This window comes from Mycobacterium syngnathidarum (assembly GCF_001942625.1).
In the GTDB taxonomy this organism is placed as follows: Bacteria; Actinomycetota; Actinomycetes; order Mycobacteriales; family Mycobacteriaceae; genus Mycobacterium; species Mycobacterium syngnathidarum.
The window spans coordinates 111,566-169,236 of the sequence record NZ_MLCL01000062.1; the positions used below are offsets into that span (position 1 = coordinate 111,566).

Annotated in this window: 51 protein-coding genes and 1 tRNA gene (2 of these 52 running past the window's edge); 31 read left to right on the forward strand and 21 right to left on the reverse strand. The window is 66.8% G+C overall.

All coding sequences use genetic code 11. The features are described from left to right. The 6 genes from kdpA to BKG60_RS16170 all read left to right on the forward strand — a co-directional run. Positions 1-1,446: the 3' portion of a potassium-transporting ATPase subunit KdpA gene (kdpA, locus tag BKG60_RS16145; RefSeq protein ID WP_070187660.1), read on the forward strand. The gene continues 225 nt to the left of window position 1, outside the view; the window shows 1,446 of its 1,671 coding nt (coding positions 226-1,671); its start codon lies beyond the left edge, outside the window; its stop codon occupies positions 1,444-1,446. Positions 1,447-1,567: 121 nt separating this feature from the next. Next, the gene (kdpB, locus tag BKG60_RS16150; RefSeq protein WP_239252648.1) at positions 1,568-3,610 is read left to right on the forward strand and encodes a potassium-transporting ATPase subunit KdpB; all 2,043 of its coding nucleotides are present in this window, start codon (positions 1,568-1,570) and stop codon (positions 3,608-3,610) included. A gap of 1 nt (position 3,611) precedes the next feature. Next, positions 3,612-4,484, forward strand: coding sequence for a potassium-transporting ATPase subunit C (locus tag BKG60_RS16155; RefSeq protein WP_070944592.1), 873 nt, complete (start codon positions 3,612-3,614; stop codon positions 4,482-4,484). 7 nt (positions 4,485-4,491) lie between these two features. Beyond that, positions 4,492-7,029: a sensor histidine kinase gene (locus BKG60_RS16160; RefSeq protein WP_070944591.1), complete on the forward strand. Its 2,538-nt coding sequence runs from the start codon at positions 4,492-4,494 to the stop codon at positions 7,027-7,029. Further along, positions 7,026-7,727 carry a response regulator gene (locus BKG60_RS16165; RefSeq protein ID WP_070187656.1) on the forward strand — a complete coding sequence of 234 codons (702 nt, stop codon included), beginning with the start codon at positions 7,026-7,028 and terminating at the stop codon, positions 7,725-7,727. Before BKG60_RS16160 ends, BKG60_RS16165 begins: the two co-directional genes overlap by 4 nt. 101 nt (positions 7,728-7,828) lie before the next feature. Next, positions 7,829-9,709 (forward strand): propionyl-CoA synthetase, encoded by a 1,881-nt coding sequence (locus BKG60_RS16170; protein ID WP_075909779.1) that lies wholly within the window; start codon positions 7,829-7,831, stop codon positions 9,707-9,709. A gap of 16 nt (positions 9,710-9,725) precedes the next feature. Here the strand turns inward: BKG60_RS16170 and BKG60_RS16175 are convergent, their stop codons facing one another. Beyond that, positions 9,726-11,681, reverse strand: coding sequence for a heavy metal translocating P-type ATPase (locus BKG60_RS16175; RefSeq protein WP_070944706.1), 1,956 nt, complete (start codon positions 11,679-11,681; stop codon positions 9,726-9,728). A 106-nt stretch (positions 11,682-11,787) separates the two neighbouring features. Here BKG60_RS16175 and BKG60_RS16180 point away from each other — a divergent pair, with 106 nt between their 5' ends. The 6 genes from BKG60_RS16180 to BKG60_RS16205 all read left to right on the forward strand — a co-directional run bounded on the left by BKG60_RS16180 (position 11,788) and on the right by BKG60_RS16205 (position 17,515). After that, the gene (locus tag BKG60_RS16180; RefSeq protein WP_070187665.1) at positions 11,788-12,141 is read left to right on the forward strand and encodes an ArsR/SmtB family transcription factor; all 354 of its coding nucleotides are present in this window, start codon (positions 11,788-11,790) and stop codon (positions 12,139-12,141) included. Positions 12,142-12,645: 504 nt separating this feature from the next. Next, entirely contained in the window at positions 12,646-13,350 is a 705-nt protein-coding gene (locus BKG60_RS16185) for a ZIP family metal transporter (protein ID WP_070944590.1), read from the forward strand. A 25-nt stretch (positions 13,351-13,375) separates the two neighbouring features. Next, a complete protein-coding gene (locus BKG60_RS16190) occupies positions 13,376-14,161 on the forward strand; it encodes a prolipoprotein diacylglyceryl transferase (protein ID WP_070944589.1) in 786 nt (261 codons plus the stop codon). After that, positions 14,158-14,670, forward strand: a complete 513-nt coding sequence (locus tag BKG60_RS32505) for a hypothetical protein (RefSeq protein WP_239252641.1) — start codon at positions 14,158-14,160, stop codon at positions 14,668-14,670. The genes BKG60_RS16190 and BKG60_RS32505 overlap by 4 nt, the downstream gene beginning before the upstream one ends. Beyond that, complete coding sequence (locus BKG60_RS16200) at positions 14,667-16,238, forward strand: radical SAM protein (protein WP_070944588.1); 1,572 nt, start codon at positions 14,667-14,669, stop codon at positions 16,236-16,238. Before BKG60_RS32505 ends, BKG60_RS16200 begins: the two co-directional genes overlap by 4 nt. Before the next feature lie 212 nt (positions 16,239-16,450). Beyond that, the gene (locus BKG60_RS16205; protein ID WP_242663577.1) at positions 16,451-17,515 is read left to right on the forward strand and encodes an MPT63 family protein; all 1,065 of its coding nucleotides are present in this window, start codon (positions 16,451-16,453) and stop codon (positions 17,513-17,515) included. A 258-nt stretch (positions 17,516-17,773) separates the two neighbouring features. Here the strand turns inward: BKG60_RS16205 and BKG60_RS16210 are convergent, their stop codons facing one another. From BKG60_RS16210 to BKG60_RS16230, 5 genes are all read right to left on the reverse strand, one after another. Then, positions 17,774-18,739, reverse strand: a complete 966-nt coding sequence (locus tag BKG60_RS16210) for a Ppx/GppA phosphatase family protein (RefSeq protein WP_070944705.1) — start codon at positions 18,737-18,739, stop codon at positions 17,774-17,776. Then, positions 18,736-19,227 carry a DUF501 domain-containing protein gene (locus BKG60_RS16215; protein ID WP_070944704.1) on the reverse strand — a complete coding sequence of 164 codons (492 nt, stop codon included), beginning with the start codon at positions 19,225-19,227 and terminating at the stop codon, positions 18,736-18,738. Before BKG60_RS16215 ends, BKG60_RS16210 begins: the two co-directional genes overlap by 4 nt. After that, positions 19,220-19,927 (reverse strand): FtsB family cell division protein, encoded by a 708-nt coding sequence (locus tag BKG60_RS16220; RefSeq protein ID WP_070944586.1) that lies wholly within the window; start codon positions 19,925-19,927, stop codon positions 19,220-19,222. Before BKG60_RS16220 ends, BKG60_RS16215 begins: the two co-directional genes overlap by 8 nt. A gap of 28 nt (positions 19,928-19,955) precedes the next feature. Further along, positions 19,956-21,239 (reverse strand): phosphopyruvate hydratase, encoded by a 1,284-nt coding sequence (gene eno, locus BKG60_RS16225; protein ID WP_070944585.1) that lies wholly within the window; start codon positions 21,237-21,239, stop codon positions 19,956-19,958. A 96-nt stretch (positions 21,240-21,335) separates the two neighbouring features. Beyond that, the gene (locus tag BKG60_RS16230; RefSeq protein WP_070944584.1) at positions 21,336-22,067 is read right to left on the reverse strand and encodes a lytic transglycosylase domain-containing protein; all 732 of its coding nucleotides are present in this window, start codon (positions 22,065-22,067) and stop codon (positions 21,336-21,338) included. Positions 22,068-22,272: 205 nt separating this feature from the next. On the opposite strand from BKG60_RS16230, the gene efeU reads away from it, so the two are divergent. From efeU to efeB, 3 genes are read left to right on the forward strand one after another with little or no spacing between them, the layout of a single operon-like run. Next, the gene (efeU, locus tag BKG60_RS16235; protein ID WP_239253202.1) at positions 22,273-23,229 is read left to right on the forward strand and encodes an iron uptake transporter permease EfeU; all 957 of its coding nucleotides are present in this window, start codon (positions 22,273-22,275) and stop codon (positions 23,227-23,229) included. Further along, complete coding sequence (gene efeO / locus BKG60_RS16240; protein ID WP_070944582.1) at positions 23,226-24,401, forward strand: iron uptake system protein EfeO; 1,176 nt, start codon at positions 23,226-23,228, stop codon at positions 24,399-24,401. Before efeU ends, efeO begins: the two co-directional genes overlap by 4 nt. Further along, positions 24,382-25,701, forward strand: coding sequence for an iron uptake transporter deferrochelatase/peroxidase subunit (gene efeB, locus BKG60_RS16245; protein ID WP_070184814.1), 1,320 nt, complete (start codon positions 24,382-24,384; stop codon positions 25,699-25,701). The genes efeO and efeB overlap by 20 nt, the downstream gene beginning before the upstream one ends. 193 nt (positions 25,702-25,894) lie before the next feature. Here efeB and BKG60_RS16250 read toward each other — a convergent pair whose 3' ends face one another. The 3 genes from BKG60_RS16250 to mfd form a co-directional block, all read right to left on the reverse strand. Next, positions 25,895-26,974: a nucleoside triphosphate pyrophosphohydrolase gene (locus BKG60_RS16250; RefSeq protein ID WP_070944581.1), complete on the reverse strand. Its 1,080-nt coding sequence runs from the start codon at positions 26,972-26,974 to the stop codon at positions 25,895-25,897. 182 nt (positions 26,975-27,156) lie between these two features. Next, entirely contained in the window at positions 27,157-27,675 is a 519-nt protein-coding gene (locus tag BKG60_RS16255; protein ID WP_070944703.1) for a hypothetical protein, read from the reverse strand. A gap of 248 nt (positions 27,676-27,923) precedes the next feature. Beyond that, positions 27,924-31,556 (reverse strand): transcription-repair coupling factor, encoded by a 3,633-nt coding sequence (gene mfd, locus BKG60_RS16260; RefSeq protein ID WP_070944702.1) that lies wholly within the window; start codon positions 31,554-31,556, stop codon positions 27,924-27,926. Between the two features lie 68 nt (positions 31,557-31,624). On the opposite strand from mfd, the gene BKG60_RS16265 reads away from it, so the two are divergent. After that, positions 31,625-32,194, forward strand: a complete 570-nt coding sequence (locus BKG60_RS16265; RefSeq protein WP_070944580.1) for a hypothetical protein — start codon at positions 31,625-31,627, stop codon at positions 32,192-32,194. 5 nt (positions 32,195-32,199) lie between these two features. Here the strand turns inward: BKG60_RS16265 and BKG60_RS16270 are convergent, their stop codons facing one another. From BKG60_RS16270 to BKG60_RS16280, 3 genes are all read right to left on the reverse strand, one after another. Continuing rightward, positions 32,200-32,523 (reverse strand): ArsR/SmtB family transcription factor, encoded by a 324-nt coding sequence (locus BKG60_RS16270; protein WP_070184817.1) that lies wholly within the window; start codon positions 32,521-32,523, stop codon positions 32,200-32,202. After that, complete coding sequence (locus tag BKG60_RS16275) at positions 32,516-32,965, reverse strand: SRPBCC domain-containing protein (RefSeq protein ID WP_070944579.1); 450 nt, start codon at positions 32,963-32,965, stop codon at positions 32,516-32,518. Before BKG60_RS16275 ends, BKG60_RS16270 begins: the two co-directional genes overlap by 8 nt. Positions 32,966-33,053: 88 nt before the next feature. Then, positions 33,054-33,647 carry a TetR/AcrR family transcriptional regulator gene (locus tag BKG60_RS16280; protein WP_070944701.1) on the reverse strand — a complete coding sequence of 198 codons (594 nt, stop codon included), beginning with the start codon at positions 33,645-33,647 and terminating at the stop codon, positions 33,054-33,056. 85 nt (positions 33,648-33,732) lie between these two features. On the opposite strand from BKG60_RS16280, the gene BKG60_RS16285 reads away from it, so the two are divergent. Together BKG60_RS16285 and glmU are read left to right on the forward strand one after the other, a co-directional pair. Beyond that, a tRNA-Gln gene (locus BKG60_RS16285) sits at positions 33,733-33,804 on the forward strand. A gap of 48 nt (positions 33,805-33,852) precedes the next feature. After that, positions 33,853-35,310: a bifunctional UDP-N-acetylglucosamine diphosphorylase/glucosamine-1-phosphate N-acetyltransferase GlmU gene (glmU, locus tag BKG60_RS16290; protein WP_075909780.1), complete on the forward strand. Its 1,458-nt coding sequence runs from the start codon at positions 33,853-33,855 to the stop codon at positions 35,308-35,310. Positions 35,311-35,387: 77 nt separating this feature from the next. Here glmU and BKG60_RS16295 read toward each other — a convergent pair whose 3' ends face one another. After that, positions 35,388-36,323: a type IV toxin-antitoxin system AbiEi family antitoxin domain-containing protein gene (locus BKG60_RS16295; protein ID WP_070944578.1), complete on the reverse strand. Its 936-nt coding sequence runs from the start codon at positions 36,321-36,323 to the stop codon at positions 35,388-35,390. A gap of 224 nt (positions 36,324-36,547) precedes the next feature. On the opposite strand from BKG60_RS16295, the gene BKG60_RS16300 reads away from it, so the two are divergent. The 8 genes from BKG60_RS16300 to BKG60_RS16335 all read left to right on the forward strand — a co-directional run bounded on the left by BKG60_RS16300 (position 36,548) and on the right by BKG60_RS16335 (position 44,154). Beyond that, positions 36,548-37,528, forward strand: a complete 981-nt coding sequence (locus BKG60_RS16300) for a ribose-phosphate diphosphokinase (protein ID WP_070184820.1) — start codon at positions 36,548-36,550, stop codon at positions 37,526-37,528. Beyond that, positions 37,528-37,866, forward strand: a complete 339-nt coding sequence (arsC, locus tag BKG60_RS16305; RefSeq protein WP_070184821.1) for an arsenate reductase (glutaredoxin) — start codon at positions 37,528-37,530, stop codon at positions 37,864-37,866. The genes BKG60_RS16300 and arsC overlap by 1 nt, the downstream gene beginning before the upstream one ends. Next, a complete protein-coding gene (locus BKG60_RS16310; protein ID WP_070944577.1) occupies positions 37,863-38,507 on the forward strand; it encodes an LpqN/LpqT family lipoprotein in 645 nt (214 codons plus the stop codon). Before arsC ends, BKG60_RS16310 begins: the two co-directional genes overlap by 4 nt. 23 nt (positions 38,508-38,530) lie before the next feature. Continuing rightward, positions 38,531-39,403, forward strand: coding sequence for an oxidoreductase (locus BKG60_RS16315; protein ID WP_070184879.1), 873 nt, complete (start codon positions 38,531-38,533; stop codon positions 39,401-39,403). Positions 39,404-39,573: 170 nt separating this feature from the next. Continuing rightward, positions 39,574-40,227, forward strand: coding sequence for a 50S ribosomal protein L25/general stress protein Ctc (locus BKG60_RS16320; protein WP_070944576.1), 654 nt, complete (start codon positions 39,574-39,576; stop codon positions 40,225-40,227). 36 nt (positions 40,228-40,263) lie between these two features. Further along, positions 40,264-40,839 carry an aminoacyl-tRNA hydrolase gene (gene pth, locus BKG60_RS16325; protein WP_070944575.1) on the forward strand — a complete coding sequence of 192 codons (576 nt, stop codon included), beginning with the start codon at positions 40,264-40,266 and terminating at the stop codon, positions 40,837-40,839. A gap of 79 nt (positions 40,840-40,918) precedes the next feature. Continuing rightward, positions 40,919-41,455, forward strand: coding sequence for a DUF4333 domain-containing protein (locus BKG60_RS16330; RefSeq protein ID WP_171055146.1), 537 nt, complete (start codon positions 40,919-40,921; stop codon positions 41,453-41,455). A gap of 41 nt (positions 41,456-41,496) precedes the next feature. Further along, positions 41,497-44,154: a helix-turn-helix transcriptional regulator gene (locus BKG60_RS16335; RefSeq protein WP_070944574.1), complete on the forward strand. Its 2,658-nt coding sequence runs from the start codon at positions 41,497-41,499 to the stop codon at positions 44,152-44,154. Positions 44,155-44,206: 52 nt separating this feature from the next. Here the strand turns inward: BKG60_RS16335 and BKG60_RS16340 are convergent, their stop codons facing one another. From BKG60_RS16340 to BKG60_RS16360, 5 genes are all read right to left on the reverse strand, one after another. Beyond that, the gene (locus tag BKG60_RS16340) at positions 44,207-45,241 is read right to left on the reverse strand and encodes a 4Fe-4S binding protein (protein ID WP_070184826.1); all 1,035 of its coding nucleotides are present in this window, start codon (positions 45,239-45,241) and stop codon (positions 44,207-44,209) included. Positions 45,242-45,423: 182 nt separating this feature from the next. Beyond that, positions 45,424-45,651 (reverse strand): hypothetical protein, encoded by a 228-nt coding sequence (locus BKG60_RS16345; RefSeq protein WP_234998152.1) that lies wholly within the window; start codon positions 45,649-45,651, stop codon positions 45,424-45,426. Between the two features lie 74 nt (positions 45,652-45,725). Beyond that, positions 45,726-46,157, reverse strand: coding sequence for a DUF4189 domain-containing protein (locus BKG60_RS16350; RefSeq protein WP_070944573.1), 432 nt, complete (start codon positions 46,155-46,157; stop codon positions 45,726-45,728). A 203-nt stretch (positions 46,158-46,360) separates the two neighbouring features. Next, complete coding sequence (locus tag BKG60_RS16355; RefSeq protein ID WP_070944572.1) at positions 46,361-47,995, reverse strand: fatty acyl-AMP ligase; 1,635 nt, start codon at positions 47,993-47,995, stop codon at positions 46,361-46,363. Between the two features lie 368 nt (positions 47,996-48,363). Continuing rightward, the gene (locus BKG60_RS16360) at positions 48,364-49,332 is read right to left on the reverse strand and encodes a 4-(cytidine 5'-diphospho)-2-C-methyl-D-erythritol kinase (RefSeq protein ID WP_200806072.1); all 969 of its coding nucleotides are present in this window, start codon (positions 49,330-49,332) and stop codon (positions 48,364-48,366) included. Between the two features lie 55 nt (positions 49,333-49,387). Here BKG60_RS16360 and BKG60_RS16365 point away from each other — a divergent pair, with 55 nt between their 5' ends. Beyond that, positions 49,388-50,251 (forward strand): serine/threonine-protein kinase, encoded by an 864-nt coding sequence (locus tag BKG60_RS16365; RefSeq protein WP_070184830.1) that lies wholly within the window; start codon positions 49,388-49,390, stop codon positions 50,249-50,251. Positions 50,252-50,317: 66 nt separating this feature from the next. On the opposite strand, the gene rsmA is transcribed toward BKG60_RS16365, so the two are convergent. From rsmA to BKG60_RS16380, 3 genes are all read right to left on the reverse strand, one after another. Further along, positions 50,318-51,217, reverse strand: coding sequence for a 16S rRNA (adenine(1518)-N(6)/adenine(1519)-N(6))-dimethyltransferase RsmA (gene rsmA, locus BKG60_RS16370; protein WP_070184831.1), 900 nt, complete (start codon positions 51,215-51,217; stop codon positions 50,318-50,320). After that, complete coding sequence (locus BKG60_RS16375) at positions 51,214-52,341, reverse strand: resuscitation-promoting factor (protein ID WP_070944571.1); 1,128 nt, start codon at positions 52,339-52,341, stop codon at positions 51,214-51,216. The genes rsmA and BKG60_RS16375 overlap by 4 nt, the downstream gene beginning before the upstream one ends. A 90-nt stretch (positions 52,342-52,431) precedes the next feature. Then, positions 52,432-53,286, reverse strand: coding sequence for a TatD family hydrolase (locus BKG60_RS16380; RefSeq protein WP_070944570.1), 855 nt, complete (start codon positions 53,284-53,286; stop codon positions 52,432-52,434). Between the two features lie 24 nt (positions 53,287-53,310). Here BKG60_RS16380 and metG point away from each other — a divergent pair, with 24 nt between their 5' ends. From metG to BKG60_RS16400, 4 genes are all read left to right on the forward strand, one after another. Next, positions 53,311-54,858, forward strand: coding sequence for a methionine--tRNA ligase (gene metG, locus BKG60_RS16385; protein WP_070944569.1), 1,548 nt, complete (start codon positions 53,311-53,313; stop codon positions 54,856-54,858). Position 54,859: 1 nt separating this feature from the next. Beyond that, positions 54,860-56,209 carry an NADP-specific glutamate dehydrogenase gene (gene gdhA, locus BKG60_RS16390; RefSeq protein WP_070944568.1) on the forward strand — a complete coding sequence of 450 codons (1,350 nt, stop codon included), beginning with the start codon at positions 54,860-54,862 and terminating at the stop codon, positions 56,207-56,209. 103 nt (positions 56,210-56,312) lie between these two features. Continuing rightward, the gene (locus BKG60_RS16395) at positions 56,313-57,533 is read left to right on the forward strand and encodes an NAD(P)/FAD-dependent oxidoreductase (protein ID WP_070944567.1); all 1,221 of its coding nucleotides are present in this window, start codon (positions 56,313-56,315) and stop codon (positions 57,531-57,533) included. Further along, positions 57,530-57,671: the beginning of an RNA polymerase sigma-70 factor gene (locus tag BKG60_RS16400; RefSeq protein WP_070944566.1), read on the forward strand. 794 nt of this gene lie beyond the right edge of the window; only the first 142 of its 936 coding nucleotides appear in the window; it begins with the start codon at positions 57,530-57,532; its stop codon lies beyond the right edge, outside the window. The genes BKG60_RS16395 and BKG60_RS16400 overlap by 4 nt, the downstream gene beginning before the upstream one ends.

Genomic DNA, 57,671 nt, shown 5'->3' on the forward strand with positions numbered 1-57,671 from the left:
TTCCTGTTCACCCTGCAATTGGTGCAGGGCAAGTTGCCGCTGCATCTCAACGATCCAGACACCCCGATGACACCGGCGCTGGCCTGGAACACCGCCGTCAGCTTCGTCACCAACACCAACTGGCAGGCCTATTCGGGTGAATCCACCCATAGCCACCTGGTCCAGATGGCCGGCCTCGCCGTGCAGAACTTCGTGTCCGCTGCGGTCGGTATGGCCGTGGCCATTGCGCTGGTGCGCGGGTTCGCCCGTCGGCACACCGGCGACCTCGGCAACTTCTGGGTCGACCTGGTGCGCGGCTCCCTGCGCATCCTCCTGCCGGTGTGTGTCGTCGCTGCCATCGCCCTGATCGTCGGCGGCGCAGTCCAGAACTTCCACAACTACGACCAGGTGGTGGACACGCTCGCTGGCGCCAAGCAGACCATCCCCGGCGGACCTGTTGCCAGCCAAGAGGCGATCAAGGACCTCGGCACGAACGGTGGCGGCTTCTACAACGTCAACTCCGCGCACCCGTTCGAGAATCCGGCAACCTGGACCAACTGGATCGAGATTTTCCTGCTGCTGGTGATCGCCTTCTCCCTTCCTCGCACCTTCGGCCGCATGGTCGGCAGCGCCAAGCAGGGTTACGCGATCGTCGCTGTGCAGGCAACCATCGCGCTCATCAGCTGGAGCGCAACGATGTGGTTCCAGCTACAGGCTCACGGCACGGTGCCCACCGCGGTCGGCGCCGCGATGGAAGGCGTGGAACAACGCTTCGGCGTGGCCAATTCAGCGGTTTTCGCGGCGTCGACGACACTGACCTCGACCGGATCGGTGGATTCGTTCCACGATTCCTACACCAGTCTCGGCGGCCTGGTCCTGTTGCTGAACATGCAGTTGGGCGAGGTGGCACCGGGTGGTGTCGGCGCGGGTTTGTACGGCATCCTGATCCTGGCAATCATCACGGTATTCGTCGCCGGGCTGATGGTCGGCCGCACGCCGGAATACCTGGGTAAGAAGATCACTCCGCGCGAAATCAAGCTGGCTGCAAGCTACTTCCTGGTGACGCCACTACTGGTGTTGACCGGCACCGCGGCGGCAATGGCAATGCCCGGTCAACGCGCCGGAATGCTCAACACCGGCCCGCACGGGCTTTCGGAGGTGCTGTATGCGTTCACATCGGCCAGCAACAACAACGGCTCGGCGTTCGCCGGCTTGAGCGTCAACACCACGTGGTACGACACAGCCCTAGGGCTGGCAATGGTGTTCGGCCGGTTCCTGCCGATCATCTTCGTGCTGGCGCTGGCCGGATCGCTGGCCCGCCAAGGCAAAGCACCCGATTCCGTCGGGACCCTGCCCACTCATCGGCCCCAGTTCGTCGGGATGGTCGCCGGTGTCACGCTGATCCTGGTCGCCCTCACCTTCTTGCCCATGCTCGCGCTCGGGCCCCTTGCCGAAGGAATTCACTGAAATGCCAACTGCTCAGTCCTCCCCTGTCGCCGAGCGTCACTCCAGAGTGGCTGCCGAGGCCGGGCGCCACTCCAGCGTGACAAAAGGCTCGCGGATCAACGGCGGCCTGCTCGACCCCAAGATGCTGTGGCGCTCGCTGCCCGACGCACTGCGCAAGCTCGATCCGCGCACGCTGTGGCGCAACCCCGTGATGTTCATCGTCGAGATCGGCGCGGTGTGGGCAACGCTGTGCGCCATCGGAGAGCCGTCCTGGTTCTCCGGGCTCATCGTCATCTGGCTGTGGCTGACGGTGATCTTCGCCAACCTGGCCGAAGCCGTCGCCGAGGGCCGCGGCAAGGCTCAAGCCGAGTCACTCCGGAAAACCAAGAGTTCCACCATGGCCCGGCGGCTGACCGATACCGGTTCCGAGGAAGAGGTGGCCGCTCCACTGCTGCGGCAGGGCGACGTCGTCGTGGTCGAGGCCGGCCAGGTCATCCCCGGCGACGGCGATGTGGTGGAAGGCATTGCCTCGGTGGATGAATCAGCGATCACCGGCGAATCGGCACCCGTCATCCGCGAGTCCGGCGGCGACCGCAGCGCCGTCACCGGTGGCACCACGGTGCTGTCTGACCGCATCGTCGTAAAGATCACCCAGAAACCGGGTGAAAGCTTCATCGACCGGATGATCAATCTCGTCGAGGGCGCCAACCGGCAGAAGACCCCGAATGAGATCGCGCTCAACATCCTGCTGGCGTCGTTGACGATCATCTTCGTCTTCGCCGTCGCCACCCTGCAGCCGCTGGCCATCTTCTCCAAGGCCAACAATCCAGGCGTGGCAGACACCCTGGCGCTCAACGGAAACGGCATCGCGGGCATCGTCATGGTGTCGTTGCTGGTGTGCCTGATCCCTACCACCATCGGCGCCCTGCTCTCCGCAATCGGCATCGCCGGCATGGACCGGCTGGTGCAGCGCAACGTGCTGGCGATGTCCGGCCGCGCCGTCGAGGCTGCCGGCGACGTCAACACCCTGCTGCTCGACAAGACCGGCACCATCACGCTCGGCAACCGCCAGGCGGCTGCGTTTGTGCCGTTGACGGGTGTGACGCCGCCGCAGCTCGCCGACGCCGCGCAAATGTCCAGCCTGGCCGATGAGACCCCAGAGGGCCGCTCCATCGTGGTGTTCGCCAAGCAGGAGTATGGATTGCGTGGTCGCACAGCCGGTGAACTCGACCACGCGCACTGGGTGGAGTTCAGTGCGAACACCCGAATGTCGGGCGTCGACCTGTCCGGTGACCACCGCCTGCGCAAGGGCGCCAGTGGTGCGGTCGCCGAATGGATCCGCTCCGAAGGCGGCCGGGTGCCCACCGAACTCGGCGACATCGTCGACGGCGTCTCCGCCGCCGGTGGCACTCCCCTGGCGGTCGGCCAGGTGGTCGACGGCGAAGCCGAAGTACTGGGCGTCATCCACCTCAAGGACGTCGTGAAACAGGGCATGCGGGAACGCTTCGACGAGATGCGCCGGATGGGTATCCGCACCGTGATGATCACCGGGGACAATCCGTTGACCGCCAAGGCCATCGCCGACGAGGCCGGTGTGGACGACTTCCTCGCAGAGGCCACACCCGAGGACAAGATGGCGCTGATCAAGAAGGAGCAGGCCGCCGGCTTGCTCGTCGCGATGACCGGCGACGGCACCAACGACGCGCCCGCCCTGGCCCAGGCCGATGTCGGCGTCGCGATGAACAGCGGCACCTCGGCGGCCAAAGAGGCCGGGAACATGGTCGATCTCGACTCCGACCCGACCAAGCTCATCGAGATCGTCGAGATCGGCAAGCAGTTGCTGATCACCCGCGGTGCACTCACCACGTTCTCGATCGCCAACGACATCGCCAAATACTTCGCGATCATCCCGGCGTTGTTCGTGGCTTTGTTCCCCGGCCTGGACCTGCTCAACATCATGCGGCTGCACAGCCCGCAATCGGCCATCCTGTCTGCGGTGATCTTCAACGCGATCATCATCGTGGCCTTGATCCCGTTGGCACTCAAGGGCGTCCGATACACCCCGAGCAGCGCGTCCAAACTGTTGAGCCGCAACCTGTACGTCTACGGCCTCGGCGGGATCATCGCGCCCTTCATCGGCATCAAACTGATCGACCTCGTCGTCCAACTCGTTCCGGGAATATGACATGAAATTCTCCAATCTGCTCCGCCAACATGCCGCCGCCCTGAGGGCCCTGCTGGTGCTCACCGTCATCCTGGGCATCGGTTATCCCGTGTTCATCTGGCTGGTGGCCCAGATCCCCGGGCTGCGCGACAACGCCGACGGATCACTGATCCAGGTGAACGGAAAACCGTTGGGTAGCAGCCTGATCGGTCAGTCCTTCACCGACGCTGACGGCAATCCGCTGCCCCGCTACTTCCAGAGCCGGCCGTCGATGGCCGGCGACGGGTACGACCCGATGTCCACCGGCGCGAGCAACCTCGGCCCCGAAAGCATTGTCGACCAGCCGGACAAGCCCAGCTTGCTCACCCTGGTGTGCTCGCGCAGCGCCGCCGTCGGCAAGCTCGACGGTGTCGACGGTGCCCGCCCGTTCTGCACCGGAAGTGGGGTCGGCGCAGTGTTGTCGGTGATCGGGCCGCGCGACGCAGGTGGGAACGTGGTGCACCCGACACAGGTGGTCAGCGTCAACGAACCGTGCGACACCACGAAGACGCCGTTCCTCAACACCTATGAGGACGTGCGGGTGGAATGCGCGAAGCCGGGCGAGAATTACAGCGCCGGCCTGATCGTGCCGATCCGCGGCAGTGCACCCGCCGATCCCGCGGTGCCGGCCGACGCGGTCACGGCCAGCGGCAGCGGACTCGATCCGAACATCTCGCCGGCCTACGCCGATCTGCAGGTCAACCGGGTGGCCAAGGCCCGAGGCCTCAACCCCGACCTGGTACGCACAGTGGTCGCCGAGCACACCGACGGACGCACCCTAGGTTTCCTCGGCGAACCGCGGGTCAACGTGCTCCAACTCAACATCGCGCTCGACTCGCTGCAGGCGCGAGGATGATGGACTTGTGAACCCGCCGCCGGTCAGCCCCGCCAAGCGCGGTGAGCTGCGCATATATCTGGGTGCGGCGCCCGGCGTGGGTAAGACCTTCGCGATGCTCGGTGAGGCGCACCGCAGGCTCGAACGCGGCACCGACGTGGTGGCCGCAGTGGTGGAAACGCACGGACGGAAGAAGACCGCGGGCCTGCTCGACGGCATCGAAGTCATTGCGCCGCGCTACGTCGAGTACCGGGGTGGTCGCTTCCCCGAACTCGACGTGGCCGCGGTACTGGCCCGCAACCCGCAGGTGGTGTTGGTCGACGAACTCGCCCACACCAACACCCCGGGCAGCAAGAACCCGAAGCGTTGGCAGGATGTCGAAGAACTGCTGGACGCCGGGATCACCGTGATCTCGACGGTCAATGTCCAGCACCTGGAAAGCCTCAACGATGTGGTCACCCAGATCACCGGCATCGAACAGCAGGAGAAGGTTCCCGACGAGGTGGTCCGCGCGGCCGATCAGATCGAGTTGGTCGACATCACCCCGGAGGCGCTGCGCCGCAGGCTCTCCCACGGCAATGTGTATGCGCCCGAACGTGTCGATGCCGCGCTGTCGAACTACTTCCGGCGCGGAAACCTCACCGCGCTGCGCGAATTGGCCCTGCTGTGGTTGGCCGACCAGGTCGACGCGGCCCTGGCGAAGTACCGTGCCGACAACAAGATCACCGACACCTGGGAGGCCCGCGAGCGCGTGGTGGTCGCGGTCACCGGCGGCCCCGAGTCGGAAACTTTGGTGCGCCGGGCATCACGGATCGCCTCGAAATCCAGTGCCGAGCTGATGGTGGTGCACGTGGTGCGCGGCGACGGCCTCTCGGGTGTCTCGGCGCCGCAGATGGGCAAGGTGCGGGAGCTGGCCGCCAGCCTCGGTGCCACCGTGCACACCGTGGTCGGCGACGACGTACCCACTGCGCTATTGGATTTCGCACGGGAACGCAACGCCACCCAGCTGGTGCTCGGCACGTCGAGGCGGTCCCGGTGGGCCCGGATGCTCGACGAGGGTATCGGCGCCGTGGTCGTACAGCAGTCCGGCAAGATCGACGTGCACATGGTGACCCACGAGCAGGCCCGCCGCGGCTTGGGCTGGTCGGCGGCCAGCCCTCGGCAGCGTCATGTCGTGTCCTGGCTGGCCGCCCTTGTGGTTCCCTCCGTGATCTGCCTGGTGATCGCGACCATGCTCGACCCGTATCTCGGGGTCAGCGGTGAGAGCGCCCTGTTCTTCATCGGCGTGCTGATCGTCGCGTTGCTCGGCGGCGTTGCACCCGCGGGGTTGTCGGCCCTGCTGTCCGGGCTGTTGTTGAACTACTTCCTGGTGGACCCGCGCTACACGTTCACGATCGCCGAACCCGACAGTGCGGTCACCATCGTGGTGCTCCTGTTGGTGGCGGTGGCGGTCGCGGCGCTGGTCGACGGGGCCGCGAGCCTGGCCCGCGAAGCCAGGAAAGCCTCGCAGGAGGCCGAACTGCTGACCTTGTTCGCCGGGTCGGTGCTGCGCGGGGCCGATTTGACCACCCTGCTGGAACGGCTGCGCGAGACCTATTCCCAGCGGGCGGTGAGCCTGCTGCGCGAACGCAGTGGACGCGCGGACATCGTGGCGTGCGTCGGCACCAAGCCGTGCGCCGACGTCGACACCGCCGACACTGCGATCGAAGTCGGGGACGACGAATTCTGGCTGCTGATGTCCGGGCGCAAGCTGGCGGCGCGAGACCGCCGTGTGCTCAGCGCCGTCGCCAAACAGGCTGCCGGACTGGTCAAGCAGCGCGAGCTCACCGAGGAGGCGGGCAAGGCCGAGGCGATCGCGCAGGCCGACGAACTGCGCCGCTCGCTGCTGTCCGCGGTGAGTCATGACCTGCGTACCCCGCTGGCCGCGGCCAAGGCGGCGGCGTCGAGCCTGCGCAGTGAGGACATCGACTTCTCCGCCGAGGACACCGCTGAGCTGCTCGCCACCATCGAGGAATCCGTCGACGCGCTCACCGCGCTCGTCGGCAACCTGCTGGACTCGTCTCGATTGTCGGCCGGGGTGGTCCGCCCCGAGCTGCGCCGGGTGTATCTCGAGGAGACGACGCAGCGTGCACTTCTGGGAATCAGCAGGGGCGCCACCGGATTCACCCGCGAGGGCCTGGACCGGGTGAAGGTCGAGGTCGGTGACGCCGTCGCGATGGCCGACGCCGGGTTACTCGAGCGGGTGCTGGCCAATCTGATCGACAACGCCCTGCGGTACGCCCCCGACGGTCCCATCCGGGTCAGCGCCGGGCAGGTGGCCGATCGGATACTGATCGCGGTGATCGACGAAGGACCCGGCATGCCGCGCGGGGCCGAGGAAAAACTGTTCGCGCCGTTCCAACGGCTCGGCGATCACGACACCAGCATCGGCGTCGGGCTGGGCCTGTCCGTTGCCCGCGGCTTCGTGGAAGCCATGGGTGGCATCATCTCCGCGACCGATACTCCCGGCGGGGGCCTTACCGTCGAAATCGACCTTGCTGCACCGCAAAAGGACCAACCGGCATGACACCAACCAGCGCCGCCAAGACCCGCGTCCTGGTGATCGACGACGAACCACAGATCCTGCGTGCACTGCGGATCAACCTGTCGGTACGCGGCTATGAGGTCGTCACTGCCACCGACGGCGGTCAGGGCCTGCGCGCCGCCGCCGACCATCGGCCCGACGTCATCGTCCTCGACCTCGGGCTGCCCGACATGTCGGGCATCGAGGTGCTGGCCGGCCTGCGCGGCTGGCTGTCGGCACCGGTGATCGTGCTCTCGGCCCGTACCGACTCGGCCGACAAAGTCGAGGCCCTCGACGCCGGCGCCGACGACTACGTCACCAAACCCTTCGGTATGGACGAGTTCCTGGCCCGGCTACGCGCCGCGGTACGCCGCGGGGCGGCGGCGTCGGAAACCGATGAGCCCGTCATCGAAACCTCCTCGTTCACAGTCGATCTTGCGTCCAAGAAGGTGACCAAGAACAATCACGAGGTGCATCTGACCCCCACCGAGTGGGGCATGCTGGAGATGCTCGTCCGCAACCGCGGAAAGCTGGTCGGCCGCGAAGAGCTGCTGCGCGAGGTGTGGGGCCCGGCCTATGCGAAGGAAACCCACTACCTGCGGGTCTATCTGGCACAGCTGCGCCGCAAGCTCGAGGACGATCCGTCCCACCCGGTGCATCTGCTGACCGAGGCGGGTATGGGCTACCGCTTCCAGGAGTAGCTCCTTCCGCCGAGCAGACACAGAATCGCACTTTGCAGCGTGGAATGGTGCGACTCTGTGTCTGCTCGCGGGAGGGGTCGCACACACGCTACGGTGCCGGTATGTCAGGTGATGGTGCCCTTTACCGCGCTCTTTTCGACGCCAGCCTCAACGACCCGGCCTCGTTCTGGGCCGGCGCCGCCGAGGCGGTGACCTGGACTTCCGAGCCGCAGCGCATACTCGACGACACCAACCCGCCGTTCTACCGGTGGTTCCCCGACGGCGAGCTCAACACCTGTGCCAACGCCCTGGACCGCCACGTCGACGAGCGCGGCGATCAAACCGCGCTGATCTACGACTCCCCCGTCACCGGCACCAAAGCCGGCTACACCTACCGAGAGTTGCGCGACGCCACAGCCCGGTTCGCCGGGGCCCTGCGGGGACTCGGCGTCAACAAGGGCGATCTCGTCGTGATCTACATGCCGATGGTCCCCGAGGCCGTCATCGCGATGCTTGCCTGCGCGCGGCTCGGCGCCGTGCATTCGGTGGTGTTCGGTGGGTTCGCGGCGCATGAGTTGGCCACCCGGATCGACGACGCCCGCCCCGTGGTCGTGGTGAGCGCATCCTGCGGCATCGAGCCGACCCGCACCGTCGAATACAAGCCCATGCTCGACGCGGCACTGGAGATCGCCGAGCACAAACCGAGGGCCTGCGTCGTCCTGCAACGAGAGCAGTGCCCCTGCCAGCTGGTCGACGGACGCGATCACGACTGGAAGCAGCTACTGGTGGACGCTGCACCGGTCGATCCGGTGCCGGTGGCCGCCACCGATCCGCTGTACGTGCTCTACACGTCGGGCACCACCGGTAAACCCAAGGGCATCGTCCGCGACAACGGCGGGCATGCGGTCGCCCTGCTGTGGAGCATGCGTCACATCTACGACATCGCACCCGGCGATGTGTTCTGGGCGGCCTCCGACGTCGGCTGGGTGGTCGGCCACTCCTACATCGTGTACGCGCCCCTGCTCCTGGGCGCGACAACCGTTCTCTACGAAGGCAAACCGATCGGCACCCCCGACGCCGGCGCGTTCTGGCGCGTGGCGGCCGAGTATGGCGTCAAGGCGCTGTTCACCGCCCCGACCGCGATCCGCGCGATCAAGAAGGAAGATCCCGACGCTACCCGCCTGGCCGACTACGACCTGTCCGGCCTGAAGTACCTGTTCCAGGCCGGCGAGCGCCTGGACCCCGACACCTACCATTGGGCCGCCGACAAGCTCGGAATCCCCGTGGTCGATCACTGGTGGCAGACCGAGACCGGTTGGGCGATCGCCGCCGATCCGATGGGCGTCGAGCCGCTGCCGATCAAGCCGGGTTCGGCGACGGTCCCGATGCCGGGTTACGACGTGCAGATCCTGCGTTCGGACGGCTCTCCGTGCGATGCGGATGAGGAAGGCGCGATCTGCATCAAGCTGCCGCTGCCTCCGGGCACGCTGCCCACGCTGTGGGGCGATGACCACCGCTATGTCGCGTCGTACCTGTCGGCCTTCAACGGGTACTACCTCACCGGCGACGGCGGCTATGTGGACCCCGACGGCTATCTGTTCGTGATGGGCCGCACCGACGACGTGATCAACGTTGCCGGACACCGGCTCTCGACCGGGTCGATCGAAGCCGTGCTGGCCGATCACCCGGCGGTGGCCGAATGCGCGGTGATCGGTGTCGCCGACGAGCTCAAGGGACAGGTGCCGCGCGGCTTCGTCGTACTCAAGACCGGCGCTTCGACCGAGGGGATCACCCAGGAGCTCGTGGACCGGGTGCGGGAAAGCATCGGTGCGGTTGCGGTTTTCAAGAAGGTCGACGTGGTCGCGGCATTGCCCAAGACCCGGTCCGGCAAGATCCTGCGCAAGACCATGCGCGGTATCGCCGACGGTTTGGACGAGCCGGCGCCCTCCACCATCGAGGATCCCGCGGTGCTCGACGCCCTCAAGAACGTCCTGCGGGGCTGACTTCTTCCGCCGAGCGCTAGGAAGGGCGGGGCCACGCGCGGTTGCTCAAGAGCCGCAGGCCGTTGAGCGCCACCAGGATCGTCGAGCCCTCGTGACCGGCTACTCCCAACGGTAACGGCAAGTGCCCCACCAAATCCCAGGCCACCAGTACGGTGATGACGGTGGCTGCGATCACCAGGTTGGCGATGACCAGGCGCCGGGCCCGCTTCGACAACGCGACCACCGATGCGATGGCCGACAGGTCGTCACCGACGGTGACGACATCGGCGGTGTCGACGGTGAGATCGGCGCCGGTGCGGCCCATCGCCATGGACGAATGCGCCGACGCCATGGCCGGTGCGTCGTTGACACCATCACCCACCATGAGCACGCGTCGGCCGGTGGCTTCGAACTCCCGGATCACGGCCGCCTTGTCCTCGGGCAGCAGTCCGGCCCGCACATCCTCGATACCCAACTGGGCAGCCAATTGCGTTGCCGCGGCGCGGTTGTCACCGGTGAGCAGCACCGGTGAGCACCCGGTCAGGGCATGCAGTGCCCGCACCGCCGCGACCGCGCCCGGGCGAGCCTGGTCGTGTAGTCCCAGCACCCCGATCGCTTGTCCGTCGACCGTCACGACGACGGCGGTAGCCCCGGTGGCCTCGATGTCGGCCACGGCCTGGATCGGTGGCCCCGCATATGCCGCGGGGCTGAGCACCTCGACCTTGCACCCGTCGACGATCGCCTGCGCCCCGCGCCCTGAGCGGGCAGTGAAGCCGGTGGCCTCGGGCACCGCGATGAGTCGCGATGCCGCCTCGGCGACGATGGCTCGGCCGATCGGGTGTTCGCTGAATTGTTCTGCGGCAGCCGCAGTGGCGAGTACCTGGTCAGGGGGCGCACCGGCAACCGCCGACACCTGCGATACCCGGGGCGCGCCCGTCGTGAGGGTTCCGGTCTTGTCCAGCACGACGACATCGGTGTCGGCCAGCCGCTCCATGGCCACCGCCGATTTCACCAGTACCCCACGACGGCTGGCGTTCGCGATCGCGCACAGCAAAGGCGGCATCGTGGCGAGCACGACCGCGCACGGCGAGGCCACGATCATGAACGTCATGGCGCGCAGCAGGGTTGAGCGTAGATCACCGCCCAGCGCCAGCGGGACCGCGAACAACGCCAGGGTCGCCGCCACCACCAGCACCGAATAGCGCTGCTCGATCTTCTCGATGAACAGCTGGGTGGTGGCCTTGGTCGCCGAGGCCGCGGCAACCGCCGCCACGATACGGGCCATCACCGTGCTCGAAGGGTCCTGGGTGACCGTGACCTGCAGCGCCCCAGAGGTGTTCAGCGTGCCGGCGAACACGTCGTCGCCCCGTTGTTTGGCAACCGGCAGGGGTTCGCCCGTGATCGAGGATTGGTCGACGTCCGAGGACCCGCCGGTCACGGTGCCGTCGGCCGAGATCCGTTCCCCGGGCCGGATGAGGATCTGGTCGCCGGGCCGCAGCGTGTCAGCGGCGACGACGCGCTGCGCGCCGTCGCCGTCGACCAGTGTCGCATCGGGCGGCGCCAGCTCGAGCAGTCCGCGCACCGATCTTTCGGTGCGCGCGGTGGCCACGTCCTCCAACGCGCCCGACGTCGCGAAGATGACAATCAGCAGTGCGCCGTCGAACACCTGCCCGATGGCGGCCGCCCCGATCGCCGCCAGAATCATCAACAGGTCGACATCGAGCGAGCGGTCGCGCAACGCCTGCACACCAGACACTGCCGATTGCCAACCGCCGGCGAGATAGCACGCGAGGTACAGCGCCCACCACACCGGCGATGGGGCATCGGCCACCTGCGCGACGACACCGCCCAGCATCAATCCCAGGGCCACAACGGCCCAGCGCACCGAACTCAGCGTCCAGATCCACGTGCCGATCCCGCGCGCACCGGCCGGCCGGGCAGCGCCGTCGCGGCCGTCGCGCACCGACAACCGGTCGCTCGACACAGCGGTCATGGACCGCACCCCCTGGTTTCACTCTCTCGCAGCTTGTGAACATTTAAACATGTAGAGATTGAAATGTATCACTAGTATTTTTGACGCGCGTGCTTGAATGAATGCCATGGGCCACGGAGTTGAGGGGCGCGCGACACCGGCAGCGTCCCTCGACGCCGCCTCCGCAGCCAAAGTCGCCGAGACCCTGCAGGCCCTGGCCTCCCCCAACCGGTTGCTCATCCTGACCCGGTTGCGGGAATCACCGTGCTCGGTCACCGAACTGTCGGCTGCGGTGGGCATGGAACAACCCGCCGTCTCCAACCAACTCCGACTATTGCGGGCGCTGGGCCTGGTGACCGGCGACAGGTCCGGCCGCAACATCGTCTACCGGCTTTACGACAGCCATGTGGCGCAACTGCTCGATGAAGCCATCTACCACATCGAGCACCTCCGGCTCGGCGCCCGTGAAAGCTCCGCCTGACTCTAAATCAGCTGCAGGCAAAGAGTTTCACGCAGTGTTCACCTGAGCGAGCCGCATCGACGCGGACCATGTGGCAAAAACCCGCACCATTGCCGGAATGCTTTATTTTCAGGGTGGGCCGAACTATTGTGAAGTCGTTATATGTTGATATCCGCCCATACTCGGGAGTTTGCTGTCGGCCACGCCCGCAGCACCCGCACAATGAGGAGTTGAACAACGATGCGCATCGCAACCAAGGGATCGTGCACCTGCCGCTGCAATGCCTGCGACGGTGGCCACCACTGCGGTAACCCGCCGAACTGCAACGCGCGGCGCTGACGCCGCCGGTGGCCTGTCGTCCGGGCACCCGGCGACAGGCCACCACCCGCGACCCCTAACGCCCCCTGATGCTCTGCCCAAAACCTCATCGATCACACCGATCGGTCGTGCGATCTCGCGCTTCGTCACTTTCTCCACTGCCCCCGCTTCCCCGGTTCTGAGCCCGCGCTGGCTTATGCTGCGGCTGTGCTCTCCGCACTGACCTGGGGACTGGTCGCCGCATCCTCACTGCTCATCGGCGCGGTCGCCGGTGTGGTCCGGGACTGGAATCAACGCCTCGTCGGCCTCGTCCTCGGCTTCGGTGCGGGCGCGCTCATCTCCAGCATCTCCTTCGAACTCGCCGAAGACGGCTTCCGCGCCAGCGGCGCCTGGGCCGTTGCACTCGGCCTGGCCGCCGGAGCCGTGGTGTTCTACCTCGCGGACAAGGCCGTAGATCGATTGAGCCGCAAGGGAACCCAAACAGCCGGGCTACCCCTGCTGCTGGGTGCGCTACTCGACGGCATTCCCGAGCAGGCCGCACTCGGCATCGGCATCGCGGCCGGAGCCGGCGTCAGCCTGGCACTGGTGGTTTCCATCTTCGTGTCGAACCTTCCCGAGTCCATCGGGTCGGCCAGCGACATGCGAGCCGCGGGAGATCCGGCACGCCGGATCGTGGGCGGGTGGACCGCGATCGCCGCACTGTGCGCGCTGGCCACCGTCGGCGGTTACCAGTTACAGAACCTCGCCGGAGCCCAATTACAGGGCGGAATCAACGGTTTCGCCGCCGGTGCCCTACTGGTCATGCTGGTGGGCTCGATGATCCCCGAGGCCACCGAGAAAGCCGGAGAGAACGCCGGACTGGCCGCCGTGCTGGGATTTGCGGTTGCCGCCGGGCTGTCACTAGCCGGGTGAACCTCTCCCGGGTTAGGTTCGGCGGGTGACTGCCCAGTGGCACCTGGGGCCGCTCAGCGTCGGGGTGCACAACCTGTTCGTCGCCCTCGGGGTGTCCGCGGCATTGCTGGTCTTCGTCTCCGAGGCCCGCAGACGCGGCGCGGTCAACGAGCAGTCGGTCGTCGCCGCGGCCGGCGCGCTGATCGGTGGCGCGATCGGGATGAGAATGACCGGGTGGCTACGGCACCTGGACTTCAGCGCCAATCCGAGCCTGGCGCAGGCCTGGCAGTTCGGCTCGCGCAGCATCCTCGGCGGGCTGCTCGGCGCCTACCTCGGTGTGCTCATCGCCAAACGAGTCGGTGGTTTCCGCGGAAAAACCGGTGATCTGTTCGCCCCCGCAGTAGCACTCGGCATGGCCATCGGCCGCATCGGCTGCCACCTCACCGAAGCCCCCGGCCGGCCCACCACACTGCCCTGGGGCATCCATGCCCCGGCCGACACCCCCGAATGTCCGGGGTGCCTCACCGGCGCCGCCATGCACCCGTCGTTCCTCTACGAGATCGCCTTCCAGCTCACCGCATTCGCTGTGTTGCTGTGGTTGCGGCCGCGCATCGGCAAGCCCGGGGAGTTGTTTGTTCTCTACGTCGCCGGCTACGCGGTATTCCGATTCCTCGTCGAGTTCGTCCGGGCCAACGAGACCGTATGGCTGGATCTGACCCGCCCGCAATGGTTCCTGCTGCCGTCGTTGCTGATCCTCGGATTTCGGCTGTGGTACGGCCATCGCCGCGGGTACTATCGCAAACCAGCCCACCCTCAGGAGGTGCCCGTATGACGACACCGCCCGGCCCACCTGACGACACACCTCCGCACGGCGGCGGCCCACCGGAGGATTTCGGGCCGCAAAGCTTTGAACCACAGGGCATTCCACCCGCCTATCACGGCGGTCCACCCGCCCCGCCACCGCCGGCCCCTGGCTACCCGGCCTATCCGTACCCACCGGGCCATCCCTACGGCCCACCGCCACAGCCTCAGCGGCGCATCTCCGTCGCCATGGTGATCCTCGGGCCGTTTCTCTATGCCGCACTCAACCTGGTGATCGGTTTCATCGCCTTCATGGGCGCCGGAGCCACCGACAGCGCCGGCGGCAGCGCCAATGCGGTGCTGGGCGGGGCGGCAGTGCTGTTGGCGTTCATCGCCTTCGGCGGCGGAACCCTGATGCTGCTGTCGAAGAACCCGACGGCCAAGGGCCTCGGTATCGGGCTGATGGTCGGCTGGGCCCTGGTTTCACTGTTCACCGCCGGGTTCTGCACCGGCGTCAACCCCGACCTGTACGGCATATGAGCGCCGGAATGGCGTTGCGCGGTGACCGGCTGCACCGGTACGTCACCGCCTTCTGCCCGCACTGTCACGACGAGGCCCCCGAGCGTCCACTGCCCGACGTCGAACGTCTGGCCGGCATGCTCATCGAACGCGACGGCCGCGTCTGGCTCGAACGCGGCTGCCGCACACACGGATTGGTTCGCACCCTCTACGACGAGGATCCCGAGATCCTGTCCTACCTGGAGGAGTGGACCGCCCCGACAAAAGCTCACACGCCCGATGTGGCCGGGAACTTCGACCCGATCCCGTCGGCCTATCTTCGCGGCCTGCCCGAAATGCAGACGCAGCACACCTGCATCCTGCTGGCCGACATCGCCGAGACCTGCAACCTGCGCTGCCCCACCTGCTTCACCGACAGCTCGCCCGATCTGCGCCACGTGGTGCCGACCGCCGATGTGTTGGCCAACGTCGACCAGCGGTTGGCGCGCGAGAACGGCCGCCTCGACGTCCTGATGCTCAGCGGCGGCGAACCAACGCTGCACCCAGACCTGACCGAGCTGCTCGACGAGCTGGCGGCCCGGCCGATCACCCGAATCCTGGTGAACAGCAACGGAGTCCGCATCGCCAATGACGACGCACTGCTCGACCTGCTCACCAGGCACCGCGAACGCGTCGAGGTATACCTGCAATACGACGGAGTGTCCGAGCAAGCGCACCGCCACCACCGCGGCGGCGACTTGCGGCGGACCAAGAGCCAAGCCCTACAGCGGCTCTCCGAGCGGGAGATCTTCACCACCCTAGTGATGACCTGCGCACTGGGAGTCAATGACGGCGAGATCGGCGACATGGTCCGACTTGCCCTGGACACCCCGTATGTCGGCGGGCTCACCATCCAGCCGCAGTTCGGCTCGGGCCGCTCCGGTGCGATCGACCCGATGGACCGGCTCACCCACACCGGGGTGCTCAAACGGCTGGGTCCGCAGACCGACGGTGCCGTCACCTGGCGCGACCTGACCGCGCTGCCCTGCTCACACCCGCACTGCTGCTCGGTCGGCTACCTGGTCCGCGACGACGGCGACCAATGGCGCTCGCTGGTGTCGGTGATCGGTGCCGAGAGCCTGAAGGACAAGCTGGGCCTGGTGTCCAATCGCATCGCCGACACCGAGATCCCCCGCCAACTGCGCATGGCGGTGCAGGAGTCCCTGCTCGGCCTGCTCTCGGAGCAGTCCTCGCTGTCACATCCACAGATCGGCGACGTGTGGCGGGCGATCTGTGAGAGCTGCGACCTGGGGATGGGGACCCTGCTGACGCTGGCATCCTCAGCCCTGCCGGGACGCCGCCGCAAGATCCGTGCGTTGCTGGGCGAGCGCGTGGTGCGGCTGACCGTGAAACCGTTCATGGACATGTCCACGATGATCGAAGAGCGCCTCATTCAATGCTGTGTGCACGTGGGCACCCGTTCGCCGCAGCCGGACTCGGCCCAGCACCAGTGCGCGCCGTTTTGTGCCGTACAGGCCTGGCCTGCGCTCGGACGTCAACGGTTGTCCCTTTCGGCGGGGCGGGCATTACCGCTCACCGAGATTCGATGAGGCGCCGAACAGGCTGGTCACCTCCGTATCAACCTGACCGCAGTGCTCAGATCCCAGGTCAACGCGGCTTTCTGCCAAGCGCCAATGGCAGAAACTGTGAACTAGTGTTCCTAACCGTCCTCTTAAGCTGCTAACTTGCCATGAAGTGGGTGTCCCACTGCCGGGGGGCCTGCCACCTCTTTTTGGATCAGTCAGGAGTGAATGCCTTGAAGATGACAAATATCAGTACGGCCTTCGCCGCAGCGGCCGTCGCCGCAGCGGCGATCGTCGGTGGCGCCCCGATGGCGCTCGCCGACGACGTTGCCGTCACCACCGCTGCGCTCGGCGGCCAGGGCAAGCTGGACGGCGGCACCCAGGTCTGGACAGTGACCGATCTCAAGCCCAGCACCGACACCATCAACTACACGCCCCGCGGCACCCTGTGGGAGGTCACTGCGACCAACGAGGCCCTGCAGGGCTCCGTGACGCCGATCGTCTCCAACTTCAACGTCCGCGCCGCCGACGGCCAGAACTACCGCGCGCTGTTCCAGGTGCCCAGCCAGCAGGGTGTCAACCCGGCCACCCTGGCCCAGGGCCAGAAGACCAGCGGCAAGATCTACTTCGACGTGACCGGTGACCAGCCGACCTCGGTCGTCTACAACGCCGGCGGTAACGACGTCCTGGTGTGGGACAAGGCTGCGGCGCCCGCCGCGGCCCCCGCTGCCAACGCGCCGAAGCGTCAGGCACCCGCCGCCCCGGCTGCCACCCCTGCCGCTCCGGCCGCAGCCCCGTCGGGTGCAACTCCGGCCGCTCCGGCCGCTGCCACCCCGGCCCCCGCGCCCGCCGCCTCGCCGGGTGCTGCTCCGGCCGCCGCAGGTGCCGGTAGCCGCGCGACGGACCTGCCCGCCGCCACCCCGGCTCCGGGTGCTCCGGCCGCTACCCCGGCCGGCACCGAAGCCGTTCCGGCCGCTCCGGCTCCGGGCGCTCCGGCCCCTGAGTCGACCCCGGTCGCTCATGGCATGCCGGTCGCCGAGGGTGCCCCGGCACCGGCCGCCGCGGGTGCGGGCAACGCCGCCACCGCGGTGACCCCGGCCGAGGGCGTGCCCGCCGAGGGTGCTCCCGCCGCCGTGCCGGGCGCTCCGGCTGCCCCGGCCGCTCCGGCTCCGGACGCTCCCGCCGCTCCGGCTGCTCCGGCTTCCGAGCCGGCGCTGGTTCCCGCCGGCACCCAGCCGGTCGTCACCACGCCCGCCCCGGCCCCCGCGGTCGCCCCGGCGAGCAACCACGGGCCTGCGTCCTGATCTAGGCAAACACGGCAACGGCCGGACGCGGGCAACCGCGTTCGGCCGTTGTTTTATGTGTGGAGCCCGGTCCGACCCGGCCGGGTCCCGCCTGCCCGGTCCCGCCTGCCCGGTCCCGCCTGCCCGGTCCCGCCTGCCCGCCGCTTTCTACACCCGGGCTGCGCCGCCGCGCGAGGTACAGCCCCACGGTAGAAAACGGCGACGGATGGCGCCCGAGGCAGAGAAATCGGCGCGCCCAGAAGCGCATTCAGGAACAGGTCAGGCGATCGACAGCGCGATGCCGTCGAGAATGTCGTGCTCGCTGACCACCAGTTCCCCGATGCCGGCCTCGCGGCCGAGAACCGCCGCCAACTCCTCGACGATGATCGCGCCGCCGCCGATCACATCGGCACGGCCGGCGTGCATCGGCCCGAGCGTCAGGCGCTGCGCCTTGGTCATCCCGATCAGCCGCTCGCACACCCCGAGCAGATCATCGAATCCGATGCGAGACAGGTGAATTGCCTCAGGATCGTACTCAGTCATCCCCTGCGCCAGCGCTGAGAGGGTGGTCATCGTCCCGGCCACACCGACCCAGGTGTGCGCCCCTTCGACCGGCACCACGCGCAGCGCATCGGCCAGGCCGTCACGGGCCACCGCTCGCGCCTGCTCCACCTCGGCCGCGGTCGGCGGGTCGGAGTGCAGGCACCGTTCGGTCAGGCGGACACATCCGATGTCGGCCGAGTAGGCGGCCTCTACCGCCGTGCTGCCGCGCACCAGTTCGGTCGAGCCCCCGCCCAGGTCGACCACCACGAAAGGCCCAGCGGTAGGGTCGAGTTCACCGACCGCACCGCGGAACGACAGCTCGGCCTCTTCCGTGCCGGTGATCACCTCGGCCACCGCCCCGGGCACCACCTTGCCCAGCAGTCGCGCAGTCATCGCGAAGAAGTCGTCACGGTTGCCGGCGTCGCGCGCCGCCGAGGTCGCCACCATCCGCACCGCGGTGACCGAATGCTCGCTCATCAGCGCCACGTAGTCCGCCAGCGCGGATTCGGTGCGCGCCAACGCTTCTGGAGCGAACTGCCCCGTGGCGTCGACGCCCTGGCCCAGCCGGACCACCCGCATCTCGCGGTGCACATCGCGCAGCTTCCCGTCCGCGACGTCGGCGATCAGCAGACGAATCGAGTTGGTACCACAGTCGATTGCGCCGACCCGGCGCGAGCCGTCGATTGCGCCGACCCGACTCAAACCCACACCTCCGGATCCAGGATTCCGGCCATCGCCGGCTCAACCGCCAGCAGTGCCAGCGCCTCATCGCCAAAAGGATTGACCCCGCGACCCTTTGCCAACGAGTGGGCCATCACCACGTGCAGACACTTGACCCGATCGGGCATGCCACCACCGGTGAACGTGGTCCCCAGCGGTTCGATCGCGTCCCGCTCGGCCAAATACGACTCGTGCGCCCGCAGGTATGCCGCAGCCAGATCCTCGTCGCGCTGCAGCCGTTCGGACATCTCCCGCATCAGCCCGGAGGATTCCAGCCGGCTGGCGGCCGCGGTGAGCGCCGGATGCGTCAGGTAATACAGCGTCGGAAACGGCGTACCGTCGGGAAGCTTCGGCGCGGTCTTGACCACCCCCGGCTCCCCGTTGGGACACCGATAGGCGACCTCCAGCACTCCGCGCGGTTCACGGCCCAACTGCCGTGTCACGGCCTCGATGTCGGCGGGATCAACCATTGGGACCTCGGGGTTCAGCAGGCGGAGGCGGGGCCGGCGGCCCACCCGAAGGAGGCCCACCCGGGGCCGGAGGTCCGCCGATCGTCGGGGAAACCCCGTGCGGCTCATCGGCAATCGTGTGCCACAGCGAGGTATACCAGGGCTGGCCGGCCGGCACTGTCGAGCCGGGAAGCACAGGAGCTCCCGAATCGTCCGACACCAGAGCCCCAGGCGGCAACTGCACTTGGTACGGAGTGTCGCCGGGCATGACGAAACCCAGCCGCTCTCTGGCCTGTGCCGCGATGTACACCGGATCGGCCAGCTTGACCTTCTGCTGCTCCAGGTCGGCGATCTGGGCCCGCAACTGCTGCTCGCTGGCCTTGAGCTGTTTCATCTCGGTGCGCTGGGCGAAGTAGGTGCGGACCGGCCCGGCGATGGTCAGAGTCAACACGCATACCACCGCGGCCAGGATCGCCGCCCGGCGAGCCGTCGACCCGAACCGCTGTTCAGACTGCAGCTCGGCTTGCTGCTGAGCTTGCACCGCAATGGCTTTGGTGACCTTTTCCTCGGCCACCGGATCAGCCTGCGCCGGACGAGATTCAGCTGCCCGGCGGCGGGCCTGTGAAGCGCGCGGCCGCTTCGACTCCCCGGCCTTGCCCGGCTTGCCGGGCCGGGAGGCCGGAGACCTTCGTTTCGGATCGGGCCGCTTCGCTTCGGGCATCGACGTATTGGGTGCGCAGACGCCTGCGTTACTTGGCCTCGAACCGCGGGAACGCGAGATCGCCCGCGTAGCGCGCGGCGTCGCCGAGCGCCTCCTCGATGCGCAGCAACTGGTTGTACTTCGCCACGCGCTCACTGCGGGCCGGGGCGCCGGTCTTGATCTGACCGCTGCCCACCGCGACCGCGAGGTCGGCGATGGTGGTGTCCTCGGTCTCGCCGGAACGGTGGCTCATCATGGTGCGGTACCCGCTGTTGTGCGCCAGCGCAACGGCATCCAGTGTCTCGGTGAGTGTGCCGATCTGGTTGACCTTCACCAGCAGCGCATTGGCGGCGCCACGCTCGATACCGTCCTCCAGACGCTCCGGGTTGGTGACGAACAGGTCGTCGCCGACCAGCTGGATCCGGTCACCGATGGCCGAGGTCAGCGCGACCCAGCCGTCCCAGTCGTCCTCGGACAGCGGATCTTCGATCGACACCAACGGGTAGGAGTCGATCAGGCCGGCGTAGAACTCGGCCATCTGCTCGGCGGTGCGGGTCTCCTTCTCGAAGGCGTAACCCGTACCGTCCGTGTAGAACTCGGTGGCGGCGACGTCCAGCGCCAGGGCCACGTCGCTGCCGAGCTTGAATCCGGTGGCCTCGACGGCCGTCGCGATCAGGTCCAGTGCGGCCTTGGTGCCGGCGACGTCGGGGGCGAAGCCGCCCTCATCGCCGAGACCCGTCGACAACCCCTGCTTCTTGAGCACAGACTTGAGCGAGTGGTACACCTCGGCACCCCAGCGCAGCGACTCCTTGAACGACGGCGCGCCGATCGGGGCAACCATGAATTCCTGGACATCCACCCCCGTGTCGGCGTGGGCACCGCCGTTGAGGATGTTCATCATCGGCACCGGAAGAATGTGTGCGTTCGGCCCACCGAGGTAGCGGAACAACGGCAGCGCGGCGCTGTCTGCCGCGGCCTTGGCCACCGCCAGCGAGACACCGAGGATGGCGTTGGCGCCCAGACGAGACTTATCCGGTGTGCCGTCGAGGTCCAGCAGGGCCTGGTCGACGAGGCGCTGATCGTCAGCGGCCAGGCCGATGATCGCCGGCGCGATTTCGTCGAGCACGGCCTCCACAGCCTTTTCGACGCCCTTGCCGCCGTAGCGGGAACCGCCGTCGCGCAGCTCCACCGCTTCGTGCTCGCCGGTCGACGCACCCGACGGCACCGCAGCCCGGGCGAACGTGCCGTCGGTCAGGGCCACCTCGACCTCGACCGTCGGGTTGCCACGGGAGTCGAGGATCTCGCGGGCTCCAACCTGCTCGATGATGGGCACTGGCTTCTCCTTATTGAGTCCTGCGTGTATGGATGAGACTAGAGCGTGGCCCGCGCGACGGCGTGTTTGGGCGTGTCAGTGGCCTCACTCGTGGTGTCACAGGCCGTGACCGGCCGCGTATGCCGTCGCCCAGTCCCGGACCATCCGGGCGTACTGCTCGGAGTTGTTGTAGGCCTTGAGCGCCTTCATCCAGCCCCGGGGTGTGGACAGGTCTTTGCCGTACCAGCACAGCAGCCCGGCGGCCGAGAGCGCCGCATCGTCGAAATTGTCCGGGCTGACCACACCGTCGTTGTTGGCGTCCACCCCGAAATGCCCCCAGGTCTCCGGGATGAACTGCATCGGCCCCATGGCGCGGTCCATCAGCGGATCCCCGTCCAGCTTTCCGTGGTCGGTGTCGGGAATGCGCAGGTTGCCCGCGGTCCCGTCGAGTTGCACACCGCGGATCGGCGGGGTGACGTCGCCGTTGCGGGCGATCATCGCGCCGCGGTAGGTGCCGTGGTGGCTCTCAACCATGCCGATGCCGGCCAACGTGGTCCAGGCCAGCCGGCAATTGGGGTTCTCCACCTGGGCCACGCGTGCCGCGTAGGCGTATGCCTCGAGGGCGTTGACGGGCATTCCCAGCGCGGGAGCCCGCTGCGCGGCCCACTCATGCAGCTGATCGGTGGGCCTGCCCTTGGCGTAGGTGTCGATCGCGGGCACCGGGTCCCCGGCCGGCGGCGGCACACCCTCGGGAATTGGGGTCCCCAGATGCCACGAACAGCTGGATGCCAACAGCAGCGCTGTCGCAGCAATTACGGCGACAGCCCGCAGCCAACGCACTGGCGACACCGGACTCCCTCAACCCCGCTCTATCTGATGGGCCATCGTCGCATGCGCGCCCATGAACGCGGCGAGCGACGGGTCCGTGCCAGAAGAACGGCAGGTGAAGTCGGCAGGACCCACAGGCCCCCCTGCTAAGGTGAGCCACGCCTTGCTATGGCAAGCCAAGGCTACGTCTTTTATGGTGATTTCACCCCGGACGAACGAGGACGCATTGACGACTGCCATCTCGGACGTTCCGACCAGCACACTGGCCGCGTCCAACGTCACATCGCAGGTGTTCGGCAGTGGCCTGATCGGTTTGCGGGAAGGCCTCGAAGCCGCCATCGTGGTGTCGATCCTGGTCGCATTTCTGGTCAAATCCGAACGCCGCGACGCGCTCAAATGGGTGTGGCTGGGAGTGGGCGCCGCCATCGCCATGACCGTCACCGTCTTCCTGGTGATCCAGTTCGGTGAGAACACCATCAGCGGACTCGGCGCGGAGGCCATCGCCGGTATCGCCTCACTGATCGCCGTCGTCATCGTCACCACCATGGTGCTGTGGATGAAAAAGGCGTCCGCGTCGATGTCCGGCCAATTGCGCGGCGACATGTCGCAGGCGCTGCAGACCGGCGGCCTTGCGGTGGCGCTGTTGGCGTTCCTGGCAGTGGGCCGTGAAGGTGTCGAGACCGCGCTGTTCATGGTCGGCTACGCCGAGGCCGAGACCCTCTGGCCGCTGACCGGCCTGATCATCGGGGTGCTGATCGCCGCGGCCATCGCCTATGGCATGTACGCAGGTGCGGTCCGGATCAACCTGGGCAAGTTCTTCATGTACACCGGCATCTTCCTGATCGTGGTGGCTGCCGGCATCCTCGCCTACGGCATCAAGGCGCTGCAGACGGTGGGCTGGATCCCGGGGTTGAGTGCCAAAGCCTTCGACATGAGCGGCGCGTTCGACTGGTCGGCCTGGTACGGCGAGATCATCCAGGGCGTCTTCAACATCGACCCGACGCCGACCGTGCTGCAGTTCAGTGCGTGGCTGGCCTACATCGTCGTGGTGTTGGCGCTGTTCCTGAAGCCGTTGCGGGCCGCGGACGGCGCGGCGGCCAGTGCTGCGACTTCCTCCGAGACTTCCTCCGAGCCGACCGTCGAGTCGGAGAACTCCACCACATCCGAAAGGTCGACCAAGTGAAGCTGACTCCTGCCGTCAAGACCGGATTCGCCGCCACCGCCGCGGTACTGGCCGGCATCTCGATGACTGCCTGCCAGGCCAAAGAGAGCAACGGCGGCAACGCGAGCGGCGACGGCAGCAGCAAGGCCCCCGCGATCACCGTCGACGCCTCCGACACCGAGTGCAAGCTGTCCGGCACCACCGCGACGACCGGGCCCAGCACCTTCGAGGTCACCAACAACGGCAACAAGGTCACCGAGTTCTACGTCTACGGCGAGGGTGAGCGGGTCATGGGCGAGGTGGAGAACATCTCCCCCGGGCTCAAACGCCAGTTGATCGTCCAGCTCACCCAACCGGGCACCTACCGGACCTCGTGCCGCCCAGGCATGGTCGGTGAAGGCATCCGCGGCGATTTCGTGGTGACCGGCGAGGCCGTGCAGGTCGACACCGAGGGCAAGTTCAAAGAAGCTGCCGACAGCTACAAACGGTACGTGCTCAGCCAGGTCGACGCGCTGGCCCCGTCCACCGAGGCGTTCGTCGCGGCCGTCAAAGCGAAGGACGTCGCGAAGGCCAAGTCGCTGTATCCGACCACGCGCACCTACTACGAGCGCATCGAGCCGGTGGCGGAGGCTTTCCCCAACGATCTCGATCCGCGGATCGACCTTCGCGAGGCGGACCTGGAGGAAGGCCAGAAGTGGACAGGGTTCCACGCCCTGGAAAAGCAGCTGTGGGTGACCGGTCTGCAGCCCGACGCCAACGCACTGGCCGATCAGTTGCTGGCCGACGTCAAAGAACTCGAGTCCGGGGTGAAGGCTCCGGACTGGACGATCGACTCCACCCAGATCGCCGGTGGCGCCCAGGGTCTGCTCGACGAGGTCGCAATGAGCAAGATCAGCGGTGAAGAGGACATCTTCAGCCACACCGACCTGTGGGACTTCAAGGCCAATGTCGAAGGTTCGCAGACCGCCGTCGCCTCGGTGCGGCCTATTCTCGACGAGCGCGACGCCGAGCTGGGCAAGCGCGTGGACACCCGCTTCGCCGATGTCGAGAAGTTGCTGGAAAAGTATCGTGACGGTGACGGCTTCATCTCCTACGACAAGGTGACCGAGCCGCAACGCCAGGAACTGTCACGCGCCATCGACGCGCTGAGCAAAGAAGTGAGCCAGGTGCAAGGTGTCATCGCCCAGCAGTGAGCAGCCGCTCGCTGCATCAGATCCCTCGTCGACGTCGGGTTTTTCGCGGCGCAAGCTGTTCGGTGCCGCCGGGGTCACCGCCGCGGTAGTCGGTGCGGCCGGCGCAGGTGCGCTGGCCGGCCGGGCTTCTGCGGCCAGCACCCCGCACGGTGCCCTGCAGGGGCCGGTTCCGTTTCGCGGTGACCGGCAAGCCGGCATCATCACCGAAGCGCAGGACCGCATGCATTTCTGCGCCTTCGACGTCACCACCGACAGCCGCGAGGACATCGTCGCCCTGCTCAAGCAGTGGACCGAGATGGCCGAGCGGATGACGCGTGGCGAGGAGACCGAGGACGGCGGCGCGGTGGACGGCAATCCGTATGCGCCCCCGTCGGATACCGGGGAGGCCCTGGGCCTGCCTGCCTCACAGCTCACCCTGACCATCGGGTTCGGGCCATCGTTCTTCGTCAAGGACGGCAAGGACCGCTTCGGCATCGCCGACAAGCAACCCGCCGAACTCAAGGATCTGCCGAAGTTCCCCAACGAGACCATGGATCCGGCTCGTTGCGGGGGCGACATCTGCGTGCAAGCGTGCGCCAACGACCCGCAAGTCGCGGTGCATGCCATCCGCAACCTGGCCCGCGTCGGGTTCGGCACCGTCGCGGTGCGCTACTCACAGCTGGGGTTCGGCCGCACCTCCTCGACCACGCGGGATCAGGCCACGCCGCGAAACCTGTTCGGGTTCAAGGACGGAACGAACAACCTCAAGGCGGACCAGACCGACCTGCTCGACAAGAACGTCTGGGTGGCCGAGGGTGATGGGCCGGCCTGGCTCACCGGTGGCAGCTACCTGATCACCCGGCGGATCCGGATGCGCATCGAAAACTGGGACCGCACCACACTTCTGGAGCAGGAGCGGGTGATCGGTCGACAGAAGGGCAGCGGCGCCCCCAACGGACTGCAGCAGGAGTTCGACGAGCTCAATTTCGAGATCACCGATGGCAAGGGCAATCCCAAGATCGATGTCGATGCGCATGTGCGGCTGGCCTCGGCAGAGCACCTGGGCGGCATCGAGATCCTGCGCCGCGGTTACAACTTCACCGACGGGACGGACGGGTTCGGGCACTTGGACGCGGGCCTGTTCTTCATCGCATTCGTGCGCAGCCCCGACAAGCAGTTCATCCCCATGCAACGGGAACTCGCCCGCAACGACGCCCTCAACGAGTACATCACCCACACCGGGACGGCCATTTTCGCGTGCCCGCCCGGGCTGCGTGACGGTGACGCCTCGGGGTACTGGGGTTCGACGCTGTTCGAGTGAGCTCTTGCTCAGCCGTTGGGGCCGAGCAGGATCGCCAGCGTGTAGCGCCGGCCGATGCCTCCGCCGTGGCCGCCGAAATCAAATACCTTGACGCTCTAGCAGATGTGACCCCCACGTGGAGAGGCACATTTGTTAGGCGCCAACCACGTTCGTAGCGCTGTGGCGGAAAACTGCGGGCAGAATCGCCACTGCGTTACGCGCGTGAGTCCTCGTCGCGTGAGTCCTCGTCGCGTGAGTCATCGTCGTCTGAGTCAACGTCTGAGTCGTCTTCGCCGCGGTCCGCGTCCTCAGGCCCAGGCCCAGGCCCAGGCCCAGGCCCGACAACCGCACCCGGCCAGTACGCGCGCCACTCGTCTTCGGTGATCGAGCCCAGCGGGGTCGAATCGAGTTCCTCGGGCACGTCCTCGCCGCGGCGACCGGCGGCCACGTCGGACTCCACGACCCGCACGGTGTCCATGAACTCCAAAACCGCGCTGCGTAAGTCATTCTCGGCATCTACATCCGCCGAGATCGCCACCGCCGTCAGCGTCGCAGGCACCAAATCGGCAGGCAACCCGGCTTGCGCCACTCGGGCCAGCACCTTCTGTGCGAGCGACAAAGCCGGCTGCCCGGTGGGAACATCGTCCATCGACGACCCGCGGGCCTTCACCTTCTGCTCCTGAGCCTTGCGTTGCTCCCATTGGGCCAGCTGCTCATCGAGTGAAATCGACTCGCCGGCAAGGACTGCAGGCACACGGTTACCGAGCTTGCGGACCAGCGAATCGGCAACGTCATCGATGTTGAACGGATGAACGGGCGCATCTTCGGCGATGCGCGCATGGAACAGCACCTGCAGCAGCACGTCGCCGAGTTCTTCGCGCAATTCGTCAGCGTTACCGCCACGCACCGCGTCGAACAGTTCGTAGGTTTCCTCTAGGAGATAGCGACGCAACGAGTCATGGGTCTGCTCACTCTCCCAAGGACCGTCGCTCCGCAGCTTGTCCATCATCGCCACGGCATCCACCAGCCGCTCCCCCGCTTGCGCCTGAGGAGCCGCGATCAAGCGGTCCCCGGCTGCCAGCCGGGCCTTGACCGCCGGATGCTCCGGATCGGAAGAAAGGAGCACCGGCGCCGGGTTGTCTTCGTCATCGCCGTAGATGGGCCGCGCCGCCGGCAAAGTCCACGGCACCTTGATCGGCATTTCCTCGGTGTACTGCACATCACCGGTCAGGAATTCGATCGCTTCCACCGGAACGAGAGAGGGTCGGCGCGGATCGACCAATACCACGGTCATCGGGCTCCACCCCCTCACCACTTCGACGAGATTTGCTGATCTCGGTTATACCAACACTGTGCCGGACTGCGACGCTCCTGGTGAAAGCGGCCAACGCCGTGTTTCGCCGACGTCGGGCGGGCCCCGCACGGGATGGCCGCCCTGCCCGAAGGCAAGGCGGCCATCATGTCACAGACCGTGGTTTATGACTCCGGCGGGAACTCGCCCTCCGGGACCACCCAGTGGCCGGGAGTTTCGTTGTAGAACGGGTTTACCAGCCCGTTCACCGTCGGCTGGGTCTTCAGCTGACCAGGCGGAATTCCGTAGAACGGATTCGCAACGCCGTTGATGGTCGGTGAATTCATCAACTGTCCGGGCGCGATATTTCCGTTCGGCTGCTGGAAGAAATTGTCCACCTCAGGGAACCGCACGGTGGGCACGTTCACATCAGGAACGTTGACACTCGGCACATTCACGTCCGGCACGTTCACGCTCGGCACGTTCACATCAGGAACATTCACGCTCGGAACATTCACATCAGGAACATTCACACTGGGCACATTCACATCAGGAACGTTCACACCCGGCACCACCGGGCCGGGGACCGGCGGCGGTTGGGGCACGCCCGGATCACCGTGCGCCAGGCCCGTACCCAGGCCAAATGCACCCAGACCCAGTGCGCCGGCCATTGAGGTGGTTACTGCGAACTTCTTGAAGTCCATGATCACTCCTTCGCCTTGCGTCATCGCGACCGATCCACCAACCGTGGCGATCGCGTGATGTTCGGTTTGGGAAATTGCGTGACCGCCGTATGCCCGACGACCCGTCGCCGCTCCTTCGGACGACAGTGCAATACCTTGACCCCCGACATGTATGTCGGGTCCCCACGCCACCGCGTTAACGGCGCTTTCTAGATTCGACCGGCACATGCCGGCAAAAGGCGCACCTACCAGGAAATAGGCTGCAGAATTTATTCTGCGGAATCCAGTCCAGCGGTGATATCGACAGCGCTTTGCGTTTGCCCGTTGAGCACCAGGACCAATCCGGCCACCCACTGCACCAATTCAAGATCGCGAATACGTGGTGCCCCGACACCGTCACCGGCGCGCGGCAGCGGCACCTGCACGGTTGACGTCGTCGCTCGATAGTGCCCGCCCGGGTACATCCGCTTGAGCCTGAGCTGGGCGGAGTCCGGCAGAACCATGGGCGACAGCTTCACCGTGGATGCCGACACCGCACCGATCTCGGTGATGCCGTACTCGCGGCACAACAGCCGCAGCCTGGCCACCGCGACAAGGCGCTGCGCTTCGACGGGCAACGGACCGTAACGGTCGACGAGCTCGTCCACGACGGCCCGCACCGCGTCCTCGTCCGTGGCCGCCGCCAGCCGCCGGTACCCCTCCAGCCGCAACCGATCACTTCCGATGTACTCCGGCGGCAGATGTGCGTCGACCGGGAGATCGACGCGCACTTCCTTCGTTTCCTCCGGCGTGGCAACGGTTTTCCCGTCGGCCGCGGCCCGGTAGGCCTCCACGGCCTCACCGACCAGCCGCACGTAGAGGTCGAAACCCACACCGGCGACATGCCCGGACTGCTCGACACCCAGCACGTTGCCCGCGCCACGGATCTCCAGGTCTTTCATGGCCACGGCCATACCCGCACCCAGCTCGTTGTTCTGCGCGATCGTGGCCAACCGGTCGTATGCGGTCTCGGTCAGCGGCGAATTGGGCGGGTACAGGAAGTAGGCGTAACCACGCTCACGGCTACGGCCGACGCGGCCACGCAGCTGATGCAACTGGGACAGGCCGAAGGTGTCGGCCCGCTCGACGATCAGCGTGTTCGCGTTGGAGATGTCCAGCCCGGTCTCGACGATCGTGGTGCAGACCAGGATGTCGTATTCGCGGTTCCAGAAGCCCTCGACCGTCTTCTCCAGCGTCTCCTCGTTCATTTGCCCGTGGGCGACGACGACCCGGGCCTCGGGCACCAGCTGGCGGATCCGTGCCGCGGCCTGATCGATCGTGCGCACCCGGTTGTGGATGTAGAACGCCTGCCCGTCGCGCAGCAGTTCACGGCGCAGGGCCGCGGCCACCTGCTTGTCGTCCTGCGGGCCGACGTAGGTCAGCACCGGGTAGCGCTCCTCGGGTGGGGTGAGAATCGTCGACATCTCCCGGATGCCGGCCAGGCTCATCTCCAAGGTGCGCGGGATCGGGGTGGCGCTCATGGTGAGGACGTCGACGTGGGTGCGCATCGACTTGATGTGTTCCTTGTGCTCGACGCCGAACCGCTGTTCCTCGTCAACGATGATGAGGCCCAGGTCTTTCCACGTCACACCGGTCTGCAACAAGCGGTGGGTTCCGATCACGACGTCGACCGATCCGTCGGCCATCCCTTCCATCGTGGCCCGCGACTCGGCGGGATCGGTGAACCGCGACAACCCCTTGACGGTCACCGGAAAACCCGCCATCCGGTTGGTGAAGGTCTGCAAATGCTGATCGGCCAGCAGCGTCGTCGGCACCAACACCGCGACCTGCTTGCCGTCCTGCACGGCCTTGAACGCCGCCCGCACCGCAATCTCGGTCTTGCCATAGCCCACATCGCCGCAGATCACCCGATCCATCGGAACCGGCTTCTCCATATCCGATTTGACCTCGGTGATCGCGGTCATCTGGTCCATGGTCTCGGTGAAGCCGAACGCGTCCTCCATCTCGTTCTGCCATGGAGTATCGGGACCGAATGCGTGCCCTGGCGCCGATTGCCGCTTGGCGTACAGCGCCACCAGTTCACTGGCGATCTCACGAACAGCCTTGCGAGCCTTTGTTTTCGTGTTGGCCCAGTCGCTTCCGCCGAGCTTCGACAACGACGGCGCCTCGCCGCCGACGTACCGCGACAGCTGATCCAGCGAATCCATCGGTACATACAGCCGGTCTGATCCGCCACCACGCTTGGACGACGCGTATTCCAGCACCAGGTACTCGCGGCGAGCTCCGCCGACGACACGCTCGGTCATCTCGACGAACTTGCCGATGCCGTGTTGGTCGTGCACGACCAGGTCACCGGCGGTCAACGCCAGCGGGTCGACGACGTTACGGCGTTTGGCCGCAAGCTTTTTCCCCTCCGACGCCGTCACCCGGTTACCGGTCAGGTCGGTCTCGGTGATGATGACGAGGTTGGCCCCGGGCAGGATCACACCGTCGTGTAGCGGCCCCCTGAGCACCCCGACCACCCCGGCCTTGGGCGCCGCGCCGGGCTCCAACATCCCTGCGGGAGTATCGGATTCGCCGAGCTGTTCCACGACCCGGTGCGCGGTGCCGGTGCCCGGGGTGACCACCGCGGCGTACCCGCCGGTGGCCACGTGGGCGCGAAGCATCGCGAAGATCTCTTCAAGGCTCTGCTGACTGCGCGCGGACGGCGACGGCCGCAGGTCGAGTTCGGTGGCCTTGCCGTCGGGCAATTGGCTCAGCGTCCACCACGGGTGCCCCCCGGCGACGGCGTCCTCACGCGCCTGGTCGAAGGGCACAAAGCCCGACGCGCCGAGCGCCTCGATGTCGATAGGTGCGTCGCCGCCGACCGCAGCCGTCGACCACGAGGCCTCCAGGAACTCCTGACCGGTCTTGATCAGGTCCGCTGCCCGGGTCCGCACCTTCTCCGGGTCACACAGCAGCACCGGCGCACCCTCGGGCAGGTGGTGGGTCAGCGTCGTCGGCTGCACCGGGTGCAGTAGCGGCAGCAGCGCCTCCATGCCGTCGACGGGGATACCCTCGGCGAGCTTGGCCAGCATGTCGGGCACGCTGCCCGGGACGCTGTTCTCGTGGGTGGGGTGTTCTTGAGAAAGCACCGCGGCCCGCTCACGCACATCCGGCGTCATCAGCAGTTCGCGGCAGGGCATGGCGACCACGTGCTGCACCGGGATCTCGGGAATCGAGCGCTGATCGGCGATCGAGAACATCCGTATCTCGGAGATCTCGTCGCCCCAGAACTCGACGCGCACCGGGTGCTCGGCGGTCGGCGGGAACACGTCGAGGATGCCGCCGCGCACGGCGAACTCGCCGCGTTTGCCGACCATGTCGACGCGGGTGTAGGCCAGGTCGACCAGCCGGGCAATGACGGCCTCGAACTCTGCCTCGGCACCGACGGCGAGGGTGACCGGCTCGGTACTCACGACATCGGGGGCCATCGGCTGCAACAGGGACCGCGTGGTGGTGACCACCACCCGCAGCGGCGCGCCCAACGTCTCATCGCCAGGGTGAGCCAGCCTGCGCAGCAGCAACAATCGGGCGCCGACGGTCTCCACACCCGGGGACAGCCGCTCGTGCGGCAGTGTCTCCCAGGATGGGAACAGGGCGACGGCATCGCCGATCACACCGCGCAGTTCGGCGGTCAGATCGTCGGCCTCGCGACCCGTGGCGGCAACCACCAGCAGCGGGCCCTGCTGGGCCAGGCCGGCAGCCACCAGCACGCGGGCGCTGGCCGGCCCGACGAGTGCCAGATCGGCGGGCCGGTCGGCGGCACGGCGAAGGACGTCCTGCAGGGACGGATCGGTCAATGCCAGCTCAACGAGACCCGCAATCGGGGTCTGGACATGGTTGTGCCCCGGTGCGGTCATGATGCGCGCCATTCTACGGGGCCTTGGATTTGGCTCCACCGCGATCTGCCCGGGGCGATCATGGAGCGATGAAGCGGTGGGCGGCAGCGCTCGTTGTGGTGCTGACGGTGGCGCTCGCCATCATCTGGCTGACCAAGCGGGACACGTCGAACTCCGCCGACGAACCCGTCCCGACCCACCTGCGACCGGATGGCGTCCCCGACTTCGCCGCCTACCCCACGGTGGATCCGGCGCAGTACGTCCTTCGCGAGGGCGAGGGGTTTCCGGTGCAGGGCTTCCGCACGCCCGACGGCTTCGTCTGCATGGCCACCCAGCACCGAGCGATGTACGCACTGGACTGCCGCGGGCCGTTCGTCGGCGCCCCCGACGGCGCGAACCTCGCGCACCTGTTCAGCTACGGCACCACCAACGGCGCCATTCCGATGAGCTTCTCCCGTACCGAAGAGCCGCTCAGCCCGGTTGACGGTCTCACCGAGGACGAGGCGCCGATGCTGCCCGCCGGGCAACGCTTCGACATCGGCAACGCCACCTGTATCCACACCGACGACGTCCTGTTGGCTTGCCGGATGGCCGATCCGCAGAAGGGCAACGGCTTCATCGCCACCCGGACGGAGACGAGGTCGTTCGGCAGGAACTGAGCCCGTCAGCCGTCCTGCTCGACAGCGTCCTTGATCCGCGCGAGCCGGCGTTCCCAGCCTGCGGCGATCCCGTCGAGCCGACGCGCCACCTCGCTGAGCCGAGCCCCCACCGCCTCGTACTTGACCTCACGCCCCACGCGGGTGGCCGCCACCAAGCCGACATCGGTGAGCACTTTCAGGTGTTTGGCGATGGCCTGGCGGGTGATCGGGAGTTCGTCGGCCAGCGCCGACGCCGAGGCGGGATGACGCCCGAGCGCGACGAGCACCTGCCACCGGCTGTCGTCGGCAAGCGCCGCGAAAACCTGTACCGGTGACGCACTTTCAGGCACCGGCCGCGGCTCCCACCAGATACTTCTGGGCGAGGCCGAGCTCGAGCGGCCAGCCGCCGCTGTGATCGTCGAACCGGGAGCGGCGGTCGGCTTCAGGCTCGTCGAGCGAGGCAAATCCGCTCTCGACGACGCGCAGCACTACGCCGGACGGTGCTGGGGTGATCCAGAATTCGACGAGGGTGGATGAGCTGTCGAGATCGTCGGCGTCGATGTGCCACCGGAAGGCCACATAGCGCGGCTCGTCGACCGCGACGGTCCGCAGCGCGAACCGCCCGTGCGTGGGGTCGGTGACGATCGCGACGTCGCCGTCACGCTCGATGTGGTGTTCGGTGATCTGCTCATCGTTGATGTACCAGCCGGGTTCGCTCACCAGGTCCCAGACGCGTTGCGCCGGTGCGTCGATGGTGATCTCGCGCTCGATGCGGTCGAAGTCGGTGGTCATATCGGATTCCTTTCTGGCCGGATTACTGCAACCCAAGAGTTGCACATGAGGCCCTGTTGCTGCAACCCTAAGGTTGCAGTTTGCTGACCTACTCCTCGTGCAGGACTGGGTCCGACTCCAGATGGGTCAGCCCGTTCCAGGCCAGGTTGACCACGTGCGCCGCCACCACCTCTTTCTTGGGTTCACGCACGTCGAGCCACCACTGCGCGGTCATCGACACCGACCCGACCAGGGCCTGGGCGTAGAGCGGCGCGAGATCCGGATCGAGCCCGCGGCGGGAGAAATCCCCGGCCAGGATCGAGGACACCTGGTTGACGGCGTCATTGAGCAACGTCGCGTAGGTGCCCGAGGTGATGGCCGCCGGTGAGTCGCGGATCAGGATGCGGAAGCCGTCGGTGTGCTCTTCGACGTAGGTCAGCAGCGCCAGTGCCACCCGCTCGACCCGTACCCGGGACCGGTTGTTGGTCAGCGAGGATGTGATCCCGTCCAGCAGGGCCGACATCTCCCGGTCGACGACGACGGCGTACAGGCCTTCCTTGCCGCCGAAGTGCTCGTAGACCACGGGTTTCGAGACATTGGCACGCTGGGCGATCTCCTCGATCGAGGTGCCCTCGTAGCCCCGCTCGGCGAACAGCGACTTGGCGATCTCGATGAGCTGTTGTCGCCGTTCGTTGCCGGTCATCCGGGCCCGAGGGGCCCGCACTTCCTTCTCGGGTGCTGCCACGCATATCAGGCTAGACCGTTCGACTAGAGTCTCTCCCGGACATTCCGTCGTGGTGTAATCGGCAGCACCTCTGATTTTGGTTCAGATAGTTCAGGTTCGAGTCCTGGCGACGGAGCTCAGGCGTGCCAATCGGCCCAGGCAGCACGCAGCAGAGAGGGGAACAGTGTCTTCCACCGAGGCCGCAGTCGTCGTACTGGCAGCAGGTGCCGGCACCCGAATGCGCTCGGACACCCCCAAGGTGCTGCACACCCTGGCCGGCCGCAGCATGCTCAGCCACGCGGTGCACACCGTCGCCAACGCGGCCGCCCAGCATCTGGTGGTGGTTCTCGGACATGACCGCGAGCGCATCGCCCCCGCGGTCGGCGAGTTGGCCGACAAGCTGGGCCGCGCCATCGACGTCGCGATCCAGGACCAGCAACTGGGCACCGGCCACGCCGTGGCCTGCGGCCTGAGCGCGCTGCCCGACGAATTCGCCGGAACCGTCGTGGTGACCTCGGGTGATGTCCCGCTGCTCGACGCCGACACCCTGGCCGGCCTCATCGAAACCCACAGCGCCGCGACCGCCGCCGCCACGATCGTGACCACCACCGTGCCCGACCCCACGGGTTACGGACGCATCCTGCGCACCCAGGACAACGAGGTCATCGGCATCGTCGAGCAGGCCGACGCCACCGACTCGCAGCGGGCCATCCGCGAAGTCAACGCCGGGGTGTACGCCTTCGACATCGCCGACCTGCGCTCCGCGCTGAGCCGGTTGAGCTCGAACAACGCCCAGCAGGAGCTGTACCTCACCGACGTCATCGCGATCGTGCGGCAGGACGGCCGGACCGTGCGGGCCATGCACGTCGACGACAGTGCGCTGGTGGCCGGCGTCAACGACCGGGTGCAACTGGCCGACCTCGGCGCCGAGCTCAACCGCCGCATCGTGGCCCGCCATCAACGCGCCGGCGTCACGATCGTCGACCCGGCCACCACCTGGATCGACGTCGACGTCACCATCGGCCGCGACACCGTCGTGCGTCCCGGCACCCAGCTGCTCGGCACCACCGAGATCGGCGCCGGCTGCGAGATCGGCCCGGACTCCACGCTCACCGACGTCGAGGTGGGTGACGGCGCATCGGTGGTGCGCACGCACGGCCAGCTCGCCGTGATCGGCGCGGGCGCCACCGTCGGTCCGTTCACCTACCTGCGGCCGGGCACGATCCTCGGGTCCGACGCCAAACTCGGCGCCTTCGTCGAGACGAAGAACTCCACCATCGGCACCGGCACCAAGGTGCCGCACCTGACCTATGTCGGCGACGCCGACATCGGCGACCACAGCAACATCGGAGCGTCCAGCGTCTTCGTCAACTACGACGGCGAGAACAAGCACCGCACCACCATCGGCTCCCACGTGCGCACCGGCTCCGACACCATGTTCATCGCCCCGGTCGCCGTCGGCGACGGCGCGTACACCGGGGCGGGCACCGTGCTGCGCGACGACGTCCCACCCGGCGCCCTGGCGGTCTCGGACAACGCCCAACGCACCATCGAAGGCTGGGTGCAGCGCAAGCGTCCCGGTTCGGCCGCGGCCGAGGCCGCGCGCAACGCCCGCGAGGGCCGGGCCGACGAGACCGACTGACCCCTTGTGCCGCGATTTGCGGTCAGCATGTGGCTGTAGATCGCGGCACTGACAACATTTCAAGATTTCAAGCCAGGTCAGGCCGCGAGGTCGAGCAGATCGAAGTCGCACCCCGGCCCACAGACCCGCCCGCCCACCTCGATCCCGTGCCGCCGCATGACTTGGGCAACCTTCGCGGCAGTCCGACACGGTCGGTCGAATACCTGCCGGTATGACAGCCGGACAGTCGACAATCCCTCCACCGCAGCATCGAGATCGCGTTCGAAATCCTTGTTCCGCGCCGACCACGAGTCGTGGAACGTGCGACCGTCGAGTTCGACCACAAGCCGTTGCCCATACTCGTTATCGCGGTAACGAACACCTATCGACGAGGCAGAACGCTTCTGTCTATCGGCCCGGGGTAACCCGTGTGCCCGCTCCACGCGACTGAGATACCCGTGTTCGAGGACCGAGCACGTGCCTTCGGCAATATCCAGCAGTATTGCCCGCATCCAGCGGCGACGGCGCACTCGTCGACGAGCATCGAGGGTGCGGAGCAAACGCCGAGCGGTGGTGCGCCGCGACTGACAGGCGTTGGCCAGGACCGCAATGGCGTCAAATTCGGACGTCGCACGGCAGGCAACCTCGAGCGCAGCTTCCTCGTAGCGCATACGTGGCGGCCCGACATGCCACAGCACCCGCTCCTCGAGGTGCGCGAAATGGTAGATACGGACGCCGGGCGGCTCAGCCAACGAGGTCCGTTTGCGGGCGACGCCGACATGGATCACAGAGCCTTCGTCCGACAAGGCCGATTCGAGGCACAGTGCGGCCGGGGCCGCATAAAGCACTGCCGCCCAGGCCCGTTGCAACCAACTCAACGGTCCCGTGTGGTCGACGTACACGCCATCGTGGACCCGCGCCCACTCGTTGCGTCTGAGCAACCTCCGGATATCGTGCTGCTTCATTCCCGCATCGAGCGCCTGCCGGCGCGAGATGGTCCCCGCCTGCTGTCGAAGCACGTGGTCGATATCCACGCTGCCATGGTCGTACGGCCGAGGCGCCAGCCACCAGTACCGGATCGACAGCCTGGGGATAACCCGTTGTGCCGCGATTTACGGTCACCCGGTGGCTGCAGATCGCGGCGCTGATGGTCTCTGTCCGACGATTCGTGTTGGCAATCTGGTAACCCGGCTACGAACTACCAGAAACGCTACGTACGATTGCCCCGTATCGATCCCCAACCGCGAAGGCAGCCATAGTGGCCACGGACTGGACCGACAATCGAAAAAACCTGATGCTGTTCTCGGGGCGCGCGCACCCGGAGCTGGCGGAGCAGGTCGCCAAGGAACTCGACATCGAGGTCACGGCGCAGACCGCCCGCGACTTTGCCAACGGCGAGATCTTCGTCAGGTTCGATGAGTCCGTGCGCGGCTGCGACGCGTTCGTACTGCAATCGCACCCGGCCCCGCTCAACCAGTGGTTGATGGAACAGCTCATCATGATCGACGCGCTCAAGCGTGGTAGCGCCAAGCGGATCACCGCGATCCTGCCGTTCTATCCGTATGCGCGCCAAGACAAGAAGCACCGCGGCCGCGAGCCCATCTCGGCCCGCCTGGTCGCCGATCTGCTCAAGACCGCCGGCGCCGACCGCATCGTCTCGGTCGACCTGCACACCGACCAGATCCAGGGGTTCTTCGACGGCCCGGTCGACCACATGCGCGGCCAGTCGCTGCTGTGCGGCTACATCGGTGACAAGTACGGCGACTCCGACCTGGTGGTCGTCTCCCCCGACTCGGGTCGTGTACGCGTCGCCGAGAAGTGGGCAGACTCGCTGGGCGGCGTGCCGCTGGCCTTCATCCACAAGACCCGCGACCCGCTGGTCCCCAACCAGGTCAAGGCCAACCGCGTCGTCGGTGACGTCAAGGGCAAGACCTGCATCCTGACCGACGACATGATCGACACCGGTGGCACCATCGCCGGCGCGGTCAAGCTGCTGCGTGAGGACGGCGCCAAAGACGTCATCATCGCGGCCACCCACGGTGTGCTGTCCGACCCGGCCGCCCAGCGTCTGGCCGACTGCGGCGCCCGTGAGGTGATCGTCACCAACACGCTGCCGATCACCGACGACAAGAAGTTCCCGCAGCTGACCGTGCTGTCCATCGCACCGCTGCTGGCCAGCACCATCCGCGCGGTGTTCGAGAACGGTTCGGTGACCGGGCTGTTCGACGGGTCCGCGTAATGGCGCGGATTTTTCACAATCCGAAATGCTCGACCTCGCGCAAGACGCTGGAACTGTTGCGCGAGAACGGGATCGAGCCTGAGATAGTGCAGTATCTCAAGACCCCGCCGACCCGCGCGGAGTTGAAGCAGATGATTGCCGACGCAGGCATCGACGTGCGGACCGCGGCACGCAAACGCGAAACCCTTTACACCGAGCTGGGTTTGGCCGATGCCTCCGACGATGAACTGCTCGACGCGATGGCCGAGCACCCGATCCTGATCGAGCGCCCGTTCGTCGTCACCGACAAGGGCACCCGGCTGGCCCGCCCGATCGATTCGGTGCGCGAGATTCTGTGAAGCAGCTGCTTGCCATCGCCGCCGCGACGGGGATCCTGGCCACCGGCTGCGGCGCCGAAACGCCTGACTACAAGTCGATCTGGACGACGAGTTCGACGACCCCGGCCGCTGCTGCGGACGACCAACCGGTGCCGCTGTGGCAGTACCTGGAGGACTCCGGCGTGGTCGGCGAACCCGTCGCACCCGAGAAGATCCCCCACCTGTCCGTGACGATGCCGACCCCGCCGGGGTGGCACCCCTACAACAATCCGAACCTCGCGCCGGGTACCCGAATGATCGCCAAGGGTGACACCTACCCCACCGCGATGATGCTCGCCTTCCAGTTGCACGGCGATTTCGACGCACCAAAGGCCCTCAAAGAGCACGGCTACGCCGACGCCCAGCTCTCGGAGAACTTCAAGCAGCTCAACGCATCCACCGCCGATTGGAAAGGCTTCCCGTCGGCGATGATCGAGGGCAGCTACGACCTCAACGGCAAGCGCATGCAGAGCTACAACCGCGTCGTTGTCGCCGACGACGGGCTGCAGCCGCCGCAGCGCTATCTCGTCCAGCTCACCGTGACGACATATGCCGACGAGGCCGCGGCGCAGGGCCAAGACATCGAGTCGATCATCGCGGGCTTCAACATCGCGAAGAAGTGACGCCGGACCGTAGGGTGGTCAGCATGAGTGGATGGACCAGCGCTGATCTGCCTTCGTTCTCCGGCCGCCGGGTGATCGTCACCGGCGCCAACAGTGGCCTGGGGCTCGTCACCGCCCGTGAACTCGCCCGCGTCGGCGCCAAGGTCACCATCGCGGTCCGCAACTTGGACAAGGGCACCGCCGCCGCGGCCACCATGACCGGCGGATCCGTCGAGGTCCGCAAGCTCGATCTGCAGGACCTCGCATCGGTGCACGAGTTCGCCGACACCGTCGAGAGCGTCGACGTGCTGATCAACAACGCCGGCATCATGGCCGTGCCGCTCAGCCGGACCGTCGATGGCTTCGAGAGCCAGATCGGCACCAACCACCTCGGCCATTTCGCGCTGACCAACCTGCTGCTGCCCAAGATCACCGGTCGGGTGGTGACGGTGTCGTCGTTGATGCACTGGATCGGGCAGATCAGCCTGCGGGACCTCAATTGGAAGTCGCGGCCGTATTCGGCCTGGCTGGCCTACGGCCAATCCAAGCTGGCCAATCTGATGTTCACCTCCGAACTGCAGCGCCGGCTGACGGCATCGGGCTCGCAGGTGCGTGCGCTGGCCGCCCACCCCGGCTACTCGGCGACCAACCTGCAGGGCCAGACCGGCAACAAGTTCGGCGCCAGGATGATGGCCGTCGCCAACCGGGCGTTCGCCAGTGACGCGTCATTCGGCGCCCGTCAGACGCTGTTCGCGGCCTCCCAGGATGTCCCCGGCGACAGCTTCATCGGCCCGCGGTTCGGCCAGTTCGGTCCCAGCCAGCCAGTCGGTCGCAGCCCGCTGGCCCGGCGTGTGGAGACGCAGAAGGGGCTGTGGGAGCTGTCCGAGCAGCTCACCAAGATCACCTACCCGCTGTAGCGGTAGCTGGACGATTTTTGCCGACAGCCTGCTCTTTGCTACCCTGACCAGGCGTCACGGCGAGGGTGGACCTTCACAGACCACCGTTATCGGCGGGAACTTCTACAAGTGTTGCGACCCTTGCCGTGCTGACGATCCGACCGCAGTACCGCAATTAGAGGAGCAACATCATGGCCAAGGCCGCCGCCAAGAACATCCCCAACAAGCTGACTGCCAACGTGCGTACCCGCACCGGCAAGGGCGCCTCGCGTCAGGCCCGCCGTGACGGCAAGGTGCCCACCGTGCTCTACGGCCACGGCACCGAGCCCCAGCACCTCGAGATCAATGCCCGCGAGTTCGCTGCCGTGCTGCGCCACGCGGGCACCAACGCCGTGCTGACCCTCGACATCGAGGGCAAGGAGCAGCTGGCCCTGACCAAGTCCCTCGACATCCACCCGATCCGCCGCAACATCCAGCACGCCGACCTGCTCGTCGTGCGTCGTGGTGAGAAGGTCCACGTCGAGGTCACCGTCACCCTCGAGGGCGACGCCGCCCCGGGCACCCTGGTCACCCAGGACGCCAACGCCATCGAGATCGAGGCCGAGGCCCTGTCGATCCCCGATCACCTGACCGTGTCGATCGAGGGCGCCGAGGCCGGCACCCAGATCACTGCCGGCCAGATCGCCCTGCCGGCCGGCGTTTCGCTGGTGTCGGATCCCGAACTGCTCGTGGCCAACATCGTCGAGGCCCCCAGCGCCGAGGAGCTCGAGTCCGAGGGTGCCGGCGAGGCCGGCGAGGCCGCCGCCGAGGAGCCTGCTGCCGAAGCCGCCGAAGAATCCGAGTAATTAGGCTTCCGAGTAATCAGGTAGGACATTCCGCGAATGGCCGAGCCGCTGCTGGTGGTGGGCCTGGGGAACCCCGGGCCCGCCTATGCCAAGACCCGGCACAACATCGGGTTCATGGTGGCCGACATACTGGCCGCCCGCATCGGCTCGGCCTTCAAGGTGCACAAGAAATCTGGCGCCGAGGTGGTTACCGGGCGGCTCGCGGGAGCTCCGGTGGTACTGGCCAAGCCTCGCTGCTACATGAACGAATCCGGCCGCCAGGTCGGACCTTTGGCCAAGTTCTACTCCGTACCGCCAGCCCGGATCGTGGTCATCCACGACGAACTCGACATCGACTTCGGCCGGATCCGGCTCAAAGTCGGTGGCGGAGAAGGTGGCCACAACGGGCTGCGGTCGGTCGCGTCAGCCTTGGGCAGCAAGGACTTTCAGCGAGTCCGCATCGGGGTGGGTCGCCCGCCTGGCCGCAAGGATCCGGCGGCATTCGTGTTGGAGGCCTTCACCGCCGCCGAACGCGCCGAGGTGCCGACAATCTGCGAGCAGGCCGCCGACGCCACCGAGCTGCTGATCGCTCAGGGCCTGGAGCCGGCCCAGAACACCGTGCACGCCTGGTGACATCTCGGCTTGCACCGAAGCCGGGCATGGGCATATTTCCCTATATCCGCGGAACTACCAGGTGGGTAGCGTTTTCCGCATGCCTCCTCTGAACGCAACGATCGGGCTGCTGCTCGCAGTCCCCGCCTTGGCGAGTTGCCAGTTCTCGGTGTCGGCCGGCCAGCCTGACTACGAGAAGCTCGAAAACGCCATCGCCGACACGTTGAACGCGACGTACGAAAAGATCTCCAGCCAGGTTTCGGGAGTGGAATGCCCTCGGCAGGCAGAAGCGCCGAAAAAGGGCGACACCTTCATCTGCAAGGCGGATCTCGAGGGTGAGGACGTACGAGTCCAGGCCACCCTGACCGATGACGACGGCAACGTCGATTACCGCACGATGGACACCGTCTACGACCTACAGGCGTTGGCCGTGGAACTGTCCGGGAACATCTCGGCCGACCGCGGGTTCGAGGTGACGGTGTCGTGCGGTGATGGGTTGAAGGTAGTCGAGATCGGTAAGTCGTTCGAGTGCGTCGCCGCCGACCGGCGTGGCGATACCCGTCCGGTCAAGGTAACCGCGGGCGGCGTCGATGAGGAAGACCGCTGGGAACTGATCCTGGAAGAAGGCGACGAATAGGTCGTACGCACAGCTGTTTGGTCGGATAACCTGCCTGCCTTATGGCAGGTATCGTCGGGCGCGTCGCGCTCATGGAGGTGCTGGCCGACGCCTGGCGCCAGGCATGCGGCGGCGGCGGGCAGGTGTTGGTGCTGCTCGGCGACGCCGGCGTCGGCAAGTCCAGCGTGCTCGGCTGGCTGGCCGAGCGGATCGGCCGGCAGGCACGCACGGTCACCTGCCGCGGTGAGGAACTGTCGCTGCCGCTGTCGACGGTGGCCGACTGCGTGTCCGCGTTGCGTTCGCCGGCGATCTCGGCCGTCGGCGGTATGCCCGGCACGGATGTGTTTCAAGCGGCGGAAGTGCTGCGCGACACGCTGAATCAGGCCGGCCCGACCGCATTGTTGATCGACGATATCCACGATGCCGATCCGTCCAGCCGCACGGCGGTGAGCCTTGCTCTGCGCCGGTCGCCAGTCAGCGGGGTGCTCGTGGTGATCACCGCGCGGAGCACGCCGGCGATGCATCGTTTTGCCGAAGGGTTCCGCGTCGAACAACTTGATGGGTTACCGATCGACGCCGCGGCCGAGTTGCTGGAGACTTCCAGCGAGCGGCCGGTGGCACCCGAGGTCGCACGCAAGCTGTTGGAAGTCGCTGCGGGTAATCCGCTCGCACTGACCCACCTGCCGGATGCGTTGTCCTCCGACCAGCTCGCCGGTTCGGCGCGGCTGCCCGATGAGCTCCCCCTCGTCGGTGACTTGCACACCGTGTTCACTCGCCAACTTCCACTCGCCGGCACCGCCGCCAGAGAGGTGTTGGATCTGGCCGCGGTATCGGCGAGCGGAACCTGGTCGGTGATCGCCGAGCTGCGCCCCGGCCTGGTCGTCGACGGAGTGGCGGCACTCGAGGACGTCGGGCTGGCCCGGCTCCACGAAGGAGTGCTGACTCTGCGACATCCCTTGCTGCGGACCGCCGCGCTGCGCGCGATGCCACAGTCTCGTTGGCGTGCCCTCAACCTCGAGCTGGCCGCATCGTCGGCGACACCCGAGCACATCCGGCTGCTGCATCGGGCGCGGGGCACGTTGGGCCCCGACGAAGAACTTGCGGACGCGCTCACCGACGCGGCGCATGTGCAGCGGATGCTCGGCGCCACCGCCGCGGCCGCCTACGCGCTCGACTGCGCGGTCGAGTTGACCGAGTCTCCGGTGCGCCGCGCCCAACTGCACATGGAGACGGCCGGATTACTCGCTGTAGCGGGCGAGCCGTTGGCGGCGCGATATCGGTTGGAGGCTGTGCTGGCCGACCCGTCTTGCCGTGACCTGCACGTCGCTGCCACGGTCTCGTTGGCCACACTGGAGGCCGTCGATGGTGCTCCTGCGGTTGCATGGCAACGACTTTCCGAGTGCGCGGCCGCGGCGTCGCGCGACGACATCGGCATTCTGTATGCCAGGATGGGTATTCCGCTCGGCATGTTGGGGCTGGTCGGTGACATCGTCCAGAACGCCGAGACGGCCGTCGAACTGTGCAAGCCCAGTACGCCGGAGTGGGTGGCGGCACGGTTGACGCTCGCGCACGCCGCCTGCGCCAGCGATGAGGCGCGGGCCAATCATCTGGTCGACGAGCTGCTCGGCGACCTGCAATTAGACGGTGTGGTGGAGGTGGACCCCACCGTCGGCCTGCATCTCGGCCGAGCGTTGTCCATCGCGGAACGGTACAGCACCGCTGTCGAGATACTGACCCCACTGAGCACTCGACTACGAGGTGAAGGTGCGCGAACCAGCTTGGCGATGACCTTCGGCGCACTGGGTGAAACTCGGGTCCGCTCATCACGATTCGACGAGGCACTGGTCTGTCTGGACGAGGCGATCGCACTCAGTCTTGCCACTGGGCAGCGCGCCTTCGCCCCGTTCTGGTTGTCGTTGCGGGCGCGGGTGCGGGCCATCCGGGGTGACGATCGGGCCGCCGACGATGATCTGGCGCTCGGATTCAGCATCTCCGACGAGCTACATACCTTCGGCGCCAGGTACTTTCTGCTTGCCAATGCCGGTCTGGTGGCGCTGAGCGCCGGACGGTACGCCGACGCTGTTGCCGCACTTGAGGAGTGCTGGTCATTCGAGCAGTCAGGCGGTCTCCTGGCTCCGCAGTTGGCTCGCTGGCACGCCGACCTGGTCGAGGCCCTCGTCGCAACCGGACGCCGCGATGAGGCCGTCCCGGTTCTCGCCCATCTCACAGCGGTTGCCGACACCCCAGGCTGTAGCCGGTGGACCCGCGCCACCACATTGCGTGCCCAGGCACTGATGTGTGCGGACGCCGACCGGGATGAAGCCCTACGATTGGCCGACGCGGCCCTACAGACCTACGACCGAGACGTCGACGCGTTCGACCATGCCAGGACCTTGAAGATAGCCGCGGAATTGACCCCGGACCCAGATCGTCGCCAGGTGACGAGGATGAAGGCACAGTACGGTTTCCGCAGAGTGGGAGCGTCGGCGTGGTCGGCGCAGGGTCCGGCCGTGGAATCACCGCCAGGAATGTCCGGACTGACCGATACCGAACGGCGGGTGCTGATCGAGGTCTCCAACGGCCTCACGAATCGTCAGATCGCCAACGTGCTGCAGATGAGCAGCAAGACGGTGGCGAACCACCTTTATCACGTGTATCGCAAACTGGGTGTCGCTTCGCGCACCGAGGCCGCACGGGTCATTCTGCTCGCGCAGGGCTGACCCGCCCCCGATCATCCCCCGCGGCGTCGCAATCGGGGATTCCGAAGTCCGGTCAGACACCCCGGATTCCGCTGTCCACCACCTTGACGGTCTTGTGCGGAAACCGCTTCTCGGCATGCGCCTTGGCCGCCGAGTTCGGCAGCACATACAGCGTCTCCCGCTTGTCTCGCAGGGGTTTGAGCACCCGGTCCATGAACTCCTGGCGGTCATCGAGGTAGGGCTCGATGACGTCCTCCCCCGCCGGGCACACCGCAAGGCAGTAGGCCGCCTTGTAGTTGGCTTTGAAGGACAGGCTCTGCCACATCGACGCATTCTCTGAATCACTTACCCGGGAACGGAATTCGGCGGCGTCAGCACTGTCGGCGACGGTCTGCGCCCAGTCGGTGAAGCCACCCATGAACTCGCGGTAGTTGTGCACCGAGCAGGCGACGAAATCGAACTCGCCGTCCTTGCCGATCGCGCCGACCGGGCAGGCCGCCACACACAGCTTGCATTCCAGGCACGGGGAATAGTCCAGCGGCTCACCGTAACTGCTGATCGGTGTGCCGACCAAGATGGTGGCCAGCAGGATGAAGTTGCCGAACCTCGGGTGGATCACGTTGCGATGGATTCCCATCACTCCCAGCCCTGAGGCTACCGCGACGGGCTTGTGCGCCACCACCCAGATCCGCCCGGGGTACCTGTCCATCTCCATCGGGAAGGTTGCCGACGGGTTCACCGCGCGATGGCCGGCATCCTCCAACGCCCGGGTGATCCGGTGGGCCGCCTCGTTGATGATCTCCCCACTACGGTGGAACTCCTGGTTGGCCACGCTACGGGTGGACGAGCGCACGTTGTCGCGGTTCATCTTCACCACCAGTGAGATGTAGCTGCGCACCCCCGGCAGCGCGGCCTCGACGTGCTCGCGCTCAGAGGCCAGGTCCGGGTTGTCCGCACCAGCGAAGGCGACGTCGTCGGCCCCGGCGTCCAGACACAACGCACGCAGCCAGTCGGCGTCGATCATGTCCGGGGCCGGGGCCTCCGAACGGGCACGCACCGCGCGTACGGTCGGGTGGTCGGCCAGCCGCGGCGGAAGCTTCGATGTCATGACGCTGAGTATAGTTCTCTATACTCAGCGCGCAAGGGCGCAACCGCTCGGCGTGAAGAAACGGTTCCGGCCCGATGCGCACCCGCCCGGCCCTGCGTAGCGGCGCCACAAACCACCGCGGGCGGGCGCGTCACGAAAGACACGCCCGCCCGCGGATGTTCGATTCCGACTCGGCGAAATGACTAGCGACGACCCCCGGGCATACCCAGCCACGGGAACACCGGGATGTTGGCCGGCGGCGCAGTGGTGCCTGGCCTGACCTTGATCGAGGTGCTGCCGTTGGTCGAACAGATCGTCTTGGTGGCGGTGTCCTGGCAGGTCGGTCGAGCCGACGCCACGGGCGCCGAAATAACCGAGGCTGCCGCCAATCCCGCCATCACGAAAGCGAACTTGCCGCGACCTGTCATCATGTCCTTCCCTTTCCGGGCTACGACCGCGATACCAGAATGGTCATGCGCTGAACGCGCCGGCTTCCGCTCGCTCATCAGGGGCAGGCCGATACGACAACGGGCGAATCCGCATCCAGCGGAGTGTTGTTCGCCGCCGCTCGATTGAACGCGTCCTGGCGCGCAGCCTCCACAGTGGCCCCGGCGCCGCCGGCCACCGCATGGTTGCTCGGGCTGGCGACCGACACGATGCAGAGGTTGTCGTTGGTCACCTCGTCAGCCGTACATTCGACGCCACCGGCGTTCTGGCACGCCGCGATCACCGCCGCAGAGGCCTCTTCACTGGTGTCACCGGTCGCGGTGAAACCGCCGAGCGTGTCGATGAATTCGCCCGTACCCACTGCCGCAAAGATGTCTTCGGGGTCTTCGACATAGCCCCCAGGCCCGCCTGCCCACGCGGTGCCCGCGGAAATCCCGGCAGCAATAACGCCTGCGCCAAGAATCGCCGAAACCCATCGGGAATTGACCATGCTGGTCCTCTCGTCAAAGTGGTTTCCGCGTCAGAATACGCAAATTCACGTCGACGATGGGCAAATTGACGTGCTGTCATCGCATTTGCTTACAACAATGGAAACCCAGCACGAAAAGCGCGCCGAAATCCCGCGAGATTACCCAAAGTGCTGCCCGCGAGCGGCGTGTCGCGGAGCGGACACGCGCGGTCGCGGCGCAAAGACTAGGTGACCAGGGAGACCGAGTTGGCGCGACGCAGCTTGCCCGACGGGGTCTTCGGGATACTCCCGGGCCCGAGCACCACGACATTGCGCGGACGCATATCGACCTCGGAAACCACCTCGTGAGCCACCTGATGTTCGATCCGGCGCACCTCGGCCGGGTCCTGCCAAGCATTGGATTCCACCGCGACGGCGAAGGTCTCACGCGAGTGTCCGGCATCAAGCCGCACGGCGACGGCACAGCCGGGACGCACGCCCTCGACGCGGCCGGCGGCACGCTCGATGTCGGTCGGGTAGATGTTGCGCCCGGCCATGATGATCACGTCCTTGACGCGACCACACACGATGATGTTGCCCTCTTCGGTGATGTAGCCCAGATCGCCGGTGTCGTACCAGCCGTGCTCGTCCTGGGCCGGCAGGAATCCGCCCATGGTGATGTAGCCGGGAGTCAGAGATTCGCCGCGCAACTCGATGACGCCGACGCCGCGGGCGGGCATCACGTCGCCGTGCTCGTCGACGACGCGCGCCTCGAGATCCTGCAGGAGCGGACCGAGGGAGGCCAGCCGCTTGGTGTTGCCCTTGGTGGCGGGCACGGCGCGGCGCAATGCGGCCAGCAGATCGGCGTCGACCTCGTCGACCACCAGACCGGCGTTGCACGGCGAGAACGACACCGCCAGGCAGGTCTCGGCCATGCCGTAGGCCGGCAGGATCGCCGACTCCGGAAGACCGAAGGGCTTGCCCGCGTCCAGCAGGTCCTCGACGTCGGCCGGCTCCACCGGCTCGGCACCCGAGAGCGCGAACCGCAGTGTGGACAGGTCGTACTCGCCCGGCTTGGCCTGACGGCGCAACCGCTTGGCGAACAGTGCGTAGGCGAAGTTGGGCGCCGCGGTCATGGTGCCCTTGTACTTGGTGATGAGCTTGGCCCACAGCAGGGTGTCGCGCAGGAAGTCCATCGGCGTGACCTTGACGAGCTCGGCGCCGAAGTACATCGGGATGGTCAGGAAGCCGACCATGCCCATGTCGTGGAAGCAGGGCAGCCAGCTCACCATGACGTCCTTGTCGACGTCGTACTCCGCACCGATGAACATGGCCTCGGCGTTGGAGTGGATGTTGCGGTGCGTGATCTGGACGGCCTTAGGAGACCCTGTCGAGCCAGACGTCAATTGCATCAGCGCCAGGTCGTCCTCGCCGGTCTCGACCGGATCGACCGGGTCAGATGCCAGCAGGTCGGCGACGGTAAGGACCTTGACCCCTTTTTCTTCGAGCACCGGGATGGCCACCAGGAACGGCTCGGAGACGATGACGGCGTCGGCCTCGATCATCCCGATCACGTTCATCGTGTCTTCGGCCCACACCGCCAGGTCCGTGCGCGGGGTCGGCTGGTGCAGCATGGTCAGGCTCGCGCCCCGCATCCACACACCCTGCGCCGTCGGCGCGATCTCCACCGGGAAGCCGGCCAGCACGCCGACCGCGTCTCCGTGGCCGATTCCGGCGGCGGCCAGGCCGCCGGCGATACGCCGGGCCCGTTCGTGAACCTCACCCCAGGTGTGGCGCACCGGCTCGTGCGGCTCGCCAGTCACCATGCCGCGCTTGCTCTCACGAGCGTTGCGGAACATCTTCTCGGTGAATCTGCTCACGACGACCTCCTTGGCTTCCGCGGCGCGGGCACCGGCGACAGTGCGCCAGGTGCAGTTGCCCGGTTATCCATGCTCCGCCCGGTGTGCGCTGCTTTTGGGTAGGCGCGCGCACACGATTGGGGAGCAGTTATGTCTCGAAAAGGTGATGCCCCGGTACCGGGGATACAGCTCCGCGACCGCCCACCGTGACCGGCGGCGGGCGCATAAGTCGCATCCGATGCGACATCGCTAGCATTCACCGCCGATCATCTTAAGAGACCCTTAAGTAACTGGCCAAACCCTCACGTCAATTGAGGCCTGCGTCACATTTCTCCCCTCACGCCGGCCCGCCGCCGAAAACCGCGGACAACGCCAGTCCGGCCTCTTTCTCAGGCTGAGCTCGACGGTTCCGGCACGACCCGGGCACCGCTCACAGGTCCGCTGGCCACCCGCACAGTCCGGCACACACCCGCCCCGGCCAGCTCCGCGCCCACGTCCACCGCCGACGTCGACGACGGACACAGGAACGCGCACGTCGGGCCCGAGCCGGACACGATGCCGGCCAGCGCGCCCGCGTCCACCCCGGCACGCAAGGTCCGGCGCAGGTCCGGATACAAGCTCAACGCGGCCGCCTGCAGGTCATTGCCCAACAGCGCGGCCAGTTCGGCCGGATCGCCGGAGGCCAGCGCCGCGACCACGGGTTCAGGTTCTTCGACCCGCGGCGGGCCTCCGGTCGAGGTGTCCGCACGCAGCCGATCCAGCTCACCGAACACCTTCGGGGTGGACAGCCCCTTGTGTGCGAACGCCAGCACCCAGTGGAAGGTATTGCGGGCCAGGACCGTGGCGAGCTCCTCACCGCGGCCGGTGCCCAACGCCGTGCCGCCGTGCAGCGCGAACGGGACATCGCTGCCCAGCCGCGCGGCCAGCGCATGCAGATCACGCCGGGGCACGCCGAGCTCCCACAACGTGTTCATCGCCACCAGCACCGCGGCGGCATCGGCACTGCCGCCGGCCATGCCACCGGCGACCGGGATCGACTTGTCGATGCTGATCGCCACGTCCGGCGCCCGGCCCACGTGCTCGGCCAGCAGCTCGGCCGCACGCCAGGCCAGGTTGCGCTCGTCGGCGGGCACCGACTCCACGCCCTCACCCTCGACCGTCAGCGACAGCATGTCGGCATTGCGCACCGTTACCTCGTCCAGCAGCGAAACGGCATGGAACACCGTGGTGAGGTCGTGGTAGCCGTCGTCGCGCACATCGCCGACGGCCAGATACAGGTTCACCTTGCCGGGGACGCGCACGGTGACGGAGCCGGTGGGGACCCACTCGGAGGCGATACTGCCGTCGGATGCTGACACGGCCACGACACTATCGCCGCCACCCCGTGGTTGTCGGTGAACTTAAGCTGAGACGGTGCCCTCACCCGAGGTGGTCGTCGCGGGCTACACCGCGGTGAAAGTCGTGGGGACCGGCGGCTCGGCCACCGTCTACTCGGCCTGCGACCCCGACGGCGACACCGTCGCGCTCAAGGTCCTCGATGATCAGCATCGCCAACCGGCTCAACTGGCCCGGCTACAGCGCGAGTTCGACTTGGCCCGTCGACTCGTCCACCCCAACGTCGTCACGGTGTATGCCGCCGGTCCGGGCTGGTTGGCGATGGAGCTGCTCGACAGCACGGTGAACGGCCTGCCCGGGATCCCCGAGCGGCTCACCGCTCTGACCCAGATCGCGGGGGCACTGGATTTCGCCCACCGCCGCGGGATCGTGCACTGCGATGTCAAACCCGCCAACATCCTTGTCGATGAACCATTTTCGCGGGCAGTACTGGTCGATTTCGGCGTCGCACACTCGATGGCCCAGGATGTCGCCGCCCGCCTCGCCCACGACCGGTCCCCCCGGATGAGCCTCGACCCGGCCCGTCGAATCACCCGTCAGACTTCCCAACCGCATCCGAACATCCAAGCGTCACTGGCCTATTCGGCGCCCGAGCTGCTCGTCGGGCGGACACCGTCGGCGGCCACCGACCAGTACGCGCTGGCTTGCACGACGGTGGAACTGCTCACGGGTTCGCCGCCATTCACCGCGGACACCGCGCTGGCTCTGATCGACCAGCAGCTGTACAGCCGTCCGCCACGAATATCGCAGCGCTGCAATTGGATTCCACGCACCGCAGACTCGATCATCGCCAAGGCCATGGCCAAGGAGCCAGGCCGGCGCCACGACTCGTGTTCCGAGTTCGTCAGGCAGCTCCGCGAGGCGGTCCAGCCCCGAACGTGAAGAAGATCGCGAGACTGGTCAACAATCTCGCGATCTTCTTCACGTTCACCACATCAGTGTGGCCGGTTAGCGCGCCGCCTCAACCTCGGCCGCAGCCTCACCCTCGGCCTCTTTGGCCCGCTGCAGTAGCCGGACGAAATCGGCGATGCTGAGTGTCTCACCACGGCGCGACGGGTCGATGCTGGCAGCCAGCAGCCGCTCGGCCGACTCGTTACCCGAGCCCGCCCAGTCGGCGAACGCGTTGCGCGAGGTCTTGCGCCGCTGCGCGAACCCGATGTCGATGAGCTTGAACACCTCATCGCGGAACTCGACGTCCGTGGGCCACGGCGATGTCTCGTACCGGTCGATGCGGACCAGCCCGGAATACACCCGCGGAATCGGCCAGAACACCGTCGGCGACACCATCCCGTGCCTGCGCACGTTTCCGTAGAAACGCACCTTGGCACTGGGCACGCCGTAGTCCTTGCCGCCGGGTTCGGCCGCCAGCCGCTCGGCCACCTCGGCCTGCACCATGACCATCACCGTCCGGATCGACGGGAACTCGGCCAACAGATGCAGCAGCGCGGGCACCGCCACGTTGTACGGCAGGTTGGCCACGAGCGCGGTCGGCTGATCGGTCAGGTCAGACGGCATCAGCGTCAGGATGTCCTGGTTGATGACGGTGAGCCGGTTGATCTCGCTGTGCGAGTGATCGGCGATGGTGGCCGGCAATTGCTTGGCCAGCACCGGGTCGATCTCCACAGCGGTCACCCTGGCGCCACGGTCCAACAGGGGCAGGGTCAGTGACCCCAGACCCGGTCCGACCTCCAGCACATGGTCGCTCCGGTGGATACCGGAAGCCGACACGATGCGCCGGACAGTGTTGGCATCATGCACGAAGTTCTGGCCAAAGGCCTTGCGTGGCCGAAAGTCGATTTCTTTCGCCAAGCGTCGTATCTCGGTCCGCCCGAGCAGTCGAATAGTCAGCGCGCCCCAATCCTCCCACTACACACCGGCCAAGCTCCCCATCCCTGCCGGGCCTGCGTCACCGTAGCAATCGCAATCTGCTCTTCTCTAGTCGCCAGATCGGCCCTCGGAGCATACCGCAGACCACCCTGTCGCTCCCAGGTGTTTTGGTCGAATTGGACGCCACCGTAGAACCCGTTGCCAGTGTTAATCGCCCAGTTACCTCCCGCTTCGCACTGTGCGAGCGAGTCCCACTGGGCTCCGTTGGTAACCGGCGGAACTTCGGTGCCGGGCTTTGCTCCGACCCGCAGCACACCATCGCGCGCCGGCTCGATCACGACATTGGCTACTGGCAGCCTGCCGGTCTCCACACCGTTCACCTTGGCCACCGCATAGGTCACGTCCTGGGTGCCCGGGGCGCCGGGGTCCTCGACGACCTTGCGGCTCATGTTCAGCTCGGGGTCTTCGATGCGCTTGTTGCCGGGAGCCAACGGCACCCGCTCGGTGACCTTCTCGATGCGCATGCGGGTCACCTGCACTTGCATACCCTCGGTGACCGGCGTCGATGCCGCCGGGACCACGGTGTCGTTCTGTTCCAGCGGCGCCCCCGCGGCGGCAAGCAGACCGGCCACGTTCGGGGCCGCCAGGTGCACGGTCCGCGCATTGCCGCCGTCGTCGATTCGCACCGTCTTGGCGCTCACCACGGGCAGTGCCATACCGCCCAACGGCACCCTGCTGCCGCGGGACGCCGCGGCCGGCGCCTTGTCGGTCATCTTCAGCTGCGCCAGGGCCTCGTCCACGGTCGAGGCGGTGGTCCACACCTGCTTGCTGTCATTGCCGTCCAACGACAATTCCAGCGGCCGGCTGCGCCGCAGAACGATGGTGTCGGACTGGTGCACGGACTCGTCGGCGGCCGGATAAAGATCATCGCGATCGCCTACGGAAAATCCGTTCTCCTGGACCACGTCGATCACCCTGGACTTCATGGTCGTCACAGTCATCGGCGCGCCGTCCACGCTCAGCGTGACGGTCTTGTGCGATCCGACGGCGTAACCCCCGGCCGCGGTGAGCGTGACCAACAGGGCTCCCACCACGCCTCGCAGCAGCGGTGATCGCGATTCATGAATTTTGTTGAGCGCTTCCATATACCCGCTTTTCGGCTCGGACGGCATAGTTCACCGCCGGCGGTTGAGCTTTGATCACAAGACGGTAACGAAAAGGCCCACACCCGGCAACTACGCCAGGCCGCTCCCGTTAAGTCCGTACACCCGCGCCGCAGTGGCTGCGGTCTCGGACGCGACCTCTTCGGCGGGTCGGTCCAGCAACTCTGCGAGTGCCCGCACAGTGTATGGCAGGCAGTACGGCTCGTTCGGCGCCCCACGGAACGGGTGCGGGGTGAGAAACGGTGCGTCGGTCTCGACCAACAACTGACCCGGCGGGATCAACCGGGCGGCTTCACGCAGGTCAGCTGCATTCTTGAAACTCACGGTGCCCGAAAGGCTGAGCACCCAGCCCGCCTCGACACAGGTGTGGGCCATCTCCGGTCCCGACGAAAAACAGTGGAAGATCACTATCTCGGGGGCTCCTTCGGCGCGCAGCACGTCGAGAACCTCCGCATCGGCATCGCGATTGTGGATCATCAACGGCTTGCCGGTGCGCTTGGCCAGGTCGATGTGCCATGCGAAACCCTCGCGCTGCTCGGCCGGCGTCGCGCAGCCGTCCAGCCGGCCGGGCCAGTACAGGTCCATCCCGGTCTCACCGACCGCCACCACCCGCGGATGGACGGCCAACCGCTCCAGCTCGGCCCTGGCCGCGTCGTCGAGCACGTTGGCCCGGGTCGGATGCAGCGCCACCGCCCCGAAAACCCGCTCATCAGCGTCGACGGCCCTGGTCACCCAGCGCGCCGAATCCAGATCGTCGGCGATGGTGACCGCCTGGCCCACCCCGACGGCGGCCGCGCGGTCCATGATCGCGCGGACATCCTCAGCGGTCTGCGCACCGCAGGCGTCCAGATGGGTGTGTGCATCGACCAGCGGACCCAACGGCTCGGGGGCTGGCGGCTTCTCCCTGGCTGAGCGTTTCGAACCCACCGCAACACCATAAGGTGGGACCAAATGAGTGAGCCTTTCTACATAACTACGGCCATCGCCTATCCCAACGGTGCGCCGCACATCGGGCACGCCTACGAGTACATCGCCACCGATGCGATCGCCCGGTTCAAGCGTCTCGACGGCTTCGACGTGCGCTACCTGACCGGTACCGACGTCCACGGCCAGAAGATGGCCGAGACGGCCGCCGCCGAGGGCATCTCGGTGGCCGAGCTGGCCCATCGCAACTCCGATGTGTTCCAACGGCTGCAGGAGAAGCTCAACATCTCCTTCGACCGATTCATCCGCACCTCCGACGCCGACCACTATGAGGCGTCCAAGCAGATCTGGCGCGCGATGAACGAGGCCGGAGACATCTACCTGGGCACCTACTCGGGCTGGTACTCGGTGCGCGACGAGCGCTTCTTCGCCGAGGACGAGACCACCGAAGGCCCCGACGGCACGCGCACGGCGATCGAGACGGGCACCCCGGTCACCTGGACCGAGGAGCAGACCTACTTCTTCCGGTTGTCGGCCTACGCCGAGCGCCTGCTGGCCCACTACCAGGCCCACCCCGAGTTCATCGGACCCGATGTGCGCCGCAATGAGGTCGTCAGCTTCGTCTCGGGCGGGTTGAAGGATCTGTCGATCTCGCGGACCACGTTCGACTGGGGCGTGCCGGTCCCCGACCACCCCGACCACGTGATGTACGTGTGGGTGGACGCGTTGACCAACTACCTGACCGGCGTGGGATTTCCCGATGTGGAGTCGGAGTCCTTCGGCAAGTACTGGCCCGCGAAGCTGCACATGATCGGCAAGGACATCATCCGGTTCCACACCGTGTACTGGCCGGCGTTCCTGATGTCGGCCGGGATCGCGCTCCCCGAACGGGTTTTCGCGCACGGCTTCATCAATGTCAAGGGCGAGAAGATGAGCAAGTCGGTCGGCAATGTCGTCGATCCGATCGCGCTCGTGGACACCTTCGGCCTCGATCAGGTGCGCTACTTCTTCCTGCGCGAGGTGTCCTTCGGCCAGGACGGTAGCTACAGCGAGGAAGCCATCATCGGCCGGATCAACGCCGACCTGGCCAACGAGTTGGGCAACCTGGCGCAACGCTCACTGTCGATGGTGGCCAAGAACCTCGACGGGGTGGTGCCCGATCCCGGATCGTTCACCGACGACGACACCGCGCTGCTCGACGCCGCCGATGGCCTACTGGAGCAGGTGCGCGCGCATTACAACGTGCCGGCGATGCACCTTGCGCTGGAGGCGATCTGGTCGGTGCTGGGCGCGGCGAACCGCTACTTCTCCGCCCAGGAGCCATGGGTGCTGCGCAAGTCCGAGGATCCGGCCGACCAGCAGCGGTTCGGTACGGTGCTGTACACGACGCTCGAAGTGGTGCGGATCGCAACGCTGCTCACACAGCCGGTGATGCCGGACTCGACGGCCAAACTGCTCGACCTGCTGGGCCAGCCGACCGACGCACGCGACTTTGACTCGATTGGTACGCGGATCAAGCCCGGTACCGAACTGCCCGCTCCGACAGGGGTTTTCCCCCGCTACCAGATGGACTGAGATGGCTGGACTACACGAGAAACTGCAGGCGATCTATGAGGAGGTGGGACAGCGCAACGCCGGCGAGAAAGAGTTCCACCAGGCCGTCTACGAGGTGCTGACCAGCCTCGGTCCGGTCGTCGCCAAGCATCCCGAATACGCCGACGGCGCCATCATCCGCCGGCTGTGCGAGCCTGAGCGTCAGATCATCTTCCGGGTGCCGTGGCAGGACGATTCCGGTGCCTCACAGATCAGCCGAGGCTTCCGCGTCGAGTTCAATTCCGCCCTGGGACCGTTCAAGGGCGGGTTGCGGTTCCACCCTTCGGTCTACCTCGGCATCGTGAAGTTCCTCGGCTTCGAACAGATCTTCAAGAACTCGCTGACCGGTCTGCCGATCGGCGGCGGCAAGGGTGGTTCGGACTTCGACCCCAAGGGCCGCTCCGATGCCGAGATCATGCGGTTCTGCCAGTCCTTCATGACCGAGCTCTACCGCCACATCGGCGAGTACACCGATGTCCCGGCCGGTGACATCGGGGTCGGCATGCGCGAAATCGGTTACCTGTTCGGCCAATACAAGCGGATCACCAACCGCTACGAGTCCGGTGTGCTCACCGGCAAGGGCCTGACCTGGGGCGGATCGCAGGTCCGCACCGAAGCCACCGGCTACGGCACGGTGTTCTTCGTCGACGAGATCCTGCGGTCGAACGGACAGTCCTTCGACGGCAAGCAGGTCGTGGTGTCCGGTTCGGGCAACGTGGCGATCTACGCGATCGAGAAGGTGCACGCGCTCGGCGGCACCGTGGTGGCCTGCTCGGACTCCAGCGGCTACGTGCGTGACGACAAGGGCATCGACCTCGACCTGCTCAAAGAGGTCAAGGAACTGCGCCGGGGCCGTGTCGCGGACTATGCCGAGGCCCGCGGCGGCGCGACCGAGGTGGTGACGGGCCGCAGCGTGTGGGAGGTGCCGTGTGACATCGCGCTGCCCTGCGCCACCCAGAACGAGGTCTCCGGCGCCGACGCGGCCACGCTGATCAAGTCCGGCTGCCAGATCGTGGCCGAGGGCGCCAACATGCCCTGCACTCCCGAGGCGGTGAAGTTCTTCGAGGAGTCCGGGGTGAAGTTCGCCCCGGGGAAGGCCGCCAACGCCGGCGGGGTGGCCACAAGCGCCCTGGAGATGCAGCAGAACGCGTCGCGGGACTCGTGGAACTTCGATGACACCGAGGCGCGGTTGGCCGAGATCATGCGGCGTATCCATGACCGCTGCCTGGCCACCGCTGACGAGTACGGGCAGCCGGGCAATTACGTGGCGGGCGCCAACATCGCCGGTTTCATCCGGGTGGCCGACGCCATGCTGGCACTGGGCCTGGTGTAACAGGTCGCCGGGTGATGTGGCTCACATAACCTCGGTGCCTGTCACAAACTCGGACGGCGCGGTGTCTTGAGGGCATAAGCCTTCGAGAACAGGAGAAGCTCCGATGACCGAAACAACTGCGCAGAACACCCGAGTGGTCGTGATCGGCGGCGGTTACGCCGGGGTGCTGGCGGCCAACCGCCTGCAGGGGACACCGGGAGTGGCTGTCACGCTGGTCAATCCGCGGCCCGAGTTCGTCGAGCGGATCCGGCTGCACCAGCTGGCAGTCGGCAACCACGACGCCACCGCGGCCTACGACACATTGCTCGGCCCCGGGGTGCGGTTGCTGGTCGACGGTGCCGATCACATCGACGCCGACATCCGTCAGGTGCAGATGATCTCCGGCGAGGTGCTCGATTACGACTACCTGGTGTACGCCGTGGGCAGCACTGCCGGCGTGCCCGGCTCGGTGCCTGGTGCCGCCGAATTCGCTTACCCGCTTTCAGAATTGGAACAAGCCCAGCGGCTGCGCGCCCGGCTGCAGGACGTGCCGATGTCAGCACCGGTGGTCGTGGTCGGCGGTGGCCTGACGGGAATCGAGGCGGCCGCAGAGCTCGCCGAGGCGGGCCGTCAGGTCACCCTCGTCACCGATGTGGTGGGTGCCTCGGTGGGCGCGGGTGCCCGTCGCTCGATCGTCAAGGCCCTGACCAAGCTCGGTGTCTCGATCATCGACGGACCCGAGATCCTGGTGTCCGGGGTCGAGGCCGACGCGATCACCCTGGCCGACGGCAACCGGTTGCCCAGCGCGCTGACGGTGTGGACCACCGGATTCGGGGTCCCCGGGCTGGCCGCCGCGAGCGGGCTGCGCACCGACGAACTGGGGCGCCTGCTCACCGACGAGACATTGACGAGCATCGACGACGCGCGCATCGTGGCCGCCGGCGACGCGGCCTCACCCTCGGGGGTACCGCTGCGGATGAGCTGCCAGTCGGCGGGCCCGTTGGGCGTCCAGGCCGCCAACACCGTGCTGGCCCGCATCGCGGGCGCCGAGCCCGAGGTGATCAACCAGGCCTTCGCCGGTCAGTGCGTGAGCGTCGGCCGGAATGCCGGGACAGTGCAGCTGTGCCACTCGGATGACAGCCCGCGCCGCATCTTCATCGGCGGGCGCACGGGCGCCTTCGTCAAGGAGCAGGTGTGCCGGGCCACGCTGACGTTCCTGCGCAAGGAAGGTGTGAAGCCGGGATCGTACTTCTGGTTCAAGGGCGACAACCGGGCACGCCAGCTTGCCGAGGCACAGCTGGAGACCCCGGTCGGTGCGGACGCGAGGAGCAAGGGGAACCGATGAACACCACCGGCGCGGGTAGCTCGCACTCCAACTCGACCGAACACGCCGAACGGTTCACCCTCCTGCGACCGTTGTTGTTCACCATCGCGTACGAGATCCTCGGGACGGCAACGGAATCCGATGACGTGCTGCAGGAGA

Bases quoted from the DNA above. Each gene is read 5' to 3' on its own strand.
- BKG60_RS16215 (WP_070944704.1), bottom strand. From the start codon at position 19,227: ATGGTTGATCCCGCCGACATCGAGGCCGTGACACGGCAGTTGGGCCGT.
- BKG60_RS16180 (WP_070187665.1), top strand. From the start codon at position 11,788: ATGGGCCACGGAGTTGAGGGGCGCGCGACACCGGCAGCGTCCCTCGAC.
- metG (WP_070944569.1), top strand. From the start codon at position 53,311: ATGAGTGAGCCTTTCTACATAACTACGGCCATCGCCTATCCCAACGGT.
- kdpB (WP_239252648.1), top strand. From the start codon at position 1,568: ATGCTGTGGCGCTCGCTGCCCGACGCACTGCGCAAGCTCGATCCGCGC.
- arsC (WP_070184821.1), top strand. From the start codon at position 37,528: ATGGCGCGGATTTTTCACAATCCGAAATGCTCGACCTCGCGCAAGACG.
- BKG60_RS16165 (WP_070187656.1), top strand. From the start codon at position 7,026: ATGACACCAACCAGCGCCGCCAAGACCCGCGTCCTGGTGATCGACGAC.
- BKG60_RS16205 (WP_242663577.1), top strand. From the start codon at position 16,451: ATGACAAATATCAGTACGGCCTTCGCCGCAGCGGCCGTCGCCGCAGCG.
- mfd (WP_070944702.1), bottom strand. From the start codon at position 31,556: ATGACCGCACCGGGGCACAACCATGTCCAGACCCCGATTGCGGGTCTC.
- BKG60_RS16255 (WP_070944703.1), bottom strand. From the start codon at position 27,675: ATGGACTTCAAGAAGTTCGCAGTAACCACCTCAATGGCCGGCGCACTG.
- BKG60_RS16350 (WP_070944573.1), bottom strand. From the start codon at position 46,157: ATGGTCAATTCCCGATGGGTTTCGGCGATTCTTGGCGCAGGCGTTATT.
- BKG60_RS16330 (WP_171055146.1), top strand. From the start codon at position 40,919: ATGCCTCCTCTGAACGCAACGATCGGGCTGCTGCTCGCAGTCCCCGCC.
- BKG60_RS16345 (WP_234998152.1), bottom strand. From the start codon at position 45,651: ATGATGACAGGTCGCGGCAAGTTCGCTTTCGTGATGGCGGGATTGGCG.
- BKG60_RS16335 (WP_070944574.1), top strand. From the start codon at position 41,497: ATGGCAGGTATCGTCGGGCGCGTCGCGCTCATGGAGGTGCTGGCCGAC.
- BKG60_RS16250 (WP_070944581.1), bottom strand. From the start codon at position 26,974: ATGACCGTGGTATTGGTCGATCCGCGCCGACCCTCTCTCGTTCCGGTG.
- pth (WP_070944575.1), top strand. From the start codon at position 40,264: ATGGCCGAGCCGCTGCTGGTGGTGGGCCTGGGGAACCCCGGGCCCGCC.
- BKG60_RS16265 (WP_070944580.1), top strand. From the start codon at position 31,625: ATGAAGCGGTGGGCGGCAGCGCTCGTTGTGGTGCTGACGGTGGCGCTC.
- BKG60_RS16220 (WP_070944586.1), bottom strand. From the start codon at position 19,927: ATGCCCGAAGCGAAGCGGCCCGATCCGAAACGAAGGTCTCCGGCCTCC.
- BKG60_RS16170 (WP_075909779.1), top strand. From the start codon at position 7,829: ATGTCAGGTGATGGTGCCCTTTACCGCGCTCTTTTCGACGCCAGCCTC.
- gdhA (WP_070944568.1), top strand. From the start codon at position 54,860: ATGGCTGGACTACACGAGAAACTGCAGGCGATCTATGAGGAGGTGGGA.
- BKG60_RS16375 (WP_070944571.1), bottom strand. From the start codon at position 52,341: ATGGAAGCGCTCAACAAAATTCATGAATCGCGATCACCGCTGCTGCGA.
- BKG60_RS16315 (WP_070184879.1), top strand. From the start codon at position 38,531: ATGAGTGGATGGACCAGCGCTGATCTGCCTTCGTTCTCCGGCCGCCGG.
- BKG60_RS16155 (WP_070944592.1), top strand. From the start codon at position 3,612: ATGAAATTCTCCAATCTGCTCCGCCAACATGCCGCCGCCCTGAGGGCC.
- BKG60_RS32505 (WP_239252641.1), top strand. From the start codon at position 14,158: ATGACGACACCGCCCGGCCCACCTGACGACACACCTCCGCACGGCGGC.
- BKG60_RS16175 (WP_070944706.1), bottom strand. From the start codon at position 11,681: ATGACCGCTGTGTCGAGCGACCGGTTGTCGGTGCGCGACGGCCGCGAC.
- BKG60_RS16340 (WP_070184826.1), bottom strand. From the start codon at position 45,241: ATGACATCGAAGCTTCCGCCGCGGCTGGCCGACCACCCGACCGTACGC.
- BKG60_RS16280 (WP_070944701.1), bottom strand. From the start codon at position 33,647: ATGACCGGCAACGAACGGCGACAACAGCTCATCGAGATCGCCAAGTCG.
- BKG60_RS16275 (WP_070944579.1), bottom strand. From the start codon at position 32,965: ATGACCACCGACTTCGACCGCATCGAGCGCGAGATCACCATCGACGCA.
- BKG60_RS16320 (WP_070944576.1), top strand. From the start codon at position 39,574: ATGGCCAAGGCCGCCGCCAAGAACATCCCCAACAAGCTGACTGCCAAC.
- BKG60_RS16200 (WP_070944588.1), top strand. From the start codon at position 14,667: ATGAGCGCCGGAATGGCGTTGCGCGGTGACCGGCTGCACCGGTACGTC.
- BKG60_RS16395 (WP_070944567.1), top strand. From the start codon at position 56,313: ATGACCGAAACAACTGCGCAGAACACCCGAGTGGTCGTGATCGGCGGC.